This is a genomic window from Vibrio sp. 2132-1, from assembly GCF_033344315.1.
The window spans coordinates 254607-312277 of sequence record NZ_JAWPON010000001.1; the positions used below are offsets into that span (position 1 = coordinate 254607).

Annotated in this window: 40 protein-coding genes and 1 tRNA gene (2 of these 41 cut by a window edge); 29 read left to right on the plus strand and 12 right to left on the minus strand. The window is 44.2% G+C overall.

What is annotated here, in order from left to right; all coding sequences use genetic code 11:
• A protein-coding gene (gene choW, locus R8N47_RS01035; protein ID WP_005392552.1) for a choline ABC transporter permease subunit crosses the window boundary here: on the plus strand, positions 1-371 show its 3' portion. Its footprint begins 472 nt before the window's first position; 371 of the gene's 843 nt are visible here — the last part of the coding sequence; the start codon falls outside the window, past its left edge; it ends in the stop codon at positions 369-371.
• A 2-nt stretch (positions 372-373) separates the two neighbouring features.
• The gene (gene choV, locus R8N47_RS01040) at positions 374-1552 is read left to right on the plus strand and encodes a choline ABC transporter ATP-binding protein (protein ID WP_064354706.1); all 1179 of its coding nucleotides are present in this window, start codon (positions 374-376) and stop codon (positions 1550-1552) included.
• A gap of 96 nt (positions 1553-1648) precedes the next feature.
• Here choV and R8N47_RS01045 read toward each other — a convergent pair whose 3' ends face one another.
• Positions 1649-2305 (minus strand): NAD(P)H-dependent oxidoreductase, encoded by a 657-nt coding sequence (locus tag R8N47_RS01045; RefSeq protein WP_064354707.1) that lies wholly within the window; start codon positions 2303-2305, stop codon positions 1649-1651.
• A gap of 243 nt (positions 2306-2548) precedes the next feature.
• Here R8N47_RS01045 and R8N47_RS01050 point away from each other — a divergent pair, with 243 nt between their 5' ends.
• Positions 2549-2983: a globin gene (locus R8N47_RS01050; RefSeq protein WP_017633662.1), complete on the plus strand. Its 435-nt coding sequence runs from the start codon at positions 2549-2551 to the stop codon at positions 2981-2983.
• Between the two features lie 41 nt (positions 2984-3024).
• Here R8N47_RS01050 and R8N47_RS01055 read toward each other — a convergent pair whose 3' ends face one another.
• The gene (locus R8N47_RS01055; RefSeq protein ID WP_005373196.1) at positions 3025-3807 is read right to left on the minus strand and encodes a slipin family protein; all 783 of its coding nucleotides are present in this window, start codon (positions 3805-3807) and stop codon (positions 3025-3027) included.
• Between the two features lie 10 nt (positions 3808-3817).
• Positions 3818-5194, minus strand: coding sequence for an NfeD family protein (locus R8N47_RS01060; RefSeq protein WP_042523608.1), 1377 nt, complete (start codon positions 5192-5194; stop codon positions 3818-3820).
• A 498-nt stretch (positions 5195-5692) separates the two neighbouring features.
• On the opposite strand from R8N47_RS01060, the gene R8N47_RS01065 reads away from it, so the two are divergent.
• The 3 genes from R8N47_RS01065 (at position 5693) to R8N47_RS01075 (ending at position 9578) form a co-directional block, all read left to right on the plus strand.
• Entirely contained in the window at positions 5693-6661 is a 969-nt protein-coding gene (locus tag R8N47_RS01065) for a cytochrome-c peroxidase (protein WP_017820324.1), read from the plus strand.
• A complete protein-coding gene (locus tag R8N47_RS01070; protein ID WP_064354708.1) occupies positions 6654-9011 on the plus strand; it encodes an ATP-binding protein in 2358 nt (785 codons plus the stop codon). The genes R8N47_RS01065 and R8N47_RS01070 overlap by 8 nt, the downstream gene beginning before the upstream one ends.
• 99 nt (positions 9012-9110) lie before the next feature.
• The gene (locus R8N47_RS01075) at positions 9111-9578 is read left to right on the plus strand and encodes an OsmC family protein (protein ID WP_017820322.1); all 468 of its coding nucleotides are present in this window, start codon (positions 9111-9113) and stop codon (positions 9576-9578) included.
• A gap of 76 nt (positions 9579-9654) precedes the next feature.
• Here R8N47_RS01075 and gdhA read toward each other — a convergent pair whose 3' ends face one another.
• Positions 9655-11007: an NADP-specific glutamate dehydrogenase gene (gdhA, locus tag R8N47_RS01080; RefSeq protein ID WP_017633658.1), complete on the minus strand. Its 1353-nt coding sequence runs from the start codon at positions 11005-11007 to the stop codon at positions 9655-9657.
• Between the two features lie 305 nt (positions 11008-11312).
• Between gdhA and R8N47_RS01085 the strand changes: the two genes are divergently transcribed.
• Together R8N47_RS01085 and R8N47_RS01090 are read left to right on the plus strand one after the other, a co-directional pair.
• Positions 11313-12323: a DUF2804 domain-containing protein gene (locus tag R8N47_RS01085; RefSeq protein ID WP_064354710.1), complete on the plus strand. Its 1011-nt coding sequence runs from the start codon at positions 11313-11315 to the stop codon at positions 12321-12323.
• Positions 12324-12330: 7 nt separating this feature from the next.
• The gene (locus R8N47_RS01090) at positions 12331-13188 is read left to right on the plus strand and encodes a sterol desaturase family protein (RefSeq protein ID WP_005373167.1); all 858 of its coding nucleotides are present in this window, start codon (positions 12331-12333) and stop codon (positions 13186-13188) included.
• A gap of 16 nt (positions 13189-13204) precedes the next feature.
• On the opposite strand, the gene R8N47_RS01095 is transcribed toward R8N47_RS01090, so the two are convergent.
• Positions 13205-13279: transfer RNA gene (locus R8N47_RS01095), tRNA-Gly, on the minus strand.
• 379 nt (positions 13280-13658) lie between these two features.
• Here R8N47_RS01095 and R8N47_RS01100 point away from each other — a divergent pair.
• From R8N47_RS01100 to R8N47_RS01110, 3 genes are all read left to right on the plus strand, one after another.
• Positions 13659-14177: a DUF4136 domain-containing protein gene (locus R8N47_RS01100; protein ID WP_005382627.1), complete on the plus strand. Its 519-nt coding sequence runs from the start codon at positions 13659-13661 to the stop codon at positions 14175-14177.
• A gap of 87 nt (positions 14178-14264) precedes the next feature.
• Positions 14265-14702 carry a hypothetical protein gene (locus tag R8N47_RS01105; protein WP_225455293.1) on the plus strand — a complete coding sequence of 146 codons (438 nt, stop codon included), beginning with the start codon at positions 14265-14267 and terminating at the stop codon, positions 14700-14702.
• A 50-nt stretch (positions 14703-14752) separates the two neighbouring features.
• A complete protein-coding gene (locus R8N47_RS01110; protein ID WP_047101379.1) occupies positions 14753-15433 on the plus strand; it encodes a DedA family protein in 681 nt (226 codons plus the stop codon).
• A gap of 125 nt (positions 15434-15558) precedes the next feature.
• On the opposite strand, the gene R8N47_RS01115 is transcribed toward R8N47_RS01110, so the two are convergent.
• From R8N47_RS01115 to R8N47_RS01125, 3 genes are all read right to left on the minus strand, one after another.
• Positions 15559-15882, minus strand: coding sequence for a hypothetical protein (locus R8N47_RS01115; protein WP_064354711.1), 324 nt, complete (start codon positions 15880-15882; stop codon positions 15559-15561).
• An 86-nt stretch (positions 15883-15968) separates the two neighbouring features.
• Entirely contained in the window at positions 15969-16427 is a 459-nt protein-coding gene (locus R8N47_RS01120; protein ID WP_005373156.1) for a hypothetical protein, read from the minus strand.
• Positions 16428-16754: 327 nt separating this feature from the next.
• A complete protein-coding gene (locus R8N47_RS01125; protein ID WP_005373154.1) occupies positions 16755-17396 on the minus strand; it encodes a murein L,D-transpeptidase catalytic domain family protein in 642 nt (213 codons plus the stop codon).
• An 847-nt stretch (positions 17397-18243) separates the two neighbouring features.
• Here R8N47_RS01125 and R8N47_RS01130 point away from each other — a divergent pair.
• A complete protein-coding gene (locus tag R8N47_RS01130; protein ID WP_064354712.1) occupies positions 18244-18819 on the plus strand; it encodes an imm11 family protein in 576 nt (191 codons plus the stop codon).
• Between the two features lie 139 nt (positions 18820-18958).
• Here the strand turns inward: R8N47_RS01130 and R8N47_RS01135 are convergent, their stop codons facing one another.
• Complete coding sequence (locus tag R8N47_RS01135; RefSeq protein WP_053307610.1) at positions 18959-21319, minus strand: EAL domain-containing protein; 2361 nt, start codon at positions 21317-21319, stop codon at positions 18959-18961.
• 473 nt (positions 21320-21792) lie between these two features.
• Here R8N47_RS01135 and rbsD point away from each other — a divergent pair, with 473 nt between their 5' ends.
• The 14 genes from rbsD (at position 21793) to vctC (ending at position 34500) form a co-directional block, all read left to right on the plus strand.
• Positions 21793-22212 (plus strand): D-ribose pyranase, encoded by a 420-nt coding sequence (gene rbsD / locus R8N47_RS01140; protein ID WP_005382620.1) that lies wholly within the window; start codon positions 21793-21795, stop codon positions 22210-22212.
• A gap of 23 nt (positions 22213-22235) precedes the next feature.
• Positions 22236-23741, plus strand: coding sequence for a ribose ABC transporter ATP-binding protein RbsA (gene rbsA / locus R8N47_RS01145; protein ID WP_017820312.1), 1506 nt, complete (start codon positions 22236-22238; stop codon positions 23739-23741).
• Positions 23738-24721 (plus strand): ribose ABC transporter permease, encoded by a 984-nt coding sequence (gene rbsC / locus R8N47_RS01150; RefSeq protein WP_005382618.1) that lies wholly within the window; start codon positions 23738-23740, stop codon positions 24719-24721. Before rbsA ends, rbsC begins: the two co-directional genes overlap by 4 nt.
• An 87-nt stretch (positions 24722-24808) precedes the next feature.
• On the plus strand, positions 24809-25687 hold the full coding sequence (rbsB, locus tag R8N47_RS01155) for a ribose ABC transporter substrate-binding protein RbsB (RefSeq protein WP_005373143.1): 879 nt from the start codon (positions 24809-24811) through the stop codon (positions 25685-25687).
• Positions 25688-25910: 223 nt separating this feature from the next.
• On the plus strand, positions 25911-26828 hold the full coding sequence (rbsK, locus tag R8N47_RS01160) for a ribokinase (protein ID WP_064354713.1): 918 nt from the start codon (positions 25911-25913) through the stop codon (positions 26826-26828).
• A 35-nt stretch (positions 26829-26863) separates the two neighbouring features.
• Entirely contained in the window at positions 26864-27871 is a 1008-nt protein-coding gene (locus R8N47_RS01165; protein WP_064354714.1) for a substrate-binding domain-containing protein, read from the plus strand.
• A 230-nt stretch (positions 27872-28101) separates the two neighbouring features.
• The gene (locus tag R8N47_RS01170) at positions 28102-28320 is read left to right on the plus strand and encodes a hypothetical protein (protein WP_005499106.1); all 219 of its coding nucleotides are present in this window, start codon (positions 28102-28104) and stop codon (positions 28318-28320) included.
• A gap of 160 nt (positions 28321-28480) precedes the next feature.
• Positions 28481-29212 carry a nicotinamide riboside transporter PnuC gene (pnuC, locus tag R8N47_RS01175; RefSeq protein WP_104976157.1) on the plus strand — a complete coding sequence of 244 codons (732 nt, stop codon included), beginning with the start codon at positions 28481-28483 and terminating at the stop codon, positions 29210-29212.
• Positions 29213-29222: 10 nt separating this feature from the next.
• Positions 29223-29954 (plus strand): nucleoside phosphorylase, encoded by a 732-nt coding sequence (locus R8N47_RS01180; RefSeq protein ID WP_064354716.1) that lies wholly within the window; start codon positions 29223-29225, stop codon positions 29952-29954.
• A gap of 134 nt (positions 29955-30088) precedes the next feature.
• Positions 30089-30769, plus strand: a complete 681-nt coding sequence (locus R8N47_RS01185; protein WP_064354717.1) for a Crp/Fnr family transcriptional regulator — start codon at positions 30089-30091, stop codon at positions 30767-30769.
• A 163-nt stretch (positions 30770-30932) separates the two neighbouring features.
• Entirely contained in the window at positions 30933-31841 is a 909-nt protein-coding gene (locus R8N47_RS01190) for a siderophore ABC transporter substrate-binding protein (protein ID WP_064354718.1), read from the plus strand.
• A 22-nt stretch (positions 31842-31863) separates the two neighbouring features.
• Positions 31864-32799 (plus strand): iron chelate uptake ABC transporter permease subunit VctD, encoded by a 936-nt coding sequence (vctD, locus tag R8N47_RS01195; protein ID WP_017820306.1) that lies wholly within the window; start codon positions 31864-31866, stop codon positions 32797-32799.
• Positions 32792-33742 (plus strand): iron chelate uptake ABC transporter permease subunit VctG, encoded by a 951-nt coding sequence (gene vctG / locus R8N47_RS01200; protein WP_005376631.1) that lies wholly within the window; start codon positions 32792-32794, stop codon positions 33740-33742. The genes vctD and vctG overlap by 8 nt, the downstream gene beginning before the upstream one ends.
• Positions 33743-33744: 2 nt before the next feature.
• Positions 33745-34500 (plus strand): iron chelate ABC transporter ATP-binding protein VctC, encoded by a 756-nt coding sequence (gene vctC / locus R8N47_RS01205; RefSeq protein WP_017635379.1) that lies wholly within the window; start codon positions 33745-33747, stop codon positions 34498-34500.
• A 42-nt stretch (positions 34501-34542) separates the two neighbouring features.
• Here vctC and cueR read toward each other — a convergent pair whose 3' ends face one another.
• A complete protein-coding gene (gene cueR, locus R8N47_RS01210) occupies positions 34543-34929 on the minus strand; it encodes a Cu(I)-responsive transcriptional regulator (RefSeq protein ID WP_005376627.1) in 387 nt (128 codons plus the stop codon).
• An 87-nt stretch (positions 34930-35016) separates the two neighbouring features.
• Positions 35017-35985: a helix-turn-helix domain-containing protein gene (locus R8N47_RS01215; RefSeq protein WP_064354719.1), complete on the minus strand. Its 969-nt coding sequence runs from the start codon at positions 35983-35985 to the stop codon at positions 35017-35019.
• Positions 35986-36101: 116 nt separating this feature from the next.
• On the opposite strand from R8N47_RS01215, the gene R8N47_RS01220 reads away from it, so the two are divergent.
• Positions 36102-38108 carry a TonB-dependent siderophore receptor gene (locus R8N47_RS01220; protein ID WP_064354720.1) on the plus strand — a complete coding sequence of 669 codons (2007 nt, stop codon included), beginning with the start codon at positions 36102-36104 and terminating at the stop codon, positions 38106-38108.
• A gap of 41 nt (positions 38109-38149) precedes the next feature.
• Positions 38150-38431 (plus strand): DUF2218 domain-containing protein, encoded by a 282-nt coding sequence (locus tag R8N47_RS01225; protein WP_005376622.1) that lies wholly within the window; start codon positions 38150-38152, stop codon positions 38429-38431.
• Between the two features lie 88 nt (positions 38432-38519).
• On the opposite strand, the gene R8N47_RS01230 is transcribed toward R8N47_RS01225, so the two are convergent.
• Positions 38520-38771, minus strand: coding sequence for a YgjV family protein (locus R8N47_RS01230; protein ID WP_005376619.1), 252 nt, complete (start codon positions 38769-38771; stop codon positions 38520-38522).
• 861 nt (positions 38772-39632) lie between these two features.
• Between R8N47_RS01230 and R8N47_RS01235 the strand changes: the two genes are divergently transcribed.
• Positions 39633-57671, plus strand: the 5' portion of a protein-coding gene (locus R8N47_RS01235; protein ID WP_213913561.1) for a retention module-containing protein. It continues 582 nt past the right edge of the window; 18039 of the gene's 18621 nt are visible here — the first part of the coding sequence; the start codon lies at positions 39633-39635; its stop codon lies beyond the right edge, outside the window.

Consider the following 57671-nt stretch of genomic DNA (forward strand, 5'->3'; position numbering starts at 1 on the left):
GTCTAATCTCGACCATCATTTTCGCTATCGCTGCGCCAATTCGATTGACGTACCTCGGCATTATTAAAGTGCCGGAGGAGCTACTTGAAGCGGGTAAAGCATTTGGTGCCAGCCGCATGAAGCTACTGTTTAAGGTGGAGTTACCTGCGGCATTGCCAAGTATTATGGCTGGCGTTACGCAGTGCATTATGTTGTCTCTGTCTATGGTGGTCATTGCGGCGCTTGTTGGTGCTGATGGACTTGGTAAACCAGTCGTACGCGCACTGAATACGGTAAACATCTCGCAAGGTTTTGAAGCTGGTTTAGCGATTGTACTCGTTGCCATCATTCTTGATCGCTTGTGTAAAGCACCAAACCAGAAGGAGGCATAATCATGGACGCTATTACTATTAAAAATCTTGATGTCGTTTTTGGTCAGCAACAAGCACAGGCGCTAGCACTACTAGATCAAGGGAAGTCTCGACAAGAAATCATTGATGAAACTGGCCAAGTGGTTGGGGTTGATAATGTTTCGCTGAACGTGAAACAGGGTGAGATCTGTGTCTTGATGGGGCTTTCAGGCTCGGGTAAATCAAGTTTGCTGCGAACGGTTAACGGATTGAACGATATTTCTCGTGGCTCTCTGAAAATTAAAGATGGCGACGATATGGTTGAGCTCTCTAACTGTGACGAACAGAAACTGCGCCACCTTCGTACGCACCGCGTGTCCATGGTGTTTCAGAAGTTTGCATTGATGCCTTGGTTAACGGTGTTAGACAATGTAGCGTTTGGTCTAGAGATGCAAGGCATTGGTAAAGCAGAGCGTCGTAAAAAGGCGCGTGAACAGCTCGAAATGGTCGGTTTATCTGAGTGGGAAACCAAATTCCCGCACGAGCTTTCTGGTGGTATGCAGCAGCGTGTTGGCCTAGCGCGAGCGTTTGCGATGGACACAGATATCTTGTTAATGGATGAACCGTTTTCAGCACTTGATCCATTGATTCGTGCTCAGCTTCAAGATGAATTGATTCTGCTTCAAGAAAAGCTAAATAAAACCATTCTTTTTGTAAGTCACGACTTGGATGAGGCGCTTAAAATCGGCAACAACATCGCCATTATGGAATCAGGAAAGCTGATTCAACATGGCAAGCCAGAACAGATCATTCTTGCTCCAGAAAACGATTATGTGGCGGACTTTGTTGCTCACACTAATCCATTAAATGTGCTGAAGGGACGTTCCTTAATGCGTGACGATTTGGTTCGCGAAGATACGCGTGTTCTGATTTGCCCTGATAAAGATATTTGGGTGATACAAGAGAGCAAGGGGTTAAGTTTAGCGGATAAAGGTAAATCGTTGATTCAATGGAAGAGCAATTCTTCGAACCTTGACGAAGTTAATGAAAACTCTCTGGTTCAGGTTAGCCCAGAAATCAGTATGCGAGAAGCGATTGAACTTAAACAGCGTAGCAATCAGCCTCTGCTTATGGTTGAAGATAATAAGCTGGTTGGTGTGTTAAGCGACAATGAGCTTTACGATGCATTGCTTGGTAATTTTAAGTCAGAGCAAGTTGCGTAAAGTTGACGCAGAACCAAGTAAAAAAGAGCCGCACATTAATGCGGCTCTTTTTAGTTTAAACAATGAGTTAAGTCGCTAAGCTAAGACAATGGTCGACTATAGAGTCGTAATTACGTCATCCATTGCAAGGCGCGCTTTTGGAAGACCATGATTATAATCTTCCCCATCTTTATGGTAGCCAATCGCTAGCGCAACTTCACAAATATGGCCCTCGAGCTCTTCTTTAAACTCTTCTCCAATCAGAGCCGGATCGACACCTTCCATCGGTGTTGAATCAATGCCTAGTCGTGCCAATGTGTGTAGTAGGTTGCCTAGTGCCAAATAGACTTGTGCTTTTGTCCAGTTTCCGTTGAAGCCATTTTCGTCCGTATTTGCATCGGCAAAAGCGTAAGCACCCATAAAGTTGTTGTACATCTCCGCTGGCAAGTGGCCAGATGTTACTTCTGCATCCACACGCTTCGCAAATTTCTCTTTAGTAAATTTAGGATCGTAAGCAAACAGAATCGTATGTGATGCGGCTTTCGCGTGTGGTTGGTTAAACTGATGCATATTTGCAAACGTATTGTGGAAACGTTGCTTCGCTTCATCACTTTCAATAACGATGAATTTCCATGGTTGTGAGTTGATAGAAGACGCCGACAAACGCAGTGCTTCTTTGATTATCGCCATGTCTTCTTGAGAAACGCGCTTGGTTTCATCATATTTTTTTGCAGTGTAACGGCTATTTAGATCGGTAATGATTTGATGGGACACGTTTATATCCTCTTTATGTGATGACAGATGAGGATGCACTAGCATCGACAACCATGCGTACCTCGAATATGGGTTCATGATAATGGATATTTTTTCATTGATAAGAGGGTGTTTATTTAAATCACTTTTTACTTTTTGTTGAAAATCGATGTGAGTTGATCGATTTGAAACTTAAATGTCCTTATTTGGAAGCTTTTATTTGATACTAAATTAAACTCATATTGAGGCGTAGGGGAAAGCAACATGAACGTGATTGAAGTTTTTAATGATAGCTATGAACGTTGTACTTCAGATCAGGAGTTTTTCGACTTGTTCTACAAAAATTTATGGTCGAAAAGTGCCAACTTTAGACAGAAGTTTGACGGTATAGACATGCACCAACAAGTGAGAATGCTTAGAGGGTCTATCGTATTTTTTATGATGGCAGATACCTCGACCGAAGCGCACAAAATGGTGGAAAAGTATGGGAAAAAGCATGCAAGTGCAGATATTGGTATAGAGCCGCAGGATTTTGATGTTTGGCTTGAGAGTTTGTTAGAAACGGTTCGACAGTGTGATTCCGGGTATGATGCCGATGTTGAAACCGCTTGGCGAACATGCTTTAAAACGGGCTTAGAAGTAATGAAACAAGAATGTGATAAAGAAGATGGGCACATCCTTAAAGCGAGTACTAAATAAGGAAGTAACGTGAGTGGTCGTTACTTCCTAGGGTCAGAACCTTACTTATCTTGTGTCTCTTTATTCTTTTTCACCGCTTCGGCGATATCACTGACAGCTTCGACAAGATTGATCGGCATTGGAAAAATAATAGTGGATGTTTTGTCTGTAGTGATTTCAGTGAGTGTCTGCATGTAACGTAATTGCAGTGCATTCGGTGCTTCGTTGAGCATTTGCGCTGCTTCTTTTAATTTATTTGAAGCCTCTAACTCACCAGTAGCGTGAATGATCTTCGCCCTACGGTTACGTTCTGCTTCTGCCTGACGGGCTAGGGCTCTGACCATGCTGTCATTTAAATCAACATGTTTGACTTCAACCGTAGCAATCTTGATTCCCCAGTCATCAGTCTGTTGATCGAGAATGGATTGTAAATCCTTATTGAGGCGTTCTCGCTCTGATAGCAATTCATCGAGTTCATGCTGACCCAATACCGAGCGCAGCGTGGTTTGTGCTAACTGGCTGGTGGCATCGCTGTAGCTTTCAATATTGTTAATCGCCATTTGAGGATCGACTACGCGAAAATAAACGACCGCGTTGACGCGCACAGAAACGTTATCTTTGGTAATCAAATCTTGTGTCGGCACATCCAAAACGACAGTACGTAAATCAACCCTCACCATTTGCTGAATAAATGGGATAAGGATGATCAAACCAGGTCCTTTGACTTCTTGAAATCGACCAAGAAAGAACACAACCCCACGTTCGTATTCTCTCAAAACCTTGAACATTTGGGTCGCTAGTGCGAACAGCAGCACCACGATCACCGCAACGGTATAGAGCATCATAAAGCGCCTCCTATTTATTTTGGCGGTCATCAGGCATCACAGTTAAGGTCAGCCCTTTAACATTAACAATGGTGACGTGATCACCTTGTTTGAATTGTTGATGGTCTTTGGCTTTAGCTCGCCATAACGCACCGTTGAGTTGAACGCGTCCTTCGCCATCGATAAAGTCATCGCTTACCACGGCGACCTTCCCAGGGTAAGTCTCTAAACCCGTCGTTACACGCCGGCGACGAATTTTGAGCAGCAGGCCGACGGTCAGCACGATTAGAGCCACGGAAAATATGGCAATACCAAAAATCAAAGGAAGGGCGATCTGGAATCCTGGTAACTCACTGTCCATGAGAAATATCGAACCGAGTACAAAGGCGACAACGCCGCCTAAGCCCAAAATACCAAAGCTCGGGCTGAATGCTTCCGCTATCATTAGTGCAATACCGAGTAACAGCAGACCAAGACCTGCGTAGTTGACGGGCATCATTTGTAGTGCGTACATGGCAAGAAGCAGACAAATCCCACCTAGCACACCGGGTAAGCCAATTCCTGGGTTGTAAAACTCAAGAAGTAAACCGTAGATGCCGATGAGCATTAGGATGTAGGCAACGTTTGGATTGGTGATAACGGCTAACATTTCTGCTCGCCAATCTGGCGTTCTTTCAACCCATGTTGGATTTTCAAGTGACAATGTCACAGTGCGATTGTTTACTTTAACCGTTTGCCCATCTATGGCTTTGACTAAGTCCTCTGGCGAATTGGCGATGTAATCGATCACGTTTAATTCTAATGCTTCTGTTGCATCCAAGCTCGCCGCCTCGCTTACTGCTTTCTCTGCCCATTCTGCATTTCGTCCATGAAGTTTTGCTAAGCCTTTAATGTAGGCTTTGGCATCGTTAATTACCTTTTTCTCCATTGCGGTTTTAGCGGGAACTTTCTCTGAGCTTTCGTTGGTTCCTTCTGGCGTTTCTTCCGCGTTTTGATCTTTGCCATCATCCGATGAAGGAGGTTGAGGCGCACCACCTAACGCGACGGGCGTTGCAGCTCCGAGGTTTGTCGCTTCAGCCATGGCGGCTACGTGACTAGCGAGCAAGATGTATGTTCCTGCACTGGCAGCTCTAGAACCAGATGGGCCGACCCAAGTTGCAATGGGAGTCGAGGAGGTGGTAATCGCGTGAATAATATCTCGCATTGCGCTATCTAAGCCGCCTGGTGTGTCCATCTCTAAGATCACTAAACTGACACCGTTTAGTTGAGCTTCTTCTATTTCACGAGATAAATAGTCGCTAGTAGCAGGCCCTATAGCGCCTTTGACAGGAACAATCCAAACGGTATTCGCCAGTGCTTGACTGGCAATCAAGAGTAAAGGTAAGAACCATATCCATAGTCGTTTCATGCAGTCCTCCTTGTGTGGTCACAGGGACTTTTTGAAATCCTAATTCAAGTATATCCAAATAACTTAGAGATGCTTGAGTATAGGTTCTAATGAATAAGTTCCCGAGGCTAATTAGGAGACTACTTTTTTATATATAAACGCTGTGTGAGATAGTAAACTAAAGCAAATTATTGGTAATTGTGATGTTTATGTTTATTGTTCAGCGTTTGATTAAGTTGGCCGTTATCTGTGCCGTATTCTTTACTATTTTCGATCTGATCTCCTATGGAGAGGTGACTTGGTTTCAACGGTTTTTGGCTTTTCTACACTAAACTCAGATTTCAATACGTTAGCTACTCATAAGGCGATAGGTTTCTTCCTATTCGCCTTATTACTCCCTCTTCAACCAAAGCCTTAAACAAAGCAATACTTAGCTCGTTTTTTCAACTTCCTGTCGGTGGAAAAAACGCCAAAATGCAACTAAATTCATATCAATGACAAGTTTAAGGTATATAGTTGATGAGGCAATTCAGCGCAATCGCACTAGCTGTTGTAACACTCATTTTGAGCCAAACAACAACCGCAAGAAACGCGAAGATGTTAGGTGATATCTCCCTAGTTCAGCCCATACAGGGTGATCCTAATGTGGATATTAAGCTAGCGAGAATTGGCTGGCATCTCTTCCGCGATCCTCAATTATCGTCAAATGGTAATGTCAGCTGCGCGACATGCCACAATCTGCAAACCAATGGCGCTGAAAATACACCAGTCTCTACGGGGGTGAAAGGTGATGGAATTAGAAATTCTATAACAGTGTTTAATGCAGCGTTAAATTATCGTTTTTTATGGGATGGTACGGAAAACACCTTGATGGCTCAGATTGATGGTCCAATCCATAATCCAATGGAAATGGACTCAAACTGGCAAACAATAGAGCAATATGTAAAAGAGAGTGAACATTATCAAGCGCTATTTAATCGTGACGGTGAATTGCCGATTAACGTTCATAATATCAAGTCCGCTATTGTGGAGTTTGTTGAAGGGCTGCAGACGCCTGGCGCACCATTCGATGCTTACTTATTGGGTTACACGCATGTATTGAGTGAACAGCAAATCAGAGGTTGGAAAACATTTCAGACTTCAGGTTGTGTGCAGTGTCATCAGGGCAAAAATATCGGCGGAGCGATGATCCAAAGGTTCGCCTATTTCAAGGATAAGCCAGTAGTAGAGGACTCGGGCAGGCAACTCGTTACGATAGAAGATGAAGAGCGATTCTATTTTAGAGTAGCCAGTTTACGCAATGTCGCGCTAACGAGTCCTTATTTTCATAATGGGCAAGTCGATAAGTTATCCGACGCGATACAAATCATGGCTAAAACCCAGCTCGGTATAACGATGAACGATGAGAATGTCGCGGACATTGAAGCATTCTTGCAGTCGTTGACAGCACCTAGACCCATAATTTTAGAGGTGTTGGAAAATGAATAAATTCAAACTGATCAACTTTTGCTTTTTTATTGGGATACTGACGTGCTGCACACTGGCGTATATGTCGTATATGAATTCAAAAAACGCTCAAGAATTTCATGCAGGGCTAATGAATATCGGACATGAGTTGATTGAAGAGCGTGATGTTATCGTGAACCGATATGCCGTTGAAGATAGGAAAAACTATGAGTTAACAACATCTTTAGTAGAGATAGAAATCGCAGCACAGGCACTGTTGGAATCATCAAAGGCATCAGTTTGGTTTCCCGTGACACCCAATCGTATAAAAGTTAGGGATACGCTTGAACAGTTTAAGGAGCGAGTGCTTCAAACAACGTTGAAGCTTGATATGTTAATTGGTGTTCAGGTAGAAAATCGGTATGCATTACTCATGTTGTTCAATTTATATCAGCAAGATGTTTCTACCGAGCGCGGCCAATCATTGGGTGGCAGTCGTTATTTTGAATTTCTCAACCAGTTGCTTCTAACACAAACTGAAGTTGAGAGTGAAAAGGAAGCGAACTTCCTTAAACGGCTTCAAACGAGTGATAAAAGAATTGAATTGCTGACGAATGAACTGCTTGATCACACTTATATTGAGTTTGTCGAAAGCTCAGAGCATCGGTTACTCAATATTGCTCAAAGTGAGGCGCGTTTTACGTGGTTGTTTGTATTTATTGCGGTGATGTTTCTAGTTAGCGCGTTTGTTTATCAGTCACATCACCGAATGCATAACTTAAAACAGTTGAATCTTGAAATTGAAGAGGCGAGAAACAAAGCCGAGCGAGCGGCAAAAGCGAAATCAAATTTTCTCGCTGCAATGAGTCACGAACTAAGAACGCCGATGAATGGCGTACTAGGGCTTTCTCAAATGATTGCAGAACAGACCAAAGAGCCGACGACGAAAGAGCACATTAGGGTTATTCTTGACTCTGGCCAGCATCTGATGACTATCCTCAACGATATTTTGGATTTTTCTAAAGTTGAAGAAAACAAACTGGAATTTGAGCAAGCTAAGTTTAAGCTCGATCAAGTGCTTTCTCCGGTGTGTAGCGCAATAAAACCACTTGTTGATGAAAAAAATATCGAGCTAATCTTGGAAAACGAGGTTTCTGAATATACTGAATTTACTGGGGATTGTGCGCGTTTACGACAGATCTTATTTAATCTCGCCGGTAACGCGGTGAAGTTTACCAATGAAGGGCATGTGCTGGTTAGAACCGAGTTAGATGAATCGAATCAGTTGTTGGTCATGCGCGTGAGCGACACCGGTATTGGTATTGCGCCAGACAAGCACGAGCATATTTTTAACTCGTTTGAGCAAGCAGACTCATCAACGACTCGAAGGTTCGGCGGAACAGGGCTTGGGTTAGCCATCGTCAAAAAACTAACCGATTTGATGGGTGGCCATATTACTCTCAAGAGTATAGAAGGCGTTGGAAGTCAATTTATCGTTGAGTTGCCGATTCCTTGGGTAGAATCTGCTCCGAAAAAGCAGCAAGAAGCACCGAAACCTCGCGCAAAATCACACCATTTAAAGATACTACTTGCTGATGATAACCGTGTGAATGCCATTGTGGCAAAAGGGTTTTGCGAAAAGCTCGGGCATGAAGTGGATGTAGCAGAAAATGGGTTAATCGCGGTTAAAAAGGCGAAAGAGAACGAGTACGACCTGATCTTGATGGACAACCATATGCCCGAGATGAATGGTGTTGAGGCGACACGCGTTATCCGACAAGAGTTAGGTATCAAGACATTACTCTTTGCGTACACGGCAGACGTATTTCGTGAAGCTCACGATAGCTTTATTGAAGCAGGAGCAGACCATGTGCTTACAAAACCGCTACAGCATGAGAGCTTTTCAGACGCTCTCAAACAGTTTGCAGCCAGACTCGAACCGAAACGGAATCCGCCACTAACGAATGACAGCAATGTGCTTCAGTTGCAACGTAAGCCAATCGAGAACTTAAGGTTAACAGAGGAAGAACTCTCCCGTTCAGGCATGTTTACTTCTTTACGAGATGAGCCAGAAGCGCTTGACGAGCTGCTAAAAAGCATTATTGTCGATTTTGAGACATCTGTTGATGAGCTTATTGAATACTTTATGGCTGAAGACTTTGCTTCATTAGCGCTGACGTTGCACAAAACGAAAGGGATGGCACTGAACCTAAGTTTACCTATTTTGGCGAGCCAAACGGAGGCCCTGGAAACTCAACTTAAAGCCAACCAAAGTCCCGAGGTTGAGCAGTTGCAGATGCTGATCAATCGGTTACAGGTCAACATCCATCAGTCTCATAGACTTTTGGATGATATACAGAAGAACAATGCCGATCCTCAACAGATTTTATAGTCCCTGTGAGTGCGATGCTTTCCTTAACTCATTTTGTTGTGGTTTACTGTGGCAAGGACGGATAGTGTTGATTCGTCGTCGGAAAATCAGGGAGTTAGAATGAGTAAGCATTCCGCTTTAATCAAATGGCATCGTAAAGCTGGGGAAGAGTTTAGTGATAATAAGTATAGTAGGGCACACATTTGGCAATTTGATGGAGGGTTGCAAGTCCCAGCATCTCCATCTCCCCACGTAGTACCATTACCACTATCCGTAGAAGAAAACGTTGATCCAGAAGAAGCGTTTGTCGCGGCACTTTCTAGTTGTCATATGCTCGTTTTCCTGTCTATTGCAGCAAAGCGGCGTTACGTTGTGGACAGTTACTTCGATGAAGCGGTAGGGGAGCTTGAAAAAGGCGAAAACGGAAAAGAGTGGGTATCAAAGGTAACGTTAAACCCTAAGATAACATTTTCAGGTGAAAAACAACCGACACCATCTCAATTAGAAAAACTGCACCACATGGCCCATGAGAATTGCTTTATCGCCAACTCCGTTAAAACAGAAGTGACAACGCTTATTGCGAATTAAGTGGAGCTCTTTATCAAAAAGCGCGGCCTATTGCGGAGTTATATTAAGCCAGCAGTCATCCTGCTGGCTCGTTCATCTAGACGACACCTTGCTCAATCATTGCATCAGCGACTTTTCTAAAGCCTGCAATGTTGGCGCCTAAAACTAAATTTCCAGGTTGGCCAAACTCTTTACTGGTTTCGTTTGCATTGATGAAAATATTTTTCATGATGGTTTGCAACTGACTATCCACTTGTTCAAACGTCCAGTTTTGCATGCTGGCGTTTTGCGCCATTTCAAGTTGACTGGTTGCAACGCCGCCTGCATTGGCTGCTTTGGCAGGCCCATAAGCTATGTCTGAGTCCACGATAATATTGGCAGCATCACGGGTGGTTGGCATGTTCGCCCCTTCACTAATCAAAATACATCCGTTTTCGATAAGAGCCAGTGCGTCGTCTGACGTTAGTTCATTTTGAGTCGCACAAGGGAAGGCAGCATCAGCCTGATATCGCCAAACAGCATGTCCTTCATTAGGATAGTCGCCCTCTGGTGTGTATTCTGCTTCAGGGTAAGTTTCTAAATATTCTTCTAAGCTTGCTCTTTTCACTTCTTTCAGTTGTTTTAGGAGCTTAAGATCAATACCGTGCTCATGATAGATCGTACCTCGAGAGTCGCTGCATGTAACTGGCGTTGCCCCCATATGGTACAGTTTTTCAATGGCGTAGATAGCCACGTTGCCAGCACCAGAAACGAGACAAGTTTTCCCTTTCAATGAATCGTTGCGGTCGTTGAGCATGCATTCTGCAAAATAGACGGCGCCATATCCTGTCGCTTCTTTTCTGGCGAGTGAGCCACCCCAAAGAAGACTCTTGCCTGTGAGCACACCTTCGTAGCGTCCCGTCAATCGTTTGTATTGACCAAACATATAGCCAATTTCGCGCGCCCCGACGCCGATATCGCCTGCGGGTACATCGGTGGCAGGACCGATATGACGGTACAACTCGTTCATAAATGATTGGCAAAATCGCATGATCTCGCCGTCGGATTTTCCTTTAGGATCGAAGTTTGAACCGCCTTTGCCGCCACCGATAGGAAGGCCAGTCAGTGCGTTTTTAAAGATTTGCTCAAAGCCGAGAAATTTTATGATGCTCGCATTGACTGAGTGATGGAATCTCAATCCTCCTTTGTACGGCCCCAAAGCAGAGTTGAATTCAACTCGATAACCTTTGTTTACTTGTACATTTCCAGCATCATCAACCCAAGGAACTCGAAACATGATTTGACGTTCTGGCTCGACGATCCTCTGGATAATCGCTTGTTCCTTATATTTATTATTGCCTTCTATTACCGGCGCGAGAGAAGTTAATACTTCTTCTACCGCTTGGTAAAATTCTTTTTGCGCAGGGCTACTGTGTTGCAACGCAACAATAGTATCGTGTATGTATGACATAGGTTTCTTCCTTGATGTGAATAAGCAATCAGTTTATATGAATGTATTTCCATTAAATAGTGATTTTAACCAAGATTCAATGGTTGTAGTGGTATTTCCTGCGGATGAGAATGTGCAGCTTCTAACCCGGGCAGTGTTGGTTGAGATAGGTAGGGCGAGCTAAGTAAGCGGGTGGTTGAGTGATCAGTTTCACATATAACAAGCAGAAATCACTTTAGTCGATGTTGTTGTGCAGTTACGCAAATTGTTTATGTTAACGTCATGTTAAAGTTTGTGTGTGTGATAACTTGTGAAAAGACAACTATATGGATGAGCTTAAGGTTCTGAACTCGTTTATTCAGCAGAATGGTCTACCAGCGTTTGGCCACCTTGATGGAATTCCAACATCGTTACAGCTAGATAAATTTACCTACCTTGATGAGATGGATAAGCCAGTGTCTAAGTGGCGCCGTTACCGCGATTATAAGCAGTTTCAGTTCGTCAATTTGGTCACACCTGATTACGTCATTGGAGTAGCGATTGCTGATATACGGTATTTAGCATCCGGCTTTTTCTACCTGTTTGATATTAAAAAGAATAAGTTGATTGAGCAACAATGGTTGAAACCTTTTAATATAGGTTATCAAACTCAGCCTTCCAGTTGGTGCAGTCTTGCCCATCTTGCTAACAAAAGAGTTCAGTTTTCTATTAAGGATGGTATTTGGCACGTCCACTTTGTGACAGAGTCAGTCAATGCGGATCTCTATTTACGTCCAGAAAATATGAGTTTGCCATTAATGTTGTGTACGCCAACAGGTTATGCGGGTTGGACATATACTCAGAAGCACAATGCGTTAGCAGTAGACGGTAACTTGTTCATATTAGGAAAAGAGCAAGATCTTTCAGAGGTGGCTGCTGGTTACGATTTTTCCGCTGGGTACATGCGGCGAGAAACAAGTTGGCGCTGGGCGAGTATCAATTGCTTTGAGGATGACAGGCGTCTGGGGTTGAATTTGGCAGCTGGCGTTAATGAAACTGGCTATTGCGAAAATGTATTGTGGATTAATGGTCAGCGTCACTTTTTGCAACCTGTGCAGTTTCAGTTTTCACGAAGTGATGAAGGGCAAAAGTGGCATATTACGTCTGAAGATAAACGAGTTAACTTACAGTTCACGCCTTTGAATCGACGCTCAGAGAAGAAAAATTTTTGGCTTCTCAAAAGTAACTTTCGTCAGTACATCGGTTATTTCTCTGGCTATCTTATCGATGGAAATGGCATCAAACATCAGTTAGAAGAAGTTATGGGTCTTACTGAAGATCACTATGCAAAATGGTAGAAACATAATGGATTGGACGCAGTTGATGGACCGCCCAGAATTACTTCTGATGATTCTGGCTCCAGTTTTCTTTTTCTGCATGCTTGCCGAATATTGGTTCGGACAAAGAAGGGGACGCTTGCCTGAAAGCGCGACGTATTACTTCCCTGAAGTAGCGTGTAATTTTGTTCTTGCGGGCTTACACCAAGCGACAGACATACTCACGGGTTTACTGATTGCTCAGTTGTATTTGTGGTGGTTTGATTGGCGTTTGTTTGATATCGAAATGAGCGTCTCAGCTTTTCTTTTACTTGTTGTCCTGCAAGATTTTTTCTATTACTGGTTTCATCGGGCTAGCCATCGTATTCGTTGGATGTGGGCCGCGCACGTTGTTCATCACAGTTCGGAAAGAATGAACTTCAGTACCGCCTTTCGTCAAAGTTTAATGTATCCGCTAGCGGGGATGTGGATTTTTTGGTTGCCCTTGGTGATTATTGGTTTTGAGCCAAAATGGGTTGTCTTCGTTGTGTTGTTTAATCTGGGCTTACAGTTTTTTGTTCACACCCAATCAATTCGTTCGCTCGGGCCACTAGAGTGGGTATTTAACACGCCGTCTCATCATCGCGTTCATCATGGTGTGAACCGTCAGTACATCGACAAAAATTATGCGGGTGTATTAATTATTTGGGATCGAATGTTCGGAACGTTTGAACCAGAGGTGGAAACGGTTCGGTATGGGGTTTCTAAACCTGTAAACAGCTTTAATCCCATCCGCGTGACGTTTGCAGAATGGAAAGACATGTTTTATGACGTAACTCGACCAAACTTATCATGGAAACAACGCTGCCGCCGTTTGTTCGCTCCGCCATCGGATTTTTATGAGTAAATTGAGATAAAGAGATTGGAGCGGGCAGCGGGAATCGAACCCGCATCATCAGCTTGGAAGGCTGAGGTAATAGCCATTATACGATGCCCGCGCATCGATAGGACTCAGTTAATATGCCACACTGGACGAAAAAGAAAAGTCTTTTCTCATCAAATGTTTGTCAGTTGCCTAAAAAAGTAGCGGACTGATGTTAAAGTGTTCATTGTCTCTGGTTTTTTGTGGCACTCGCGATTCCGCTACTAAGCCTAGGGGCTTCCAATTAGGTCGTAAACACCGAATTCTTAGGTGTTTAGGTGTTTAGATGTTGATGATATTCAAGATTTTCTGTGTAAAGGTTAATCTCGTTTATTGAACAGTCACGTTTCATGGTCAAGACTAGATATTGAAATGATTACTTTTTACTGTTGATGCGTATGTATAACACAGGGTAATTCTGCTGAAACAGTCAGCTTAACCAAAGGAGATTTAACATGATGAGAGGTTTGATATTAGGGTTGGTGGTGATGCTGGTATCTGCTTGTACTACCGTTACAACTGATGTAGATAAACAAGCCGACTTTTCAGCTTACAGAACGTTTGACTTCGGTGCTCAGGCGGAAGCTCCTACCAGTATTGATGGTCGACGTATTGAGCAAGGGCTTGCTGAACAGCTTGAGGGTAAGGGTTTAATTAAGGTAAATAGTGGCGGTGACCTTTACGTACATCATGATATCGTAGAAGAATCCGAGCTTGTTTCTTCAGGATCGTCGGTGAGCTTTGGCTATGGCTGGAATAGCTTTGGTGTGATCACTTCAAGCCCAGAAAGATATAAAGAACGTAAGTATGGGAAGTTGGTGGTTGAACTGGTTGATGCAAAGGCTAATCAAGTCGTTTGGAAAGGCGTTTCAAGTCGTAAACTGTCTGAGTCAATGAGCTCTGAGAAAAGAGAATCTCTCATCCAAGAAGAAATCGCGAAGATGTTTGAAAGCTACCCTTACGGTGAAAAATAATTAGTATTCTTAACGATTAAGAATACTAATTGCCAATAGTTACGCACAGGGTTAAAAGAACTTATTATTTTGGTTTTGGTTACCTTTGTGCGTACGATTCTGATTGCTTTACTCGGACTACTTTTCTGCTTGTTGGCTCCGAGCATGAGCCTGGCGCACTCACACCCAAATTTCCTTTCCTTTCATAACCAGAATATTGCTGTTGACGCTAAGTCGAAGCACTTTTCAGAATATCCTATCTCTCCAATACAACAAGACTATCCGAGTTTAAACAGCCGGAATGTATTGAGGGTTAGCCATGCTAAGGAAATGAGCTCGAACGACGATGTAGAACCCGAATGGTTTGAAATGCTTGATGTAGCATGGTGGGCGCATCGTTCGGCAATTTACTCGATGAAGCGGCTAAAACGCATCGGCAATGAGGCTTTAGGTTGTTGTATTGAAAGTATTTTTACTCACTTTAAATACAGAATCGGCGTGAGAAAAGAATCGAATTTTATATACCGCTTTATACATGCTCGCTAACACATTCCATGTTTTTGCAACTTTTGGTTAATTATGCTTAGGAGCGGTTTATGTTTGATTCGATAATTCAGGTCTTGAGTGCCTTTTGGCATCAAGATTTCACGGCGTTAATGGCGCCAGGCAGTGCAGGTTTAGTTTATTTTGTTGTTGCTGTGATTATTTTTTTGGAAAGTGGTTTTATTCCTGCTGCACCTTTCCCATGCGACAGTGTCGTCGTATTATCCGGTACGCTGGCGGCGGTTGGCGTCCTTGACCCAATTATGATCATGTTGGTGATAGCTGTTAGTGCGGGATTGGGAAGTTGGGCGGCTTATTTACAAGGCAAGTGGCTAAATCGCTTACCTAAGGTCCAAGGCTGGGTGAGTGCGGTTCCTCAAAAGCGCCTGGAACAAGTCGACGTATTACTCAGTAAACATGGATTGATTGCGCTTTTTTGTGCGCGGTTTATTCCGGTTGTTCGCTCCCTATTGCCATTAATGATGGGGTTGCGAGTGAAACGTATTAGTAAATTCCATTACTTTGCGTGGTTGAGTGCGATTTTATGGACGCTGGTATTATGCGGTTTTGGTTCATTACTTCCTTTGTTACCAGAAAATATGAGCAAAGCGATCACAATGCTATTAATGGCGGCACCAATAATTACTCTTGTGATTGGAGTGCTTAGTTTCTTGTTTGTTAAAGCACGTCGAGCGTTCTGTAAACCCAAGGATGTGTCTGAGTTTTCCCAGTAAGTTTACTTTGATTTGCACTTTTAAGCTTGTATGCAGATTAGACATCTAATCGACAGGTTTTTGTCAGTAAAAAGAAAGGCGCATACATTGCGCCTTTCTTTTTGAGTGTCGTTAGGGTTTCGAATTTAATAGCCAATGCTATATAGGTATTCGCCAACTTCTTTGCACTGAGACTTGTAGATGCTCTCTACTTCAGACTCATTCTTATCTGCTGCTTTAAATTCAAGTTCGGCAGACGATAGCTGGTCAAAGCTGTAGTCTCTCTCAGACATTAAGTAGTGTCTGAACATCGCTCTGTGTTCCGGAACTGCAATACGTGCGTTAGAAACGTTGGCACACTCTAACAGAGTGTCGTTACTCATTTCTTCTGGCTTAGTTTCTGTGTTTGCTAAGGTTGAGCCCGCTGAAAGTAGTAATGCTAGTGCGATGGTTGTAGCGATTCTTGTCATTATATGGACCTCAAATTGGTTCTAGTAACAATGAGCATATTGGCTCTTATCGTTACATTTTCGTGTTCTCTGTATGTCATAAAAAGTTAAACAACAGAGAAGGCGTTGCGACCATGAGTAAAGACGTACATTAAGTTCGCTTCCTTTCTTCCTGAGAGGCGATAAAGAGAGCGTTGACTCATGAGTCCGCCATAACTGTCTAGAGGTAAGCGAGATGCTTGTTTTGCCAACTCCAGTAGTGGTGGAGAAGAGAAAGCAATAAGTAAAAAATAATCAGGAGTAAAATCTGATGATAAAACGCCATCAGTAGCTGATGTTCGGCGACAGGAGACAAGCCCGAACAACTCGCGCTTTATATGTAGGTAGTAACTTTCTGAACCCCAAGAGCTCAGAGAAGCTGAGGTATGAAAATCAGTGTGTGCTAGCTCAAAATCGTCTTGTTGAGAGAGTTTAAGTAATCGCTCGGAAGTGTAATGTTTGGTGTGGTGCCACTCATGCGCATATGAAGCTGTGATGAGCCCTGAGAGCAGGGACAAAGAAAGCATCAATAATATATGGTGTAGATAACGCAAGAAGTAACCCTAAACATATAAAGCCACAGTTATCCACCATGATTAAGGAATCTTAGTGGAACTATGATAACGATGAAAGCCAGTGTCTGATGAACTCAGCGTATACTAACGAGATGGAAGGGGGATGAACAGAGTTTTCTGATCGCACTTAGGTATATGAGCGAATAACACAGTAATTTTCGCTTTCGAGTAAGCGAAAATGGAAAGAGAGTCGTTGCACAAGGACAATTAAGCTAACAGGATTATTACTGGGGAAGAAATAGAATCTTCTTTTTCTTCCCCATATGTTTCGCATCGATATTATGCGCTTGCGTAAATAACGCTGCCGCCTTTTATGGTGTCAATGATCTCGCGAGACAACTTCTCTGGCAAAGCAGGGCAACCCCAACTGCGTCCGAGGTATCCATTCTTCTTGATGAAGGAAGGGTTTGCGTAATCGGCACCGTGCACGACAATGTAACGCTCGCGAGCTTTGTCGTTTAATCCAGAGCTTAGCCCATCTAATCGAAGTGAATAGCCATTTGAGCCGTAGTAAGTGGTATCAGTCAAAAAAGTGCCCAATGATGTTTTTCGCGAGTTCACGACATTTGAAAACTGTGTCGCTGTTTTCTTTCCGCTGTTCACGCCGTGAGAAACATACGTATTGTAGATTAGCTTCTTTTTATCTAAATCAACCACATAAAAACGCTTTTCAGTTGATGGTTTACTATAGTCGATGATCGTTAGTACCGACTTCTTTCTATCGGGTGTCTTCTGATAAGCGATGTAAGCGTCACTGAACAACTTAAAGTCTACTATGCCATCTAGCTTGGCTTGTTTAAACACATGTTCAACTTGCTTTGGTCGTAAATGATCCCTGGGTTCGTTATCTGATTGTTTTGCAAAAGCAAAAGGTGAGACAGACAACAGCGCACATGTAAATAATAAAATTAACTTTTTCATCTTGGCTAAATAAAACTCTATGGTGTTACAAATTTACCGATTGCTTCATGCATTCGTTAAAACAACATGCACATCAATATAATTCTATTCCCAATGTTTCTTATTGCACGCTTAGGTGCTTAATATTGGGTTGACGATAAGTTTTCGAGTTAAAAACTAACTAATTGAAACTTATATAAAATATGAAGTTTAACGATGGTTTCTATAAACTTCGGCGTAAATAATATCTGATATATGTAATTAATAAAACTGTGTTTAAGGATATTTGTGAAGTTGCTAATTTATAAAAACGGCGTTTTATTTTTCGTACTTTAGAAACTCTTTTTATTTCAATGTGTTTTCTTTTTCTACGCTTTATCCAATACCTCAAAAGTTTGTGATTTAACTCGTAACAAATCGTAACGCCGAATCGTTATGTGTATAAGTGCATTTATAATGTATGAATAAACAACAGGGTGGTAAGAAAAGGCAGTAAAACAGCGGTGAATCGGTTGTTTTTAATTCACGATTGACAAAGCTAAGTCTAAGTCGTACAAAAATTGAACTTGTGAATGTATCGTTTAAGTGAGAGTGATGAGCTCGACAAAAGTGAAGTGATGCGTGCTATTGTTTATTCTCTAATTTATTCGATTACATAAGGAAGGGTACATAGTAAAAATTGAAAAAATAATTCTATCGTGTGGATTAAATATATGAATAATAAAACTTCGAAATTAAAAGAGAAGAACGCCAGATCTGAATTCATTAAATTTTTGAACATGAAAGTAAACTCTATCTATTATGTTTGGTTTGGTGGGAGAGTGCTCATCTCATTAAGAAAAGCGCTCAAATTTATTTAAGGACGGTTATGACAGCATTTAATAAAGTGTTTATTGTCTCTCCCAATGTTAATGATTTTGCAATGTTGCAAGAGTCGTCATTGGAAATGTCTCTTCAAGTAACGGCAAGCAAACCTATCCAACTCTATGGAGAGCCTGTTAAAGCCAGTTGGAAAAGTATTGATATTGAATGGTTAGACGTTAAGGGTGAAAAGCCATTACCCAGGCCTGATATTGCAGCATGGGGATCTTTTACTCTTGCTGTATCCGCTTCTATTGCGGATAAGCTCAATGTGTTAAGCGAGAATGTCGAATTTTTACCATTAAATCTACAAGGAAAGCCTTGGCGAGCATTAAACATTGTCACTCAAATTGATGCCATTGATACCTCTGCTACCGAGTATAATCTTCGTCATGGTAAGCTAAGTCGTGTTAGACCGTTTAAGAAACTCGTTTTGAATAGAGAAGCCGTTAATGAATCTGATTTGTTCAGAGTAAAAGGTGCTGGGCTCAGAACGTTTTGCACGGACAAAAAAGGTGGCTTGTACGATAGCGTCAAAGCGCTGAATTTGACCGGTTTGGATTTCAAGGAAGTGCTGGTTTAAAAACGAATAAATAGTGATTTACTCAACTAAAGTCATAGATATAGGTATGGGGGAACAAAAGCTGAGCATCTATCAATGAAGCTCATATACAGCTAAATACAGCCGCCACAGCTGTGACTGCTGTACTTCTCCCCTTAACTTATGTTCTTGAAACCCTAATTGAGCTGACCATGGACGCATCAAATCGACTGTCGTCATTTGCCGATTGCCACCACAAGCTCAATTGTTCTTTAGTCATTGGTTTGCCAAATAAATAGCCTTGCATATAGTCGCAGCGGTATGCCGATAACCATTCATGCATCATATTGTGTTCAATACCTTCTGCTGTAACCGTTTTATTTTGGGCATGGCATAGCTCAATAATAGGTTTGATCACATGTCCGTTGTTGGTGTTCATCAATGTAACGAGGAACTCTCGATCAAATTTGATTTTTTGAACCGGATACTGAACGAGCTGAGTTAACGATGTGTAACCAGAACCAAAGTCATCAATTGCAAGACGGTAGCCACGTTTTGATAGCTCATCAAGTAGGGCCGTGCCTTGTTGTTCTGCGGCAAAGGTTTCGGTTATTTCTATCTCAATACATTCTGGTTTAACACTGTGCAGTGTCGCTTGTTCATGGATGTAGTTTGCCATTTCTATCGAGTTTAGCTCTGCTGATGAAAGATTGACCGAAAGAACAATATCCTTACCGAAAATATTCCTTAATTGATGGTATTCCGCCGTTGCATTGGCGAAAACCCAGCGGTCAATTTTATCAAATAATCCGGCTTGCTCTGCAATTGGAATAAACTCCTTTGGGGGGATAGGGCCGATACCTTCGGCTTCCCAGCGCAACAAGACTTCTAACCCCTCAATTTCGTTGCTTCGATTGTTCATATAGGGTTGAAAAACAAGGTGGAATTCTTCCTCTACATTGCTTTTTCGGAGCGCACGTTCAAGCTGACTTCGTCTTTGAGACTCAATATTGAGAGCGGCTGAATAATAGGCGTATTGATTTTTCCCTGCCCGTTTTGCTTGATACATAGCCGCATCGGCACTGGAGAGTAACTTCGCGATGTCAGTACCGTCTTGAGGATATTGTGCAATACCTACGCTTGCCGTAACGGGAAATGAATTACTCCAAGATGAACTGAGATTACTAATCGGTTTTAGTAACTCTGATGCAAGCAAATCAGGCAAGCGTTTTACCTCTTGATTTGAGCTCAGCAAAATTGCAAATTCGTCACCAGATAACCTGGCGGCAAAGCAGGGGCTGTTGTAATCGTGCGAGAACTTTTGACAAGCATTCTTGATGTGTGATGAGAACACTTTTAACAAGTTATCTCCCAATTCATGCCCGTATTTATCATTCACGTATTTAAAGTTATCAAGATCGACGTAAACAACCCACAGAAACTGCGAAGGGGAGATAAGTTCACGAGTGGCAAGCTCATGAAAACGATGGCGATTGGCGAGTTGCGTCAGGTGATCCGTTTCAGCTAGGCGTTTTGTCTTTTTATAGATGACATTAAGTTCCTCATACATATCAAAAAAGCGTGCAGAGAGGCGTCCTATTTCATCGTTTGTTTCTAGCTTTTCAATATTGTCACGTTGATTAGATTCAAGTTCGTTCAGCTGCTTATCAAGGCGAGAAACAGGGCGCAACACATAGCGGTACAACACCAAAATGATTAATGTGATGGTGAAAAACGCCGCTACGCCAAAGGAGAAAGCAAGTTCTAGCCACACTTTATCGACTTTATTCCACATTAAATATTCGGCAGGAGAAAGCACGGCATAAAAGTGCGGCAGCAGCTCAATGGTTTGAGCGAGAGGAATATCAAGATAAATGGGTTTGTCGGCGAAAGTAATCACGCTGTGTGTGTCAAACTCGATGTCATGCTTAATCTCGTTAAAGGCTTCAAGTGATACGGAAACTACCACAAAAAACACATTTTTCGAGTCAAAGCTCAAAGGGTGAGTCCCCGTTCTTTTGTCGACGACCTCATATTGAAGAAGAATGCTTTGTCCACTGGAGTTATAAATAAAGCCAGTGTGACTGAAAGCCTCTCTGTCATTGAAACTTCGTGATATGTACTCTAATACCTTTGGGTCGACCACGCCCGATGATTCGTAATATTTGTTTTCTGTGTAGTAGAGAAGGTTTTGTTTGCCGTCGAGGATCGCCATGCTCGCATCGCCTTTGTAACCATGGCTTAATACTTCAGCGGTCTCGTCTAATCGATTAAACAAGACTCGCTCACGATAGGGGTTGTTATGATTAACCAAATAGTCTTGTAATACATCACTTTTACTGAGCGTATAGGCATAGCTATTAAGAAAAATATTCGCTTGTCGAAACTGCCCGGCCAGCTTTTCCATCTGCAACTGAATATAGCTGTCTTCCCGCTTGATGAGCGTCACTTTTTGAATGCTATAAATAATATAGCTAGATACTAACGCGCTTAATAAGATCACTGGCGCGACAAGCAAAATGACTCTATTGCTTAACTTCATTATGGTTCTTAGTTTCCGTTTGTGTCCCTACAAACGTCGCGTACCAGGTAAGGTACTGAACGGATGATGTGTTTTGGCAAATTGTAACCAGATTGTAAGGTGAGCGTTCTCCAAAATCAGGCAGCTATCTAAGAATTGTGATGACGTGAAAGGTTTCGAGCTTATTAACTAGAGGTTTTCTCAGTAGTTGGACGTCTCTTTTCCTTCCTCCCTGTATAAAACCTAACCGTAATGACAGGGAAATACCATCATCGAAACGTTTCGATGGTAAAGTGTGACTCAAGTGCACTTTTCCTATTCAATGACAATTGAATTACAGATCATTCTCACACCTTATCGATCTCACACTGGTCAAATTGCGATGACGAATTATTATTTCATCGAAACGTTTCGATGAGTTTTCTGTTAATAACGAAAACACTTTAAGACAGGCGCTCATGGTTGTATGAACGTGTAACCGAAAGGTCGATGAGATGAAAAAAAGTACCCTAATTAACTCAGATATTTCTTACTTGGTGGCGACGCTAGGCCACACCGACGAGATCACGATATGTGATGCTGGTCTACCAATCCCAGAGCATGTTCAGCGAATCGATTTGGCGCTAACGCATGGGGTACCAAGTTTTCTTGATACTGTTCGCGTAATTCTATCTGAGTCCCAAATCGAAGGGGTCATCATTGCGGAAGAGTTCTCTGATGCAAGCCCAGTTTTGCATGAAGCGTTGCTCAACGAACTGAGCAAAGAGAGTGAAGAGACGGGCAAATCTATTGAGGTGAGCTACGTGTCACATGAAGCGTTTAAAGCACGCACGGCCCAAAGTCGCGCTATCGTAAGAACCGGCGAATGCTCGCCATATGCGAACGTTATTTTCCAAGCGGGCGTGGTTTTTTAAGCCAGAGATATTGAGGACAGATTATGACTCAAGCCATTCTACAACTAAGCGAAATTGAGAAGGCGTTTCCGGGCGTAAAAGCACTCGACAAAGCAAGCCTGAATGTTTATCCAGGCCGTGTTATGGCGCTGATGGGTGAAAATGGAGCAGGCAAGTCAACGTTAATGAAGGTGTTGACAGGCATTTACCACATGGATGCGGGGAGCATTCAATATCAAGGTCAGCCGGCGGCCTTTAAAGGTCCACGCGATTCACAGGAAGCTGGTATTAGCATTATTCACCAAGAGCTGAACCTGATTCCTGAACTGACGATTGCCGAAAATATTTACTTGGGACGAGAGTTCACCGGCTCCTTAGGGCGTATCCAGTGGGGCAAAATGTATGACGAAGCTGACAAGCTTTTAAAACGTCTCAATGTAAAGCATTCATCAAAAACATTGCTTGGCGATTTAAGCCTTGGTGAACAACAAATGGTGGAAATTGCAAAGGCACTTTCGTTTGAGTCGAAAGTCATCATTATGGATGAGCCAACGGACGCACTGACCGATACCGAAACGGAATCACTGTTTAAAGTGATTAATGAGCTCCGCGAGCAAGGATGCGGCATCGTATACATTTCGCATCGTCTTAAAGAAATCTTTGAAATCTGTGATGATATTACAGTGCTTCGTGATGGTAAGTTTATCGGTGAGTGCAAGGTGTCCGACACTGATGAAGATGGCCTAATTGAAATGATGGTTGGCCGAAAATTAGAAGAGCAATATCCACGTATTGATGTCCAACATGGCGAAACTTGTCTTGAAGTCATTGGTTTGACTGGGTCTGGCGTTCAGGATGTGAGCTTTACTCTCAAGCGTGGTGAGATTCTTGGAATTTCTGGCTTGATGGGCGCAGGCCGCACTGAACTCATGAAAGTCATTTACGGCGCATTACCTAGTGAGCATGGTGTTATCAATCTTGATAACAAAACTATTAACCCGGTTAGCCCGCAAGATGGCTTGGCAAATGGTATCGCTTACATCTCTGAAGATCGCAAAGGCGATGGTTTGGTTTTAGGTCTTTCAGTTAAGGATAACATGTCACTTTGTTCGCTAAACCAGCTGACCAAAGGCTTCCAGATTCAACACAGCGACGAAGTGATTGCAGTGGAAGATTTTATTAAGTTATTCAACATTAAAACCCCAACGCGAGATCAAATCATCGGCAACTTATCTGGTGGTAACCAGCAAAAAGTTGCGATAGCGAAAGGGTTAATGACGAAACCTAAAGTTCTGATTCTGGATGAGCCGACACGTGGTGTTGATGTCGGAGCAAAAAAAGAGATTTATCAGCTCATCAACAAGTTTAAGGCCGAAGGCATGAGCATCATCTTGGTTTCTTCCGAGATGCCTGAAGTGCTCGGCATGAGCGACCGTATTTTAGTGATGCATGAAGGTCGTATCACCGGCGAATTTGATGCGAAAGACGCCGATCAAGAAAAATTACTCGCCTGTGCCGTAGGCAAAGAGATCAATGAGGAAGCAGCATGAGTACGAATACCATGAGCAAACCAACCGAAACTGGCAACAAGAAGTTGTTCACAAAAGAGTGGCTGATTGAGCAAAAATCACTGATAGCTTTGATCTTTCTGATCGTTGTTGTGTCATTTTTGAACCCGAACTTTTTTACGGTCGACAACATTCTCAACATTCTTCGTCAAACCTCCGTGAATGCCATTATCGCAGTGGGTATGACATTAGTTATTTTAACAGCAGGCATCGACTTAAGTGTTGGTTCGGTATTGGCATTGTGTGGTGCCTTTGCGGCAAGCATGATTGCGCTTGAGGTTCCGGTGCTGGTGGCGGTTCCAACAGCTTTAGTCGCAGGTGCAGCGTTAGGTGCGATCAGCGGTATCATTATTGCGAAGGGTAAGGTGCAGGCATTTATCGCTACGCTGGTTACCATGACGTTACTACGCGGTGTGACCATGGTGTACACCGAAGGTCGACCAATCTCGACAGGCTTTACTGACACCGCGGATGCGTTCGCATGGTTTGGTACTGGCTACGCGCTAGGCATTCCGGTTCCTGTTTGGTTAATGGTGGTTGTGTTCGCAGCGGCTTGGTATTTACTTAACCACACGCGCTTTGGTCGCTATGTTTACGCACTAGGCGGCAACGAGTCTGCGACTCGCCTATCAGGTATCAATGTAGACCGAGTGAAGATTGGTGTCTACGCCATCTGCGGTATGCTAGCAGCGCTTGCAGGTATTATCGTAACGTCTCGTCTTTCTTCGGCGCAACCTACAGCGGGTATGGGCTACGAGCTAGACGCTATCGCAGCGGTTGTTCTTGGCGGTACCAGCTTGATGGGCGGTAAAGGCCGTATCATGGGTACCTTGATTGGTGCGCTGATCATCGGTTTCTTGAACAATGCACTTAACCTACTTGATGTTTCTTCTTACTACCAAATGATTGCAAAAGCAGTGGTTATCTTGCTGGCGGTATTGGTAGACAACAAAAACAAGTAATTCATAACAATCTGTATATATAAAACAGTGAATACAAACCGAGTCAGGGGATGTGTACTGGCTCACCCTACACAAAGGACTAGAACGATGAAAAAACTTGCAACTCTTATCTCTGCTGCACTTCTTTCTTCAACCGTATCGGTAGCGGCGCAAGCTCAAGATACCATGGCGATTGTGGTTTCGACGCTAAACAACCCGTTCTTCGTAACGATGAAAGACGGTGCGGAAGCAAAAGCGAAAGAATTGGGGTACGACTTAATTGTACTGGACTCGCAAAATGACCCGAGTAAAGAACTGTCGAACATCGAGGATTTAAGTATTCGCGGCGTAAAAGCAATTCTTATCAACCCAACGGATTCTGATGCAGTGTCTAATGCAATTCGTATGGCGAACCGTTCTAAGATCCCTGTGTTGACATTAGACCGTGGTGCAAGCCGTGGTGAAGTTGTGAGTCACATCGCGTCGGACAACGTAATTGGTGGTGAAATGGCAGGCCACTACATCATGGAAAAAGTCGGCGAAAAAGCAAAAGTCATTCAACTTGAAGGTATTGCGGGCACATCGGCAGCGCGTGAGCGCGGTGAAGGCTTTATGAATGCCGTGAAGGGCAGCGATATGGATCTTCTTGCTAGCCAACCAGCTGACTTTGACCGCACGAAAGGTCTAAACGTAATGGAAAACCTGCTAGCGGCTAACCCGGATGTACAAGCGGTATTTGCACAGAATGATGAAATGGCGCTAGGTGCACTTCGCGCAGTTCAAGCTTCTGGCAAAGATGTCGTTATCGTTGGTTTTGATGGTACGGAAGACGGCATTGCAGCAGTTAACCGTGGCAAACTAGCGGCAACTATTGCTCAGCAACCAGACCTTATCGGTGCTTTAGGTGTTGAAACGGCTGACAAAGTTTTGAAAGGTGAAGAAGTAGAAGAGTACATCCCGGTACCACTAAAAGTAGTCACTAAGTAAGTTTTTAGTTCCAATAAATCATCCTAATTTTTGCTCTCTCCTCCGTTTATATCTGTCGTTTAGGAGGTGAGGGCAAACTTACCCAAAATACTGCAAAGTGTGGGGTATAGATGCCTTTGGCTTTTTGTCGAGACTCCTTTATCAGGAAGAGAAGTTAAAGTCATCTAATGTATTTTCCTAAACAGTTTTTAAAAAGGGTTCATTCAGAACCGAGGATAACCGTATGAATAAGTTAGTGGTGTTAGGTAGTGTAAACGCTGACCATGTTCTTCAAGTGCCTTCTTTCCCTCGCCCAGGCGAGACGCTGCATGGTCGCAACTATCAAGTTATCCCAGGTGGCAAAGGTGCCAACCAAGCCGTCGCGGCGGCGCGATTAAATGCAGACATCGGTTTTATCGCTTGTGTGGGCGACGACTCATTCGGCATTAACATTCGCGAAAACTTCAAAATGGACGGCATCGATATCACTGGTGTGAAGATGCAGCCAAATTGCCCGACAGGTATCGCGATGATTCAAGTGTCGGACAGTGGGGAGAACAGCATTTGCATTTCAGCTGAAGCGAACGCCAAACTGACAGCAGAAGCGATTGAGCCAGATTTAGAGCGTATTCGCCAAGCAGATTACTTGCTAATGCAATTGGAAACGCCGATGTGCGGCATTGAGAAAGCTGCGCGTGTAGCGAAAGATGCCAAAACCAATGTCATTCTGAACCCAGCGCCAGCTCATGAATTGTCAGATGAATTACTGTCTTACATTGACGTGATTACGCCAAATGAAACGGAAGCTGAAGTTCTGACAGGTATTACTGTAACAGACAACGAAAGCGCGCAAGAAGCGGCGAATGTGCTACATGGTAAAGGTATAGAAATTGTCATGATCACACTCGGTGCAAAAGGCGTTTGGCTAAGCCAAAACGGTCGAGGCGAAATCATCTCGGGTTTCCGCGTTGAAGCGACGGATACTACCGCAGCGGGCGATACATTTAATGGGGCATTCGTCACTGGTCTCCTAGAAGGTTTACCTTTAGAATCAGCGATTAAGTTTGCACATGCGGCGGCTGCAATTTCTGTGACCCGCTTTGGCGCGCAAACGTCGATTCCAACCCGCGAAGAGGTGGACACGTTTCTCGCTGAACAATAAGGCGCACAACGCCTCATTAAAATAGGAGTAGTAACATGGCGACGATGAAAGACATCGCAAAACTGGCAGGGGTTTCCACTTCAACAGTGAGCCATGTTATTAACAAGACGCGTTTTGTGAGCGAAGAGATCTCTGAACGCGTTAACAATGCCGCAAAAGAGCTTAACTACTACGCGCCCTCTGCGTTGGCGCGTAGCCTCAAAGTCAATCGTACCAAAACCATTGGTATGCTCGTGACAACCTCAACCAACCCATTCTTTGGCGAAGTCGTAAAAGGCGTCGAACGCAGCTGCTACCAAAAAGGCTACAGCCTCATTTTATGTAACACCGAGGGTGATAACGAACGTATGCGTCAATCCATTAATACGCTATTGCAAAAGCGTGTCGATGGTTTGATCTTGATGTGCTCGTCGCTAGAAGGAGAGCGTATCGATGTATTTGAGCGTTACCCAGATATCCCAGTTGTGGTAATGGACTGGGGGCCGATGCTATTTACAAGCGATAAAATCCAAGACAACTCACTTCGTGGCGGTTACTTAGCGGCGAAATACTTAATTGATTGCGGCCATACCGAAATTGGGTGCATCACTGGCCCTTTGATTAAACACCAAGCGCAAATGCGATACGAAGGTTATAAGCGAGCAATGAACGAAGCGGGCTTGGAATTTAATGCCAATTGGATCATTGAATCGGACTTCGAATGTGAGGGTGGGTATCAAGCGTTCAAAAAAATGGCTCAACGTGGCGCATTACCCAGCTCGATTTTCGTCTCTAACGATATGATGGCGATGGGTGTGATTAACGCCGCAAATGAGCTCGGTATTAAAGTGCCGGACGACCTATCCATTATTGGTTACGATGACATCCATATCGCGAAATTTATGTCGCCATCGCTAACTACCATTCATCAGCCTAAGTACCGTTTGGGGCAGGCTGCCGTTGAGACTCTTGTACGAAGACTGGACGACAAATCTAACGACGCTCAAGTCGTTCAACTGGAACCAACATTGGTTGTACGCAACAGTGTGACGAATTTCTCTTAATTAAAAACAAACGCATGGTTAACAAATTTAGTGCATATAATTTATAAAAAATGGGCTAAAAAATAAATAAGCATGCAAAACAGATGTTCGAATTTATTAACTCAACATTTGAAAAGTGTGATTTTTTGCGAGTAACTCGAAAGATTTCGTGTCGATAGTGCTTAAAAAGCTTATTATTAATAAAGCCTATAATTAGATTTATAAATTATTGAGATGAATGGAAAATCTTTATGTTAGTTAAGAGATATGCACAGTATTCAGTAAAGAGGCCGTGGTTTCACCGTTTCAATATTTCACTAGTATTAACGGTGTTTGTCGTGAGTGTTTATGAACTACTTGCGAATGAAGAGTATGTATACTTGGCTGGCGTGGTGTTTACATTTGCTTCGACTTTACTGTTCGCGTCAGCATCGACGTTCAAAAAGCGCTACCTAGGACACGAGTCCTAGTTCATTTGGAATGAATAATTGAGATAAATAGGTACTTTCAAGTAAGTAATGAATCTGATTTATGATCGAGTGCATCAAGAGGAGGACAAATGTCCTCCTTTTTGTTGGATATCACGTTCTAATATAGGCGTATTCCAAACAAAATAATAAAGGACATGTTATGGACCTCTTTGCCTTACTCGATATTAATAATACTCTCTTTAACATTCCGATCGGCGACGGCTACGCAATGAGTTGGATCGAAGCTTTCGGTACCGTTTTTGGACTGCTTTGCATTTGGTTTGCCAGCCAAGAAAAAACCATCAACTACTTATTCGGTTTGCTGAATGTCACGCTTTTTGCCGTTATCTTTTTTCAAATTCAGTTATACGGATTATTGCTTCTTCAATTGTTTTTCTTCTGTGCGAACATTTACGGCTGGTATGCGTGGACCCGTCCAAACGCACAAGGTGAAACGCTGGAAGTTCGCTGGTTAAATAAACAGAAACTTATTACTACTGCCTCTATTAGCGTTGCATGTATCGCATTATTAACGATCTATATCGACCCATTTTTCTTTGCGCTAGCAAACATTGCTGTTGATAGCTTGAATCTCTTTGGTGCTGGCTTGGCTGAACCGGTGCTTGAACCTGACGCGTTCCCGTTCTGGGATGCAACCATGACAGTACTGTCTGTTGTTGCACAAATTCTGATGACACGTAAATACGTCGAAAACTGGATTCTATGGGTTGTGATTAACATTATCAGTGTGGGTATCTACGCGACGCAAGGTGTTTACGCAATGTCTGTTCAGTACGCGATTCTTATGTTCATCGCTGCCAATGGCACGCGTGAGTGGGCTCGTAGCGCTAAGCGCAATGGCGATAAAACCTTAGCGCACGCTGCTGTGTAAGGAACGAAAAATGGCCAAACAACCTCATATCGGAGTGGATGAAACACAAATCTCTCCTCTCGTTATTGTATGCGGCGAGCCAGATCGAGCGAATCGTATCGCGGCATTATTTGATGATGCAGAAATGGTGTCGGAAAACCGCGAGTACCGTGTGTTTACCGGCAACTACAAAGGCAAGCCTGTTTCAGTGTGTAGTACAGGTATAGGTGCGCCATCGATGATCATCGCAGTGGAAGAGCTAAAACAGTGCGGTGTGACTCATGTGGTACGTGTTGGATCTGCGGGGGCAATGCAATCAGGCATTCACCTTGGCGAGTTGATCATTGCCGAAGGCGCGGTAAGAGATGAGGGCGGCTCTAAAGCGTATGTCGATTCGTCTTATCCAGCCTACGCAAGCTTTTCACTGTTAAAGGAAGTTGAGCGTTACTTGTCGATGCAAAAAGTGCATTATCATTTTGGTGTGGTGCGTTCTCACGACAGTTTCTATACCGATGACGAAGATGCAATATGCCAACATTGGAACAAGAAAGGCATCTTAGGTGCCGATATGGAAACCTCTGCGCTGTTTACGGTCGGTCGACTACGAGGCCTTCATGTGGCTTCGATATTAAACAACGTGGTGCTGTATCAACAAGATGTGAAAGAAGGTGTTGGTCAGTACGTTGATGAAGCCAAAGTAATGATGCAAGGTGAGAAGAGTGCCGCGATTACGGCATTAGAAGCCTTGGTTGCTCAGCGTTAGCCAGTCTCTATCTCAGTAAGTCACATAAACAGAATAGATGTAAAGCGACAGGTCACTGTCGCTTTTTTATTTGGAGTTACGGGGTACAATCCACCTTAAATAGTTGTCCGTAACTTTTTCTGAGAGAGCAGAAAATGAAAATCAGCCCTTATCCGACTGGTCGCTTCAAAACATACCTTGAAGAAAAGAGTGCCACCTTTCGCGATTTGATTTATCAATGCCAAATAAATTCGCGTTTCTTTGATGCTGGGGAAGCAATTCTCCGCCAAGGTGAGCAACTTCAGTACTTGTATGTTGTGCCAGTAGGTCGAGTCTCGATGAACATATTGGCCGCAAATGGACGACGTTTTCAATTAGGGGAAGCTAACTGCGACTATCATATTTATGGTGAAATGGAGTTCTTCACTCGGACTCCTTGTCAATGGAATGTGATAGCAGATGAACATATGCAGGTTGATGTTATCTGTATCCAAAAACTAACCGAAGCGCTGCAAAATTATCCCCAAATGATGGTGTTCTTCGCTTCAGCATTGGCTGAGGATTATCAAGACTCCATGGATATCTACACTAATCGTTTGTTGCATCCCATTACTTACAACATTGCCTATGATCTTCTCGTCCGTAATCAGACGGATAAGCTCCTTGGTGGCTTTGATAAAGTGAACCAAGAGGCTGAGCGGTTTGGCACTTCAGGCCGAGTCTATCGACGTGTAGTTAAGGACTTGATTGAAAAGGGATTGATTACAAAAACGGACAACGGTTTGGAGATTATTGATGAGCTGGCACTCAAAGCGTTTATTGAAGCGCATGAATGATACGCCCAGGTATTGAAACTGATGGGTTTTATAAGTCTTTGATATATCTAAGTCTTGAGTAAACGTAACTAATGTAAAGTACCTTAAATTTTGTTGAATGCATTAAAGAGTAGCGTTATATTGCGAACGCGTATGATAATAGATCTCATTAAGGCTTAACAAAATGAAAAAATTCGTCGGTGCGGCTATGCTGTCGTTATTTACTGTTTCTCCTTCTTTTGCTGCTAAAGTTGTGATTGACCACTACATGGGTCAAACAGAGCTAGAACAATCCCCAGAGCGTGTGGTTGTGATTGGCTTTGGCCCGCTAGATGCGCTGGACAACTTTGGTATCGATCCTGTTGCAGTATCTAACTCTTCTAATCTTCCTAGTTACCTTTCAAAATACAGCAAAGATAGCTACACCTCTGCGGGTAGTTTGTTTGAACCTGATTTTGAAACCATCTACATGCAAAAACCGGATTTGATTTTGGTTGGTCCGCGAGCGTCTGCGAAATATGAAGAGCTGAGTGAAATTGCCCCTACAGTTGTTTTTGCGGCGAAAGAGAACCAAGGCTATTGGGAAGGCACGCAAGCGCAATGGCGCAATATTGGTAAGATCTTCAATATCGAAGAAAAAGTAGAGCAGAAAATTGAAGCGCTAGATGCTCAATTCAAAGTAATCCGTGACTACAACCAATCGAACAAAAATGATGCATTAACGATTTTAAGCATGGGTGACAACATCAGCGCGTTTGGTGCCCAGTCGCGATTTGGCGTCATTTATAACGACTTTGGCTTCTTGGAAACGGTTGAGCACGTGAAAACGGGCACTCACGGAGATGTCATTTCTTATGAGTTTATTCGTGAAGCTAACCCGAAAAATATCCTCGTGGTTGACCGAAATTCTCTGACAGGTACGCCGGATAACGATATTCGTAAATCCATGGATAACGACTTAGTCAAAGCGACTGCGGCATATAAAAATCATAAAATCACCTATTTAGATGTGGACGCTTGGTACTTGTCGATGTCTGGTGTGACAGCAACAGAAAAAATGGTCAGTGAGATTAAGCAAACCGTTGAACTGTAATCCAAGATAGCAGAGGTTAACTTTGAAGAAGTTATTGCTAACCCTTGTGGTTTTAAGCACGGTTTCGTTATTTGTTGGGGTGGCAAACATGACACCCCAACAACTCTTTTCAGGTGATGAGAAAGCATTAGAACTTTTCTTTACCAGCCGTATACCACGTTTATTTGCCATATTGCTTGCTGGTGCTGGCTTGAGTATTGCGGGTCTTGTCATGCAGCAAATCAGCCAGAACCGATTTGCGGCACCTTCTACAACTGGTACGATCGAATGTGCCATGCTGGGCTATGTACTGAGCGTGGTTTTCTTTGGTAATGATAATCACCTTTGGCTCGTGTTCGGCATCTCGGTATTTGGGACGCTGGCGTTTGTTTTCTTTATTCAGCGCATTCAATTTAAGAGCGTGGTTTTTGTGCCACTTGTCGGGATTATTTTCGGCAATGTCATCCAATCCATGACTACGTTTATCGCTTACAAATATGATGCACTTCAAAGTCTGAATGCTTGGACAGTCGCAAACTTCGCCAACATCTTGCGTGGTGATTTTGAACTGCTGTACATCGCGGTACCAATGGTTATCCTCAGCTATCTTTTTGCCGCAAGGATCTCTGCCGTAGGTATCGGAAAAGATTTCGCGATTAACTTGGGTTTGAATTATCAGCAGGTTGTGACGATTGGCGTGCTATTGGTGTCCATCATGTCAGCAAGTGTCGTGATGATTGTTGGCCAGTTGCCATTCTTAGGGCTGATTGTACCGAATCTCGTGAGTCACTTTTATGGCGATAACCTCAAAAAGAACATTCCGCTTACGGCCATGTATGGGGCCATTTTAGTGTTGTGTTGCGATTTGGTGAGTCGTTTAATTATTTTCCCTCATGAAATGCCAATCTCTATCGTGATTAGCATATTGGGTGGCGTGGTATTCATCGCAATGTTGTTGCGAGGTAAGCAACATGCGTGATTCAACGAAAATCCTGCTGCTAGGTGGCATTGCGATTCTTTTCGCGTGTCTGTTTATTGGTATTGGGCTAACGGCTGACAACTACCAATATTTTTTGTCTCGTAGAGTTCCTAAAGTATTGGCGATAGTGCTAGCGGGTGTGGCCATTGCTCAGTCTTCACTTGTATTTCAAACCATTACGCACAACCGAATTTTAACGCCAAGTATCATGGGTTTTGATGCGCTGTATGTGTTAACCCAAATTTTGATCGTGTTGATTTTTGGTGGGTTGAGTACCTTAGTTCTTAACTTGTACGTCAATTTCGCGATTGCAGTAATTGTAATGGTGTCGTTTTCGCTACTGCTGTTTGGGTTTTACTTTTCAAAAGGCAGCAAGAACTTGATTACGTTGCTATTGGTCGGCTTGATCTTTGGTCAGCTATTTTCCAATGCGGCGTCATTCTTTTCTTTGCTGATGGACCCAAACACATATGCAATTGTTCAGTCGAAACTGTACGCCAGTTTCAATAATGTCAAAGTGAACTTGGTTTACTTTAGTGCTCCGGCTTTGATGTTTGCATGTTGGTTGTTGTTTAGGATGCATCGCACTTTAGATGTGTTTTGGCTCGACCAAGACAATGCGAAAAGTTTGGGTGTTGATGTACCTAAAGTGACGAGAAATGTGTTTATTATCTCGGCGGTTTTGATTGCTATTTCTACGGCTTTGGTAGGGCCAATCATGTTCTTTGGTTTACTAGTGACCAACTTAAGCCGGGAAATGTTCCGAAGTTACCAACATAAAACGCTATTGGTCGGATGTTCGTTTCTATCCATCAGTTCACTACTTGCTGGGCAATGGATAATCGAAAATGTGTTCAGTTTTGAGACGACGTTGAGTGTCGTAATTAACTTTATCGGCGGTGCGTATTTCTTATACCTGCTGCTGAAAAACAAAGTTGTATAAATATGATAGTAATAGACAAATTAACGAAGGCTTTCGGTTCAAACAAAGTCGTAGACGAGGCCAATACTCAGTTTGAAAAGGGCAAGGTAACATCGATTATCGGTCCAAATGGCGCGGGAAAGAGCACGCTGTTATCTATGGCCTCACGCTTAACGGAGCGAGATGGCGGTAGTGTTATCATTGATTGCAAGGAAATCGCGGAATGGGACACAAAAGAGCTAGCGAAAAAACTGGCAGTACTTCGCCAAGCTAACTCGATTACAATGCGGTTTACCGTAAAAGAGTTAGTCTCTTTTGGTCGTTTCCCATACTCTAAAGGAAATCTGACTAAAGAAGATCATGAGGTCATAGAACAAGCGATCGACTACTTAGATTTGCAAGATATTCAAGACAAATACTTGGATGAGTTAAGTGGTGGTCAGCGACAGCTTGCATTTATTGCTATGGTGATTGCACAAGATACAGACTATGTCTTTCTTGATGAACCTCTTAATAACTTAGATATCAAACACTCTCTTCAGATCATGAAAGTTGTGCAGCAGTTAGCCCATGACATGAATAAAGCCATGGTGGTCGTAATTCATGATATTAATTTCGCGGCGTGTTACTCAGATGTCATATTGGCGCTTAAGAAAGGTAAAGTTGTGGCGAGTGGTGCGGTTGAAGAGGTTATTCAAGCGTCTACGCTAGAGGACATCTATGAAACGCCATTTAACATCATAGAGTTAAACGGTAAGCGCATGTGTACTTATCATTAAGCGAGCTAGTTCGTTTTTAACGAGATCAATAGATAGGCGGGCTTACTTGGTGAGCTCGTCTATGATTGGGCATCGGCTCTCTGCATCTCCAGGACAAGAAGAAACCCAACCTTCAAGTTGCGTTTTGATCTCCATGAGGTGTGCAATTTTTTCTTCAACCTCTCTCAGTTTGTCCATGGTTCTTGCTTTTACTTCGCTACTTTTGCGGTTGGGGTTATGAGCAAGTTGTACGAACTCTTTGCATTCTTGCAACGAAAAGCCTGCGCTTTTTGCGCGTGATACCAAGTTAAGCTCTTGAATATGATTATCTGAATATTCGCGATAGCCAGAGTCGCTACGCGCTGGTGGAGATATGATCCCTTTGTCTTCATATAATCGAATCGACTTAGATGAAAGCCCTGTGAGCTTCGCGACAGCACCAATATTCATGTTTAACCTCCATAACGTTTAAGGCGAGTATATACCGATGTTGTGGATAAGACACTCCTAAATAACAGTCAGTTACCTAGAGTCCCCTTACTCTTTAATCACTTCATGTGGTGGCACACCAAATGCCTTTTTGAAGGCATAAGTGAAGTTAGAAGGGTGGTGGTATCCGGCTTCATAGGCGGCTTCTGTTATCGTTACTAGGCCACGTTCCAAATGTTGCCTAGCAATCTCAAGACGTCGAAAACGAATGTAGCCGTTTATGGTCATATTAAGTGATTGTTTAAATCGGCGCTGCAGGTTTGAAACACTCATTGAGAATTGGCTCGCCAACTTTTCCAAGCGTAGTTCTTGATCAAGGTGAGTTTCAATATAGCTGACAATATCCTCAATCCGACCATCAATGTGTCGTTCAATACTGCTGTTTTTAGCACTGAAATTCTTAGGAATTTGCTTGGTGGCTTGATGTAATATTTGATAGATCAAGCTTTCGACTTCTAGCTTCTCTTGGAACTCTTGCGGTGTTTCTCTATTTGTTAACGTTTCAGCCAGTTCGCATAGCGTCTGGTTAAGCTCCAACTGTTGAAACGCCTGATGAGAGTTAAAAAAGGCTCGATGGCTACAATTTTGCTCAAGGCGGGCCTCTAGCCATTGGGGCTTAACCAATATGTTGATCTTATTAATGAGGTTATCTTTGAGCAGTGAACGACGAAAATTTGCAGGTTTGAGTAAGTTCACCACTACACCCTTAGGGCCGTCGCTCGCGTCTAAATCAAATTGCAAATCGTCGTAGCCAAACGAGAGTCTACCTTCTAAAAGAATAGTGACCAGCAGTGAGGCGTGTGCAGTAGAAACAATATTCGAATCAATAAGTTCTAGACAACGCCCGCCATGAACAAAAATTTGATCATTGTACTGATATGATAGGAACTTACCTTCGGCCAGTTGAGTTTGACAAGGTTGGCCTTGCGTGACAATCCATTGTTTCTCTGTCGCCTTTAGTCTTTGGGTTAAAGCTATCTTGGCAATTTTAGTTCGTTTTGTTGTAACTTCCTGCATTTGACACTTCCTCATAACACTTGTGCGATTTCGCATAACCAAATCGCCTTTGTATTTATAAAACTCATGCTTATTATACCTGAGAATTATTATCATTAATATTTAGGAATGAAGTTATGGAAAGCCCTGCTTGTTCACCTATCAAGCTTTCAAGCCTTTGCCTTGCAGTGGGAATGGCGCTATCAACCCCTGTTTTAGCTCAAGATACTGAGTCACATTTTGAAGAGGTCGTTGTATGGGGAACGAAAGTTTCCAGCAACACTGAGTCGATGTTTGCGGACGACATGTCACTGAAGCAAGCGGATCATATGTCTGATTTACTGCGCGATATTCCCGGTGTAGATGTTGGTGGAACACACTCTGTGAATCAACGTATTACGATTCGTGGTTTGAGCGAAACCGATTTGGACATTCGTCTTGACGGTGCTTCTCAGCATGCGAGCATGTTCCATCATATTGGTAACTTGACGTTGAACCCTGACATTCTCAAATCTGCGGACATTCAGGTAGGTAATAACTCTGTGACTCAAAACGGGTTAGGCGGTTCGGTCTACTTTGAAACGAAAGACGCTCGTGACTTACTTCGTTACGATGAAAAGTTTGGGGCGCGTGTTTATGGCGGCTATGCATCCAACGACAACCAACAAGGTTCGTTGACACTGTACGGACTTTTGTCCGAAAACATTGATGCGATGGTCTATGGCCATTACGTTACGCGTGATGATTTTGAAGATGGTGATGGCAATAAAACCTATGGTGCTGCAGGTGATGTTTACAACATTCTGGCTAAGCTGGGGTATGAACTAAATGACATCCATCGTTTTGAGCTCTCTTATGACATGTACCGAGACAGTGGAGATTACAGTCCGCGTCCTGATATGTCTGGTAGTGCAAATAATAGCCTGTCGAGCAAGTTACTTATCCCTACGGATTATGACCGCGATACCGTTACTTTGAGTTACGAGTTGCGAGGCGAACAACACCAAGGAAACGTCACTCTTTATAATACCGAGACAGAAATTAAACGTGACGAAACGGTGATGGCCCCTCGTTGGCCCTCGAACCGTTTATCAAAGAACACCGCCAAAAACCAAAACTTTGGTTTGAATGGCAAATTCCAGTCAGATGTTATGTTAGGTGAGTTTGATAATCGAGTCACTTATGGCTTCGACTACATGGATAAAACGTCTTCGAGTTACTACGGTAGTCGTAAGTTTATGGACGAATCGGCGATTTCAACCGCACTGTTTGTAGAAGATCAGTTCTTCTTCTCTGATGCCTTCTTTATTACCGCAGGTATGCGCTTTGATGATTACAAACGCAAAGCTGAGACAGGAACCAGTAATTATGATGATGTGACTTGGGCTCTAGCAGCAGAATGGGCGGTGACTCAAGATTGGACGTTGTTTGCGAGTGCACGCTCTCTATTTAAAGGTCCAGAGCTAATGGAAACCTTTATTGCTTACCAAGACGTTGCATTTTTAGAGGATGGGCTAAAGCCAGAAACGGGATTGAACACGCAGGGTGGTGTTCGTTTTGATAAAACCTTTGATAAGCATTTCTTTGGGGCGAATATTACGGTATTCCAAACGGAAATTGATGATTACATTGCAGACCAGTACCAAAACGCGACTCAAACTTACCTGATTTACAACTTAGGTGATGTTGAGATTAAAGGCTTTGAGGCAAGTGCTTCTTATGGTTACGACAAGTTTAACAGCAAACTTTCTTACTCTAAGTCGGACACCAAAAACAAGAATACTGGTGGTCCTGTTGCTGCGGGCAATGGGCGTAGCATTGATATGGGTGATAGCATTGCTCTAACTTTGGATTACCAGTCAGACGCTTTAGAAACGATCTTCGGGTGGAACTCAATGTTTGTTCTAGAGGAAGACAACGTCTTTGATGGTCAGCCAAAGAAAGCAAGTTATGATGTGCATAATCTATACGCTCAATGGGTGCCGTCTGATATTGATGGACTGTCGGTGACCTTTGGTATTGATAATGTATTTGACGAGTTGTACAGCTCTCATGCGTCTCGTTCGGGTACTGCACGTGGCTTCACGCTTGATGACTACGAGCCGGGTCGCAACTTCAAGCTCTCTGCAGCTTATCAATTCTAACAAGGTTCTTCATAGGACGTTTCAAAGTAACGAGTAAGTTCATGATTAAAGAAAGCACCCGAATAGATAGCGAACACGCTGACAAATACTTAGTGACGCTTTGTCGGCATTTTGGACGAAAAGTTCCTGCTACTTGGAATGAAAATAGCGGTTTGGTGACATTTCCGACGGGAAAAGCTGAGTTTAACCTTTGTGCATCTAGCTTAACTATAACCTGTGAGGCGGATTCAGAAGAGAAACTGAATACGGTTAAGGCGATCATTTCATCGCATGTGGACATGTTTTCTCGTCGAGAAACATTAGCACTTAGCTGGGTTCGTTAGCGCTCGTTTAGGGATGCTGTGATAGAAATGGAATATTAAAAGCAAAAGCCCGCAATCTTATGATTTGCGGGCTTTTATTGTTTGAATGCTATTGCGCTTTCTCAGGCTCTAGGCTTTTTTTTTCCTGCTGCATTTTTGCTAGGAAGTAGATGTTAACGCAAGCAATAAAACCGTTAGTTAGTACTACAGGCCAAGAATCAATCATTAGTCCGTAAGCAGTAAATAGCGCACAACCAATAAAGTTAAGGATACGAAGCTTAACAATATCTTTCATAGTTAGCGAAATAGCGACCATGATTGAAGCTGCATAACCTAAAATCTCAACCATATTCATGTCCATTTTTTGACCCTCTTAAAATCTGCCGAATTTTGTCGGTACCAATTCTTCTCATCTTGAGATTAATGAGGAAGCTCCATGCCTCGAATGGTCTTTTTGTGTTGTATGGACGCACTATATCAATGGAAAAACCGTGATAAAAGCCTCAAATCAAGGTTAAGAGAAGGTTAGCGATTACGCAAACGTTTAGGACTGGAATTACTGATAATTTTACTTATTGTGTTGATTGATAATAACGATGACATTAATAGCTCAAACACCATTGAAAGTAAGGGAATATTTACATATGATTGAAAATGATAATTATTTTCAAGTGCTGTGTTTATGTATTTTATTATTAGCTTGCTCGTGTTTTTTTTGCTGTATATCAGAACAAAACCGAACTCGTGGTGTGCGGGGATTCATATCGTAAGCCACTTTTTTATAGTTGCATTTTGTCCTGCAATTTATGTTGTTCAATATTTAATCGTTACGTTTTTTTCGTCACCGATATTGATTAAGATGTCATCACGCTCCGGTGTATACAACATTCTCATTGCTTTTCTTCCATTATTGATCGCAACCGGCAGTCTGGCGTTTAGCTGAATGATTTCATCTCTCTTCTTTTCTTAAAACAACTACACTTAATCAGAATAAGGTATCAATTTCATATAATTATTCGATATCTACGCGTCAGCACATGTGTCACATTTCTGTGACTACGAGTAAGTTTTACTTATGTTGCTTGGTAGTAGGGTATTTATCGATTGTTTAATGATTCAATACTTAGTTTAATCGTATAAAGGTGTGCAGTATGCCGCACTAAATTAATAAGAAATTATCTAAAAAGGTTAATGGGAAACGTAAGCCATTAGCGGAGGTCAGATGAGTACGCACACGGTACCGCAGAGCGCGATTGTAAATGCTGTCAAAGGTGAAGTTTTGGTTTTGGGCCTGGATGGAAACGTTAAGGTCATAAAAGCGGGGGATGAGTTAAGACCTGGCGAGATTATTATCACAGAAAATAATGCTTCTCTCGACGTACAGATAAATAATGAGCTTTATCTGGTCGATGCAAATTGTGTTGCTTGTCTTCCTGTGCCTTCTTCTGAACCGTTAGAACCAGTATTGGTACAATCTCCAGTTAATGGCTTGGTGACTTTTGACCCAACGGCTATTGGAAGTGCTGACTTCGACGCCAACGATATTGCCGCTATCCAGCAAGCTATTTTAGACGGAGCTGACCCTACCGCTATCTTAGAAGCAACAGCTGCTGGCGCAGGTGCTGAAGGCTCGGCTAATGCTGGCTACGTGACGGTTGAATATAATAACCCGGAAGTACTCGCGTCTACTTTTTTTGAAACGTCTGCGACTCGCAGCGGAGAAGATGATCGCGACGAAGATGACGGTTTGAATGTCACGATTTTTGCTGATGGTGGGCAGTCACTGCAATCTAGCGTAACAGAAGGCTCAACTTCTCTATCTAGCTACCCGCAAACCATTTCTTCTAGTGTGCTGGTTGAAGCAGGGGATCTCGCACTTGATACTGCTTCATTTGTACCTGAAACGTCCTCATTAGAGTCTTTGTTAATCGAGTTAAATAGTGACATTACCTCTGGTGGTCAGCCAGTGGCGTTCGTTTACGACGAAGCGCAAAATGCTATTATCGGCACTCAAGGTGGTAACGAAGTGCTTCGTATCGAGATCGAAGCGACATCTTTAGGCCGTGATTTAGAGTTAGAGGTCGTTACCACGATTAGCCAGGGTATTGACCATGTTGCGTCTGTTGCTGATGGCCAAGTATCGATCGTCGGTGATCAAATCAATATTGCTTTTGATATTACTGGCGCAGATATTGGTGGGAACAGCATTCAAGCGCCTATCGATTTTACGACAACCGTTATTGATGGCGATGATCCTGCGCCGCAGAACGTTACTTTTGAAAACGTTGAATCTTCTTCTACACCAATTACTGGCACTTTTGTTGATATTGGTAGTGATCAATTGGCAACGGTCACGTTTAATCAAGAAGGACTTAGTCAGTTCGATGGCCTACTGAGTGATAATCAGGCGACAGAAGCGGTACTCTCTGAAGACGGCAGTACTATCACCTTGTCCATTGCGGGCTCGAATGAAACCGTCTTAACCATCAGTTTGAATACTGATGGTACCTACCAATTTGAGCAATTTAAGCCGTTAGAACAAACAAACGGTGAAGATACGATTGAGCTCTCTTTGCCAACCACAATCGTCGATTTCGACCAAGATACGGCAAGCAACACCTTTACGATGACCATCCTCGATGGCGATAACCCAGTGATTGAGAACGTGACGGGCTTGTCTTTAGATGAGGCGGGGGTTGACCAAGGTTCACAGGAAGGCGCGGCAGTAACAAGTGGTACTGGGTCGATCACGACAGCGGTCGGAAGTGACATCATTGATCACTATGAGTTGGAACCTACAGAGTTCAATGTTGGTGGAGAACTCCAATCTCAAGGGCAGGTTGTTCAACTAGAACTAGCGTCCGAGAGTAACGGCGTACGTACTTACGAAGGCTTCATCGAGCTGGATGGTGTGCGTATTACCGTATTTGATGTGGCGATTGATGCACCTGCATTGGGCGAATACCAATTCAACTTGTATGAACAACTTGACCATACGGGTGCTAACGATGACTCGCTCACTTTCTCACTGCCAGTTTACGCGGTAGATGCGGATGGTGACCGCTCCTCTATTACCGAAGGTTCGAACACACCAGAAGCTGCGCAAATTGTCATTCAAGTTCAAGATGACGTTCCTTCGATTGATGGCGTTGATGCGCTAGCCGTCGATGAAGACGATTTATCAAGCATTGGCTCCGATCAAAGCGACTCTGTGTTCGCGCAAGGTAGCTTCACGACGACTCAGGGCTCAGACCGTGTTGTAAGTTATCAATTAGAGAGCGGCACTGATCCACTCAATGGGTTGGAATCGCAGGGGCGATCTATCTCTCTGACGGAAACAACCAATTCAGATGGCAGCTTTACCTATTCTGCAACGGCAGAAGGGGACGCTATTTTCACCTTACAAGTTAACCCTGACGGTACTTATTCGTTTACCCTTGAAGGTCCAATCGATCATGCTGTGGGTAGCGATAGCTTAACTCTAGACTTCACTATTGTCGCAACGGACTTTGACGGTGACACCAGCTCACTTGTTCTACCGGTTACCATTACTGATGATGTGCCAACTATTAATGACGTTGTCGCTCTTAACGTCGATGAAGATGACTTAAGTTCGGTAGGCTCAGACCAATCACAGCCAACATTGGTTGAAGGTCAGTTCACGACGACTCAAGGTTCTGATGGCGTCGTACAGTATCAGTTGGATGTAAACGCTGATTCTTTAAATGGCCTGCAATCTCAAGGTCAAACCGTTTCCATTGCCGAAACGCAAAATGCAGATGGCAGTTACACCTACAGCGCAACGGCAAATGGCAGTGCAGTTTTCACATTAATTTTGAATACCGACGGCTCGTACAGTTTTGAGCTGCAAGGTCCAATTGACCATGCGGCAAATAGCGACAGCTTAACCCTTGATTTTAGCGTTATTGCTACAGACTTTGATGGTGACACAAGTCAAATCGTATTGCCTGTTACCATTGTGGATGATAAGCCGACCATTACCGATGTCGATGCGATTACCGTTGATGAAGATGATTTGGGCACGATTGGTTCGGATCAGACTGACCCGATTTCAATCGATGGTAACTTCACCACCACACAAGGCTCTGACCGAGTAGTGAGCTATCAGCTTGATGCTTCAGCAACACCAGTGGCTGGACTCACATCACAAGGCGTGGCAGTCACGCTAACTGAAACCGCAAACGCTGATGGCAGCTTTACCTACCAAGCAACAGCAGGCACTGAGTCGGTCTTTACGCTGACAGTGAATACTGATGGTAGCTATAACTTCACGCTTGAAGGTCCAATCGACCACGCAGTAGATAGTGATGAGTTGATACTGAACTTCCCAGTCATCGCGACAGACTTTGATGGCGATACCACAAATGCCACTATCCCTGTGACAATCGTGGACGATAAGCCTGTTATTACCGACGTCGACACCATTACGGTTGATGAAGATGATCTAGCGTCAATTGGCTCAGACCAAAGCAATCCAATTTCTATTGATGGCAACTTTACTACCACACAAGGCTCTGACCGAGTGGTGAGCTACCAACTCGATGCTTCAGCAACACCAGTGGACGGTTTAACATCGCAAGGCGTGGCTGTCACACTGATAGAAACCGCAAATGGTGATGGTAGTTTCACTTATGAAGCGACTGCGGGTGGCAACCCAGTATTTACTCTGACAGTAGATACTGATGGCTCTTACAACTTCACGCTAGAAGGGCCAATTGATCACGCGGTGGATAGTGATGAGCTGACACTCAACTTCCCAATTATCGCAACCGACTTCGATGGCGACACCGTTACTGAAACCATTCCAGTCACGATTGTTGATGATGTACCGACCATCACAGCGGTGGATGCGTTGAGTGTCGATGAAGATGACCTTAGCGGCGTGGGCTCAGACCAAACTGACGCTGTGTTCGTTGAAGGCGCGTTTACCACTATTCAAGGCTCTGACCGAGTGGTGAGCTATCAACTGGATTCAACGGCTGATCCTGTTGCGGGGCTAACGTCTCAAGGTGAGGCGATTACCTTGGTGGAAACCGCCAACGGTGATGGCAGCTTTACTTATGTGGCGACCGCAGACGGCAATCCGGTATTCACGTTAAACGTAGCAACAGATGGCACTTACGATTTTACGCTGCAAGGCCCGATTGACCATGCAGCTAACAGTGACAGCCTGACGATTGATTTCCCAATTATTGCCACCGATTTTGATGGTGATACGACTTCGGCAACCATTCCAGTCACGATTACGGATGATGCACCAATCATCGATAATGTTTTGCCTCTGGCTGTAGACGAAGATGATTTATCAGGTATTGGCTCAGACCAAACTGACGCTGTGTTTGTTGAAGGCGCGTTCACCACTACCCAAGGTTCAGACCGTGTGGTGAGCTACCAACTTGATTCAACTTCTGATCCTGTCGCAGGTTTAACTTCTCAAGGTGAGCCTGTTACTTTGGTAGAGACTGCGAATGCCGATGGCAGCTTTACTTACGTGGCTACCGCGGATGGCAATCCGGTTTTCACCATGAACGTGAATGCAGACGGTACATACAGCTTCCGTCTAGAAGGTCCAATCGATCATGCGTTAAACAGCGATGAGCTAGTACTGAACTTCCCAATCATTGCAACAGACTTTGATGGCGATACGACGACCGCGACCATTCCAGTCACGATTACTGATGACGTTCCAACCATTAATAACGTTGTTCCACTGACAGTAGACGAAGATGATCTCGCAACAATTGGCTCAGACCAAAACGATGATGCGTTTATGTCGGGCTCTTTCAGCACAACTGAAGGCTCAGACAGCGTTGTTAAATACCAGCTTGATGCAACTGCAGATCCAGTAGCAGGGTTGACCTCTCATGGTGAGCCTGTCGTACTTGCTGAGACAACAAATGGTGATGGCAGCTTTACTTACACTGCCACAGCAGATGGCAATGCCGTATTTGAATTGGTGGTGAAGCCAGATGGCAGCTACACCTTTACTCTGCAGGGCCCACTAGACCATGCGGTGAATAGCGACGGTCTGCAAATCGACTTCCCGATTATCGCAACAGACTTTGATGGCGATACGTCGACAGAAACACTACCTGTCACCATCGTTGATGATAAACCAACCATCACTGACGTAGACGCAATCCATGTGGATGAAGATGACTTAGCGACGATTGGCTCTGACGGCGCAGATCCAATTTCAATCGACGGCAACTTCACTACAACGCAAGGCTCTGATGGGGTAGTAAGCTACCAATTAGATACTGCTGCAACGCCAGTTGATGGTCTAACATCGCAAGGTGTGGCAGTGACGCTGACTGAAACCGCAAACGGCGACGGTAGCTACACTTATGAAGCGACAGCAGGAACTGAAGCCGTATTTACGCTGACCGTTAATACGGATGGTTCATACAACTTCACGCTGCAAGGTCCTATCGACCATGCGACAGACAGTGATGAGCTGACACTGAACTTCCCAATCATCGCGACGGATTTTGATGGTGATACCACCACAGAAACGATCCCAGTCACCATCGTGGATGATAAGCCGACCATTACCGATGTCGATGCGATTACCGTTGATGAAGATGACTTAGGCACGATTGGCTCAGACCAGACTGACCCAATTTCAATCGATGGCAACTTCACCACCACACAAGGCTCTGACCGAGTAGTGAGTTATCAGCTTGACGCTTCTGCAACACCAGTTGACGGCCTTACATCACAAGGCGTGGCTGTCACGCTGACTGAAAGCGCAAATAGTGATGGCAGCTTTACTTACAAGGCGACAGCGGGTACTGAAGCGGTCTTTACGCTGACAGTGAACACTGATGGCTCTTATAACTTCACGCTTGAAGGCCCAATCGATCATGCTGTTGATAATGATGAGTTAACGCTCAACTTCCCAATTATTGCGACCGACTTTGATGGCGACACCACAAACGCCACGATCCCTGTGACGATCGTGGACGATAAGCCAGTTATTACTGACGTCGACGCAATCACGGTTGATGAAGATGATCTAGCGTCAATTGGCTCAGACCAAAGCAACCCGATTTCTATTGATGGTAACTTCACTACCACACAAGGCTCTGACCGAGTAGTGAGCTACCAACTCGATGCTTCAGCAACACCGGTGGACGGTTTAACATCGCAAGGTGTAGCGGTAATGCTGACTGAAACCGCAAATGGTGATGGTAGTTTCACTTATGAAGCGACTGCGGGTGGCAACCCAGTATTTACTCTGACAGTAGATACTGATGGCTCTTACAACTTCACGCTAGAAGGGCCAATTGATCACGCGGTGGATAGTGATGAGCTGACACTCAACTTCCCAATTATCGCAACCGACTTCGATGGCGACACCGTTACTGAAACCATTCCAGTCACGATTGTTGATGATGTACCGACCATCACAGCGGTGGATGCGTTGAGTGTCGATGAAGATGACCTTAGCGGCGTGGGCTCAGACCAAACTGACGCTGTGTTCGTTGAAGGCGCGTTTACTACCACACAAGGCTCTGACCGAGTGGTGAGCTATCAACTGGATTCAACCGCTGATCCTGTTGCGGGTCTGACATCTCAAGGTGAGGCGATTACCTTGGTGGAAACCGCGAATGGCGACGGCAGCTTTACCTATGTGGCGACCGCTGACGGTAATCCTGTCTTCACGTTGAATGTCGCAACAGATGGTACGTACGACTTTACGCTGCAAGGCCCGATTGACCATGCCGCTAACAGCGACAGCCTGACGATTGATTTCCCAATTATTGCCACCGATTTTGATGGTGATACGACCACGGCAACCATTCCAGTCACCATTACGGATGATGCGCCAATCATCGATAATGTTGTGCCTCTGGCTGTAGACGAAGATGATTTATCAGGTATTGGCTCAGACCAAAGTGACGCTGTGTTTGTTGAAGGCGCGTTCACCACTACCCAAGGTTCAGACCGTGTAGTGAGCTACCAACTTGATTCAACGGCTGATCCTGTCGCAGGTTTAACTTCTCACGGTGAGCCTGTTACTTTGGTAGAGAATGCGAATGCTGATGGCAGCTTCACTTACGTGGCTACCGCGGATGGCAATCCGGTCTTCACCATGAATGTTAATGCTGATGGCACATACAATTTCCGTCTTGAAGGGCCGGTGGATCACGCGTTAAACAGCGATGAATTGGTTCTGAACTTCCCAATCATTGCAACAGACTTTGATGGCGATACGACAACCGCGACTATTCCAGTCACGATTACTGATGACGTTCCAACCATCGATAACGTTGTCCCACTAACAGTAGACGAAGATGACCTTGCCTCAATTGGCTCAGACCAAAACGATGATGCGTTTATGTCGGGCTCTTTCACCACAACTGAAGGCTCGGACAGTGTTGTTAAATACCAGCTTGATGCAACAGCAGATCCAGTAGCAGGGTTGACCTCTCATGGTGAGCCTGTCGTGCTTACTGAGACAACAAATGGTGATGGCAGCTTTACTTACACTGCCACAGCAGATGGCAATGCCGTATTTGAATTGGTTGTGAAGCCAGATGGCAGCTACACCTTTACTCTGCAAGGTCCACTAGACCATGCGGTGAATAGTGACAGTCTACAAATCGACTTCCCGATTATCGCAACAGATTTTGATGGCGACACGTCGACGGAAACACTACCTGTCACCATCGTTGATGATAAACCAACCATCACTGATGTAGACGCAATCCGTGTGGATGAAGATGACCTAGCGACGATTGGCTCTGATGGCTCAGATCCAATTTCAATCGATGGCAACTTCACTACAACGCAAGGCTCTGATGGGGTAGTGAGCTACCAATTAGATACTGCTGCAACACCAGTTGATGGTCTGACATCACAAGGTGTGGCCGTCACGCTGACGGAAACTGCAAACGGCGACGGTAGCTACACTTATGAAGCGACAGCAGGAACTGAAGCCGTATTTACGCTGACCGTGAATACGGATGGTTCATACAACTTCACGCTGCAAGGTCCAATCGACCATGCGACGGGTAGTGATGAGCTGACACTGAACTTCCCAATCATCGCGACGGACTTTGATGGTGATACCACCACAGAAACGATCCCAGTCACCATCGTGGATGATAAGCCAACCATTACCGATGTCGATGCAATTACCGTTGACGAAGATGACTTAGGCACGATTGGTTCGGATCAGACTGGCCCGATTTCAATCGATGGCAACTTCACCACCACACAAGGCTCTGACCGAGTAGTGAGCTATCAGCTTGATGCTTCAGCAACACCAGTGGCTGGACTCACATCACAAGGCGTGGCAGTCACATTGGCTGAAACCGCAAATGGCGACGGCAGCTTTACCTATCAAGCAACAGCAGGCACCGAGTCGGTCTTTACACTGACAGTGAACACTGATGGCTCTTATAACTTCACGCTTGAAGGCCCAATCGATCATGCTGTTGATAGTGATGAGTTAACGCTCAACTTCCCAATCATCGCAACAGACTTTGATGGCGATACCTCTGCTGAGACAATTCCTGTCAAGATCGTTGATGACAAGCCGACACTTGGTGGAATCGAAGCAACAAGTGTGCAAACGGTTGATGAGGACGATATCCCAACAATCGGATCTGATGGTACACAGTCGAACAGCATTGCCGGTAACTTCATCGCGACTGATGGTTCTGATGGCATTGTCGAGTACAGCGTTTCTGACCTAACGACGCCAGTACAAGGCCTGACCTCTGGTGGTCAATCTCTGGTTATGGTTGAAGTATCAAACGCAGGTGGCGTTTCAGTTTACGAAGCTCGTATTGATGGCACGACGACACCAGTATTCCGTGTAACCCTCGATGCCTCTGATGACAGCTACACGTTCGATTTGCTCGCTCGTCTCGATCATCCAAATGCTGATGGCCAGAATGAACTGATCATAAATTTACCGATAAACGCGACTGACTTTGATGGAGACGTGTCGAACAACATCACCTTACCAATTACGGTTGTGGATGATGTTCCGACCATTGATGGTTTGCTAGCAGGCAGCGAACAAACCGTTGATGAAGATGACCTACCAGCAGGTACGGATGCTGCAAGTGCAGAAGATACTGTTATTTCAGGTACTTTTGATATCACCGAAGGTGCTGACCAAGTTGCTTCTATTCAGCTGAGTGACCTGACCACGCCAGTTGCGTCACTGACTTCAGATGGTGACGCTATCACCTTAGTTCTGTCTTCTAGCGCAAACGGCGTGAACGTATACCAAGGTGTCGCTGGCAATCCTGCTGAAGTGGTTTTCGAACTGACGTTGGATGCAACGAACAACACCTACGAGTTCGATTTACAGAAGCCGCTTGATCATCCAGATGGTAATCAGCAAAACGAGATTGTTATTAACCTCCCTGTGACGGCGACAGATAATGATGGTGATACTTCACCAGCCTTCACATTGCCAATTACCGTTGTGGACGATGTTCCAGTTGTTACCAATATTGAAAGTCTACGTGTCGACGAAGATGACTTACCTCTTGGTTCTGATGGCACTAAAGAGCCGTTAACGGTATCAGGTGAATTCGAAGTCACTAGCGCAGATGGTATTGATGCTTTCGAATTGGATCTGAGCTCAAATCCTATTCCGAACCTGAAATCGGGTGGAGAAGAGGTAACACTTTCTCAAGACGTTGGTGCTTCAACTGCTGACGCGCTTGTTTACGTGGGACAAACTCCGGGTGGAGTGACGGTCTTCACGTTGACACTTCATCAAGATGGTAAATACGACTTTGAGTTATCTGGTCAGTTAGATCACGCGGTTAACTCTGATGAGATTTTGTTGAATCTACCTGTGAAGATCACGGATGGCGACAACGATACCATCACTGCGACCTTGCCAGTTACGATCGTAGATGACAAACCAACCATTGATGCTATTAGCTCTGGTAGTACCTTGTCTGTGGATGAGGATGATATTCCGAGCCAAGGTTCGGACGACACGCCAGAATCCAATATCATTGGTGGCAACTTTGACGTTACTGATGGTGCCGACTCTATCGTTAGCTTCCAGTTGGATAGCTTAACGTCGCCTGTTTCTGGACTTACCTCAGGTGGTCAGCCGCTTGAATTGGTTGAATTTTCAAATTCAAATGGTGTGATTGAGTACCGAGCTTACGTACAAGGTACGACGGATACCGTCTTTAAACTGACGCTAAATGGCTCAGCTGACAGTTATGAGTTTGAACTATTAGGTGCACTTGATCATCCTGCGGGTAACGATGAAAACTCGTTGGTCATTAACTTCCCAGTCAACGCGACTGATTTTGATGGCGATGTGTCCAATAACATCACCTTGCCGATCACCGTGGTGGACGATGTTCCAGCTATTGTGAACGTGACAGACTCTAGCCAACAAACCGTTGATGAAGATGATCTTGCCGGTGGCTCTGACACGACAAGTAATGATTCTACGGTATTGAACGGCGGATTTGAGGTCGTTGCTGGTGCAGACAAGATTGTCAGCTACCAAGTTTCAGACCTCGATGCAGTCGTGTCTGGTTTAACGTCGAACGGCAGCAGCATCGAGTTGAATCTAGTAGGCACGAATGGTGGAGTAACCAGTTACGAAGCGGTTATTACTGGCACATCAACTAAGATCTTCACGCTGTCTCTTGATGCGAATAATGACAGCTACCAATTTGAGCTGTTGGGACCAATCGACCACGACGCTGTTCAAGGTGAAAACAACCTTGTCATTGATATTCCAATTACAGTAACAGACTTTGATGGTGACACGTCATCACCACTGAATCTTCCAATTACCGTAGTTGATGACATTCCCGAAATTAAATCAGCAGATGCTTTGGCTGTTGATGAGGATGACCTTGCCAACGGCTCCCAGGCAACCAACAAAGACAGCCTAGAAGCAACGGGCAATTTCGATACGGTGGAAGGGGCAGATACCGTTGTCTCTTATCAGCTGGATCTTACTTCTAACCCGATACCAGGAGTAACTTCAGGTGGTCTTGCGGTGACGTTAGTTCAAACCGCGGTAAGCAACAACAACTTTACTTATCAAGGTCAAACACCTGATGGTAACTCAGTGTTCACGCTAGTTTTGAACGCTGACGGCTCTTACAAGTTTACGCTTGAGGGTGCGCTAGATCACTCAACTCAAGGCGAAGATACACTCATACTTGATCTCCCAGTCTTTGCGACCGATGTCGATGGCGATACGGCAGGTATTAACTTACCAGTGACGATTACCGATGATGTTCCAACCTTGCACGATGCATCTATTTCGCGTGTTGAGGGACAAGGCAGCCGCACGGTTCGTTTATTCCGAGACCCTGTAGAGGGGGATGATGACCTTGGTGCTGACGGCGCACAAGTGACTTCATTCTCGGCTGATGATTCAGGCATTTACTTTAAGCAAAACGGTGTTGATTCTGATTCTGTCGATTTGAACGGCAGCGACCAAGTCGTATTTGTTCACAAGGTTCTTGACGGAGTGGATACTGAAATCGGTCGTTTGGTTGTTCGAACCGATGGCAGTGTGTCATTCCGTCCGAATGACGATCTTGACCATACCGAAACCGACTCGATTGATTTCACCATCAACGTTGTTGCAACCGATGGTGATGGCGATATCGCAGATGCCGATGTGGATATCTCGATAAGAGACCGCAATGCGCAAATTGACACGTCTACCGTTACTGCGTTCGAAGACCAAGGGCGTGATGGTGTCGTTGTGGGCGTTGACTCTGCAAATACTCAGGACAACTTGTCGACGCTGGATGTTAGCCCTGCGAAAGTCGACTTGGTTATCAATTTACATGATATCGACCGTAACGAGAGCTTAGGTGACATCACTATTCGAGATGCTGATACTCACAACGGTACGTTCTACTACAGAGACGGCAGTGGCAACTACATTGAGTTAACATCTGTGGGCAATACGGTTGTTCTCGACGCATCAAATGTTGAGCAGTCATTCAATGGTGAGCTTGTCTCGTTAGATAACTTGTACTTCGTACCAGATCGTCATACATCAACCGATGCTTCTGGTATCGATCCTCGTATCCGCGTGGAAATTCTTAACAATGGTACGCCAGATCATACGATTAATGGTCGTTTAGACATTGAAGTTGCTGCCGTCGCAGATATTGCAACGTGGACGGCAAGCAGCGAATTTAACTATTCGGTTGATGAAGATGGAAACAATGTCGCACTTAACATCACGGCTGAAACCCAAGACACTAGTAACCCTGAAGGCATTGTGTACGAGCTTGTCTTTACACAAGGAGAAGGTAACGCAGAGTTAGTCTATTCAGATGGTAGTGCGATACCAAAATCCGGTGGTGTTTATCTGGTGGATGCAAGCCGAATTGATGAAGTTCAAGTTGATCCGATAGATAACTTCTCGGGCGAAATCAGAATTGATGTCACCGCTATTACGACGGAAAACAACAATCCACTGCTTGGGAAAGATACCGCTCGCTCAGAAACCGAAACCATTATTATTGATGTAAACCCAGTTGCGGATAAAGGTAGTTTTACTGTAAACCGAATTAATGTGTTTGAGGATAATGCTCGAACTCAAAATACGGTAGACCCTGTCACTGATCACGACCCACTCCAATTAAGTGAAGTGATCACCATGAAACCATCAGCGGACTTAGATGGTTCTGAAGCGTTATTTGTGCGCATTTCTAACTTCTCAATTGATGGGGTTACTTTGGTGTGGCTGGACTCAGCAAACCCAAGTCAGATAGTAGAAGTGACCGATTCAGGCGGCAATGTACTTTATTACGAAGTGCCAGAGTCTGAATTAGCGAACGTCGAAGTTCTTCCTCCTTTGCACGGCAATGATGACTTTACTTTCAATGTCGAAGGAATTGTGAAAGACACAGCATCATTGTCTACCGGTACGACAGAAGATGTGTTGTCACTGGGCAGTAAGACCGTCATCGTTGGTGTAAAAGGTGTTGCTGACATACCAGACACGGTATTAATTGACGCGGGGAACGTTTGGAACCGATTCGTAGACGGAGATGTGGCCGGGATAGAGACGACTATTGAAGAGAATGGTGTTGTAAACCTCAACTTCTCGGTTGTATCAGGTGAAGTTGCCGATAGACCACAGGATGATTCAGAAGCCATTACTGTTATCCTGTCCAACATCCCCGACGGTGTTCGTGTCGTAGATTCAGACGGTTCAAGCGTTGACCTCACCTTTGTTGGCTATGATGGTAACGGTCAACCGATTTACGAAGCAAACATCACTGGGCTGAATTTTAATTCCGGTATTCAAATTATTCCGGAAGCCTCTTCAACTGAAAACATTGCGATTACAGGGACGATCATTGTTACCGAGAATGATGGTCATAGTCGTGTGATTGAAAGAGAGGTAAGGATCAAGGTCGAACCCGTTATTGACGCTCAAGATAACTACGTTGTCCGCTCGGAGGGAGATGAAGATACGCGCTTTGACATCGATTGGAAACCGACGCTCGTACAAAGCCCTGATACCGATGAATTCTTTAGTGATGTAACCATCTCTGGATTTCCTCCAGGCAGCACGGTCTATGTAGATGGTGTGGCACAAACGCTTGTTTCTGGAACACTAACGCTTTCACCGCAAGCCGGTGAATCAGAGCAAGATTTTTCCGCTAGAATCTCTCCAAGTGGCTATGTTCAAGTCCAGTTGGAGCAGGATTCAAGTACTGACTTTGACTTGACCACAACCGTCACTGTGAAAGAGATTGACCATGAATATGTTGACGCTTCGAATCCCGGTGAAGGTATCGCTGAGAAAACCATCAATGGTACGGTGAATGTCCAAGTTAATCCAATCGTTGAGCCAGAGGATAAAACGGGGGCAATAGATGACCAAACCCGTCTGCTTGTCACTGAAAGTGGTGGTGGTGCTACCGATATCGTGAAGTCAGACGATCAAGGTAACATTGACTTTACGATCAACACTTCTATGGGGGGCGAATCTGGTGCTCATATCATTAAATATCAAGAGTTTGATGCGTCTTCAGATGAAGTGGTGACTCAACTTGTTGTTCAATTTCACAATGTGGACCCTGAGATCCTCAACCAATTGGTTATCGTCGGTGCACTAAATGAAGGTGGAGGTCGTTGGACAGTAACCAATGAAGACAACTTCTCAATTAAAGCGCCGTCTGGACTTGATTTAACACCAAACGATGACAGTGACGATGGCGATAACGGCGGTCTCTCTCAAATTGGCTTAACCATTTACGCAGAAGTAAATGATTTGGGCGAGGATTTGGGCAACGAAAAAGATGCGACGGTCGTGCGTCAAACGGATGTGACACTAGAGTTTCCAACCGTCCTCACACCGAAAATGAGTGTAGCGGCAGAGATTCAGGTGGCTGATGATGTCCAAATTCAAGCGTTGGAAGACAATTCTATTAACCTTGGTGCTCAGTTGACGTCGAAAGTCGATGCGATTAATGCAGATGGTGTGGAAGATGTCTTAACTATTATCGTCGACCCGACAGCTCCTGGCATTCCTCCTGGTTTGGTGATCACGGGGACGGATGTTGATTTTGTCAATGGTAAATACGTGTTCCAAGCCCATATCGATGCGAGTGGAAATATTACTGGCCTTGATGGCTTGACGATGCACTTGGCAGAAGATTACGCAGGTGATTTCGAATTACCAATTCGGTTTGTCACTAAAGACACTGAGTCCGGTGATGAAAAAGAAAATAATGTCCAGTTTCCAGTTCAGGTTTTACCGGTTGCAGACGTTCCGAGTTCAGCCGGGGATCAGCCGTTGGATAGCGATGTCACACCAAATGTAAGAGTAGATATCGTCGGTACTTTCGGCTTGGATGCAAACAAACAACCTGTGACTGATCTAAATAACGACGTTCCCACGGCGGATGGTGTTGGTTACGAAGATGGCTTAATCCAACTTAACTTGAGTGTTGATTTTGCCGATCAATTTAACAACACTCAAGGTGGTCGAGAAACACTAACGAACATCAAGTTAGAGCTTGATGACACAACATTAGGTGAGTTTGTTGATGCCAATGGTAACAGCTTAGGAACCAGTATTGAGTTTAATGAAGCTGAGATTTTAGCTGGTGCGCTTGACAATGTTCTGTTTAAGCCAAAAGAAAATTACCCCGTAGGTGGTGGCCAAAATACCGTCAAGATTAATATCGAGGGAGAAATTACTGATGAAGCTGTGTTTGATCAGTCTATCTTGAATAACTCTGGCGATAATATAGATGTGAGAACCTTCACTGACGATGTCACATTTGAAGTTACGCCAGTCGTTGATGACATTACCATTACAGGTGCCGATCCGACGCAGCCAATCACGGTGATTGGTGACGAAGATACTTTAATTTCGCTGAATCAATCGGGCTCTGGTGTTTCGATCAGCCTGAACGATAATGACGGTTCTGAGAGTTTCGTTTCACTCAAGTTAACGGGGCTTCCTGATGACTTTATCGTTAAATCCAATTCCTCTGATTATGTTGTTAAGAACAACGGTGGGGGCGAATGGAGTATTCAACTAAAAGATCTCACTCAGACGTCCATTGACCTGAGTGACATCCAAATTAAACCGCCAAAACACTTTAGTGGCGAGGCTGAGATAGGTATTACGGTCTTCATTCAAGAGGAGTTGCTACAAGTTCCAACGGAACGAAACAACAACTTTACGCTTATTGTCAATCCTATTGGTGATGATGTTGATGTGAACCCCGACACTTCGGCTGCAGGTAATGAGGGCGAAGACATTGTTATTAATGTAAATGCGTTAGTGGTTGATAACAAAGAGTCCATCGGAGATGGTGCAAACTACCAGGAAAATGATCCAGAGACGCTGAGAGTTGAGGTCTCCAATGTCCCTGATGGGGCGAGTGTTTCATTACCTGATGGGACAGTGTTTACTGACCAAGGCGGCGGCATTTTTGTCTTAGAAATCAATGCTCAAGACTTGGATCAAGTGGTGTTTAATTCTGGGGATCGCAACGATAACTCATGGGATGGTTCGCTGCATTTCAAAGTGCAAGCCGTTGATACTGGGCTCGATGGCAGTCAAAGCTTGGGCTCCGCAGAGGAGTTTGATGTCACTGTTGATGTTGAAGCAGTGAACGATCGTCCAGAGTTCGTCAATACCGTGGATGTGGAAACACCAGAAGATACGCCAATGCTGCTTGATGGTTTCAGCATTACCGATATTGATGCCGTACTCGATGATCCGAATGCTGAATATGTACTCAATGTGAACGTCGACAGCGGTATCTTGGAGCTTAATCCAACGCTCATCGCTACTTACAACCTAACCGTGAGCGGTGATGGTACGGACTCCGTTGAACTGAAAGGTACAGTGGCCGATCTAAACAATGCCATTGCAGACGGTCTGATTGAGTTTAATCCAGACCTGAACTTCTTTGGTGACGTTCAGGTGGACGTGACAGTCGATGACCAAGGTAATGAAGGTATCGTAATTGGTGGGGTAGATGACACCCTAAATACCAACAGCAGCAGCTTCAATATTGAAGTGACAGCGGTGAATGATACCCCAGAAACTACGCCAGTGACGCTACCGGATATTGAAGAAGATAGTGGTGTGTTCTCCATCTCTGAAGCGGATCTTATTGCGAATGCGACAGACGTAGAGAACGATAATCTCACGGTTAGCAATGTTCAGTTAACGGATCCGAATTCGGGCAGCATTATTTTCAACAGTGGCACGGGAGAGTGGGAATTTACCCCTGCACCAGATTACAACGGTCCAGTTGAAATCACGTACACCATTACAGATGATGGCACGACAAATGGTGCATCCGATCCTAAATCGGTTAACGGCAGCGCATCGTTCAACGTAACGGAAGTCAATGATGCTCCAACGACGTCTGAAGTGACACTTTCTGATATCGCAGAAGACAGTACGGCGGTTGATATTACCCAAGCTGATTTGTTGGCGAATGCGTCTGATATTGAAAACGACACCTTGATGGTGAGCAATGTCCAGTTGGTTGATCCAAGCAGCGGCACATTGGATTTCGACAACGTAACAGGTACATGGTCATTTACTCCTGCGCCTGGCTACAACGGCAAGGTCGATCTGACCTACGACATTACCGACAACGGTACAACGAACGGTGTTTCAGATCCTCAAACGGTGTCAGGAACGGCGACCTTCGAAGTCACTGAGGTGAACGATGCACCGGTAACATCAGAGGTAACGTTGAGTAGTACCGAAGAAGATGGTGGTTCGGTAACTATTACGGCTACTGAGTTGCTGAGCAACGCAAGTGATCCTGAGTCAGACAACTTGACCGTCGATAATGTTGCGTTAGTGGACCCAACTTCCGGCACGTTGACTCAAGTGAGTGCGACAGAGTGGACGTTTGAACCCGCAGCAGATTTCTTTGGTGACGTTAATTTCACTTATGAAATCACAGATGACGGAACAACTAACGGCGATCCAGACCCAATTACAATCGCGGGCACAGCAGTGTTGAATGTTGAAGCGACCAATGACGCACCTGAAATCACTGCAACGTCGGTAACGGATACGATCAACGAAGCCGATGGCCAGAAAATAACGGGTATTAGTGTAAGTGACATCGACTTCACTGGTGCGCAGGCGAATGAAATCATGACGGTGACTCTTACAGTTACCGAGGGCGACCTTCGTGTCGAGCCGCCAGCAGGTAGTGGTGTGACTGTTGGGGCGGGGATGGCTGGTGAAATAACCCTAATGGGCACACCAGATAATATTAACTCCGTTCTTGGAGCAACAGACGCTTCTGAGGGTGTATTTGTGGATGCAGGAGATGTCAACGCAGCTTCAATCACTTTATCGGTGAAAGTCGAAGACAACGGTGTGTACTTCGAAAATGCATCGGGTTCCGCATTGGAGGCGAATCAAGACTTCACTATCAATGTGACACCTGTAGCTGATGCACCTACATTGAATATCAATCCTCAGTTTAATTACATTCGTCAAATTACGGCTAGCCAAACCGCGAGCAGTCAAGGTTTAGCGATTGTCGGAATCATGGCGGCGCTTACTGATATTGACGAGGTGCTGTCTTTGGAGCTAACGGGCGTACCAGCTAGTGCTGAGGTAACAAGTGGCGTTTCTCCATCAGGCATTAGCTTCGATGGTACCACTTGGACAGTACCAAGCGATGAAATTGATACGCTAGAAATTGTCGCAACAGATACTAACAGTGGTATTGATGTCGGTTCTTACGATATT

What these genes read in the sequence shown, in the direction of transcription:
- R8N47_RS01075 (WP_017820322.1), top strand. Translation starts at nt 9,111, where the DNA reads ATGAGTAAGCATTCCGCTTTAATCAAATGGCATCGTAAAGCTGGGGAA.
- R8N47_RS01165 (WP_064354714.1), top strand. Translation starts at nt 26,864, where the DNA reads ATGGCGACGATGAAAGACATCGCAAAACTGGCAGGGGTTTCCACTTCA.
- R8N47_RS01070 (WP_064354708.1), top strand. Translation starts at nt 6,654, where the DNA reads ATGAATAAATTCAAACTGATCAACTTTTGCTTTTTTATTGGGATACTG.
- rbsK (WP_064354713.1), top strand. Translation starts at nt 25,911, where the DNA reads ATGAATAAGTTAGTGGTGTTAGGTAGTGTAAACGCTGACCATGTTCTT.
- rbsB (WP_005373143.1), top strand. Translation starts at nt 24,809, where the DNA reads ATGAAAAAACTTGCAACTCTTATCTCTGCTGCACTTCTTTCTTCAACC.
- R8N47_RS01100 (WP_005382627.1), top strand. Translation starts at nt 13,659, where the DNA reads ATGATGAGAGGTTTGATATTAGGGTTGGTGGTGATGCTGGTATCTGCT.
- rbsD (WP_005382620.1), top strand. Translation starts at nt 21,793, where the DNA reads ATGAAAAAAAGTACCCTAATTAACTCAGATATTTCTTACTTGGTGGCG.
- R8N47_RS01130 (WP_064354712.1), top strand. Translation starts at nt 18,244, where the DNA reads ATGACAGCATTTAATAAAGTGTTTATTGTCTCTCCCAATGTTAATGAT.
- cueR (WP_005376627.1), bottom strand. Translation starts at nt 34,929, where the DNA reads ATGAATATTGGTGCTGTCGCGAAGCTCACAGGGCTTTCATCTAAGTCG.
- choV (WP_064354706.1), top strand. Translation starts at nt 374, where the DNA reads ATGGACGCTATTACTATTAAAAATCTTGATGTCGTTTTTGGTCAGCAA.
- R8N47_RS01120 (WP_005373156.1), bottom strand. Translation starts at nt 16,427, where the DNA reads ATGCTTTCTTTGTCCCTGCTCTCAGGGCTCATCACAGCTTCATATGCG.
- R8N47_RS01125 (WP_005373154.1), bottom strand. Translation starts at nt 17,396, where the DNA reads ATGAAAAAGTTAATTTTATTATTTACATGTGCGCTGTTGTCTGTCTCA.
- R8N47_RS01215 (WP_064354719.1), bottom strand. Translation starts at nt 35,985, where the DNA reads ATGCAGGAAGTTACAACAAAACGAACTAAAATTGCCAAGATAGCTTTA.
- R8N47_RS01090 (WP_005373167.1), top strand. Translation starts at nt 12,331, where the DNA reads ATGGATTGGACGCAGTTGATGGACCGCCCAGAATTACTTCTGATGATT.
- R8N47_RS01110 (WP_047101379.1), top strand. Translation starts at nt 14,753, where the DNA reads ATGTTTGATTCGATAATTCAGGTCTTGAGTGCCTTTTGGCATCAAGAT.
- R8N47_RS01185 (WP_064354717.1), top strand. Translation starts at nt 30,089, where the DNA reads ATGAAAATCAGCCCTTATCCGACTGGTCGCTTCAAAACATACCTTGAA.
- R8N47_RS01060 (WP_042523608.1), bottom strand. Translation starts at nt 5,194, where the DNA reads ATGAAACGACTATGGATATGGTTCTTACCTTTACTCTTGATTGCCAGT.
- R8N47_RS01225 (WP_005376622.1), top strand. Translation starts at nt 38,150, where the DNA reads ATGATTAAAGAAAGCACCCGAATAGATAGCGAACACGCTGACAAATAC.
- R8N47_RS01085 (WP_064354710.1), top strand. Translation starts at nt 11,313, where the DNA reads ATGGATGAGCTTAAGGTTCTGAACTCGTTTATTCAGCAGAATGGTCTA.
- gdhA (WP_017633658.1), bottom strand. Translation starts at nt 11,007, where the DNA reads ATGTCATACATACACGATACTATTGTTGCGTTGCAACACAGTAGCCCT.
- rbsA (WP_017820312.1), top strand. Translation starts at nt 22,236, where the DNA reads ATGACTCAAGCCATTCTACAACTAAGCGAAATTGAGAAGGCGTTTCCG.
- R8N47_RS01170 (WP_005499106.1), top strand. Translation starts at nt 28,102, where the DNA reads ATGTTAGTTAAGAGATATGCACAGTATTCAGTAAAGAGGCCGTGGTTT.
- R8N47_RS01220 (WP_064354720.1), top strand. Translation starts at nt 36,102, where the DNA reads ATGGAAAGCCCTGCTTGTTCACCTATCAAGCTTTCAAGCCTTTGCCTT.
- vctC (WP_017635379.1), top strand. Translation starts at nt 33,745, where the DNA reads ATGATAGTAATAGACAAATTAACGAAGGCTTTCGGTTCAAACAAAGTC.
- R8N47_RS01230 (WP_005376619.1), bottom strand. Translation starts at nt 38,771, where the DNA reads ATGGACATGAATATGGTTGAGATTTTAGGTTATGCAGCTTCAATCATG.
- R8N47_RS01135 (WP_053307610.1), bottom strand. Translation starts at nt 21,319, where the DNA reads ATGAAGTTAAGCAATAGAGTCATTTTGCTTGTCGCGCCAGTGATCTTA.
- R8N47_RS01180 (WP_064354716.1), top strand. Translation starts at nt 29,223, where the DNA reads ATGGCCAAACAACCTCATATCGGAGTGGATGAAACACAAATCTCTCCT.
- vctG (WP_005376631.1), top strand. Translation starts at nt 32,792, where the DNA reads ATGCGTGATTCAACGAAAATCCTGCTGCTAGGTGGCATTGCGATTCTT.
- R8N47_RS01115 (WP_064354711.1), bottom strand. Translation starts at nt 15,882, where the DNA reads ATGACAAGAATCGCTACAACCATCGCACTAGCATTACTACTTTCAGCG.
- pnuC (WP_104976157.1), top strand. Translation starts at nt 28,481, where the DNA reads ATGGACCTCTTTGCCTTACTCGATATTAATAATACTCTCTTTAACATT.
- rbsC (WP_005382618.1), top strand. Translation starts at nt 23,738, where the DNA reads ATGAGTACGAATACCATGAGCAAACCAACCGAAACTGGCAACAAGAAG.
- R8N47_RS01065 (WP_017820324.1), top strand. Translation starts at nt 5,693, where the DNA reads ATGAGGCAATTCAGCGCAATCGCACTAGCTGTTGTAACACTCATTTTG.
- R8N47_RS01055 (WP_005373196.1), bottom strand. Translation starts at nt 3,807, where the DNA reads ATGATGCTCTATACCGTTGCGGTGATCGTGGTGCTGCTGTTCGCACTA.
- R8N47_RS01190 (WP_064354718.1), top strand. Translation starts at nt 30,933, where the DNA reads ATGAAAAAATTCGTCGGTGCGGCTATGCTGTCGTTATTTACTGTTTCT.
- R8N47_RS01050 (WP_017633662.1), top strand. Translation starts at nt 2,549, where the DNA reads ATGAACGTGATTGAAGTTTTTAATGATAGCTATGAACGTTGTACTTCA.